Source organism: Salinimicrobium sp. WS361, from assembly GCF_050750585.1.
In the GTDB taxonomy this organism is placed as follows: Bacteria; Bacteroidota; Bacteroidia; order Flavobacteriales; family Flavobacteriaceae; genus Salinimicrobium.
The window spans coordinates 1-57671 of record NZ_JBOJLM010000003.1 but is presented as its reverse complement, the minus strand read 5'-3'; the positions used below and the strand labels follow the sequence as shown (position 1 = coordinate 57671).

Annotated in this window: 52 protein-coding genes (1 of these 52 running past the window's edge); 38 read left to right on the top strand and 14 right to left on the bottom strand. The window is 42.9% G+C overall.

Annotation, left to right across the window (positions count from 1 at the left end):
- The 4 genes from ACQ93I_RS03815 to ACQ93I_RS03800 form a co-directional block, all read left to right on the top strand.
- A protein-coding gene (locus ACQ93I_RS03815) for a hypothetical protein (RefSeq protein WP_431697213.1) crosses the window boundary here: on the top strand, positions 1–317 show its end. Its footprint begins 331 nt before the window's first position; 317 of the gene's 648 nt are visible here — the last part of the coding sequence; its start codon lies off the left edge, out of view; its stop codon occupies positions 315–317.
- 19 nt (positions 318–336) lie between these two features.
- On the top strand, positions 337–1077 hold the full coding sequence (locus tag ACQ93I_RS03810) for a hypothetical protein (RefSeq protein WP_431697212.1): 741 nt from the start codon (positions 337–339) through the stop codon (positions 1075–1077).
- Positions 1078–1229: 152 nt separating this feature from the next.
- On the top strand, positions 1230–2444 hold the full coding sequence (locus tag ACQ93I_RS03805) for a bifunctional alpha/beta hydrolase/OsmC family protein (RefSeq protein ID WP_431697211.1): 1215 nt from the start codon (positions 1230–1232) through the stop codon (positions 2442–2444).
- Positions 2445–2667: 223 nt separating this feature from the next.
- Positions 2668–3270: a superoxide dismutase family protein gene (locus ACQ93I_RS03800; RefSeq protein ID WP_266067842.1), complete on the top strand. Its 603-nt coding sequence runs from the start codon at positions 2668–2670 to the stop codon at positions 3268–3270.
- A gap of 84 nt (positions 3271–3354) precedes the next feature.
- On the opposite strand, the gene katG is transcribed toward ACQ93I_RS03800, so the two are convergent.
- Positions 3355–5616 carry a catalase/peroxidase HPI gene (gene katG, locus ACQ93I_RS03795; RefSeq protein WP_431697210.1) on the bottom strand — a complete coding sequence of 754 codons (2262 nt, stop codon included), beginning with the start codon at positions 5614–5616 and terminating at the stop codon, positions 3355–3357.
- A gap of 221 nt (positions 5617–5837) precedes the next feature.
- Between katG and ACQ93I_RS03790 the strand changes: the two genes are divergently transcribed.
- On the top strand, positions 5838–6599 hold the full coding sequence (locus ACQ93I_RS03790) for a DUF481 domain-containing protein (RefSeq protein ID WP_431697209.1): 762 nt from the start codon (positions 5838–5840) through the stop codon (positions 6597–6599).
- A gap of 293 nt (positions 6600–6892) precedes the next feature.
- The gene (locus ACQ93I_RS03785) at positions 6893–7039 is read left to right on the top strand and encodes a hypothetical protein (protein WP_431697208.1); all 147 of its coding nucleotides are present in this window, start codon (positions 6893–6895) and stop codon (positions 7037–7039) included.
- A gap of 49 nt (positions 7040–7088) precedes the next feature.
- On the opposite strand, the gene ACQ93I_RS03780 is transcribed toward ACQ93I_RS03785, so the two are convergent.
- A complete protein-coding gene (locus ACQ93I_RS03780; protein ID WP_431697207.1) occupies positions 7089–7847 on the bottom strand; it encodes a hypothetical protein in 759 nt (252 codons plus the stop codon).
- A 424-nt stretch (positions 7848–8271) separates the two neighbouring features.
- Between ACQ93I_RS03780 and ACQ93I_RS03775 the strand changes: the two genes are divergently transcribed.
- Positions 8272–9363 carry a glycoside hydrolase family 53 protein gene (locus ACQ93I_RS03775; protein ID WP_431697206.1) on the top strand — a complete coding sequence of 364 codons (1092 nt, stop codon included), beginning with the start codon at positions 8272–8274 and terminating at the stop codon, positions 9361–9363.
- Between the two features lie 164 nt (positions 9364–9527).
- The gene (locus ACQ93I_RS03770) at positions 9528–10073 is read left to right on the top strand and encodes a YSC84-related protein (RefSeq protein ID WP_431697205.1); all 546 of its coding nucleotides are present in this window, start codon (positions 9528–9530) and stop codon (positions 10071–10073) included.
- A 159-nt stretch (positions 10074–10232) separates the two neighbouring features.
- On the opposite strand, the gene ACQ93I_RS03765 is transcribed toward ACQ93I_RS03770, so the two are convergent.
- The gene (locus ACQ93I_RS03765; protein WP_431697204.1) at positions 10233–11066 is read right to left on the bottom strand and encodes a patatin-like phospholipase family protein; all 834 of its coding nucleotides are present in this window, start codon (positions 11064–11066) and stop codon (positions 10233–10235) included.
- A gap of 307 nt (positions 11067–11373) precedes the next feature.
- Between ACQ93I_RS03765 and ACQ93I_RS03760 the strand changes: the two genes are divergently transcribed.
- The 7 genes from ACQ93I_RS03760 (at position 11374) to ACQ93I_RS03730 (ending at position 22544) form a co-directional block, all read left to right on the top strand.
- On the top strand, positions 11374–12798 hold the full coding sequence (locus ACQ93I_RS03760) for an efflux transporter outer membrane subunit (protein ID WP_431697408.1): 1425 nt from the start codon (positions 11374–11376) through the stop codon (positions 12796–12798).
- A gap of 9 nt (positions 12799–12807) precedes the next feature.
- Positions 12808–14013, top strand: coding sequence for an efflux RND transporter periplasmic adaptor subunit (locus ACQ93I_RS03755; RefSeq protein ID WP_431697203.1), 1206 nt, complete (start codon positions 12808–12810; stop codon positions 14011–14013).
- Positions 14013–17138, top strand: coding sequence for an efflux RND transporter permease subunit (locus tag ACQ93I_RS03750; RefSeq protein ID WP_431697202.1), 3126 nt, complete (start codon positions 14013–14015; stop codon positions 17136–17138). Before ACQ93I_RS03755 ends, ACQ93I_RS03750 begins: the two co-directional genes overlap by 1 nt.
- A gap of 263 nt (positions 17139–17401) precedes the next feature.
- Entirely contained in the window at positions 17402–19108 is a 1707-nt protein-coding gene (locus ACQ93I_RS03745; RefSeq protein ID WP_431697201.1) for a mechanosensitive ion channel family protein, read from the top strand.
- A gap of 127 nt (positions 19109–19235) precedes the next feature.
- Positions 19236–21014, top strand: a complete 1779-nt coding sequence (locus ACQ93I_RS03740; RefSeq protein WP_431697200.1) for a YfbK domain-containing protein — start codon at positions 19236–19238, stop codon at positions 21012–21014.
- Between the two features lie 160 nt (positions 21015–21174).
- On the top strand, positions 21175–21636 hold the full coding sequence (locus ACQ93I_RS03735) for an ankyrin repeat domain-containing protein (RefSeq protein ID WP_431697199.1): 462 nt from the start codon (positions 21175–21177) through the stop codon (positions 21634–21636).
- Between the two features lie 113 nt (positions 21637–21749).
- Positions 21750–22544, top strand: a complete 795-nt coding sequence (locus ACQ93I_RS03730) for a DUF1206 domain-containing protein (protein ID WP_431697198.1) — start codon at positions 21750–21752, stop codon at positions 22542–22544.
- Between the two features lie 139 nt (positions 22545–22683).
- Here ACQ93I_RS03730 and ACQ93I_RS03725 read toward each other — a convergent pair whose 3' ends face one another.
- Together ACQ93I_RS03725 and ACQ93I_RS03720 are read right to left on the bottom strand one after the other, a co-directional pair.
- Positions 22684–23382, bottom strand: a complete 699-nt coding sequence (locus tag ACQ93I_RS03725) for an aspartate/glutamate racemase family protein (RefSeq protein WP_431697197.1) — start codon at positions 23380–23382, stop codon at positions 22684–22686.
- 166 nt (positions 23383–23548) lie between these two features.
- Positions 23549–23860, bottom strand: coding sequence for a rhodanese-like domain-containing protein (locus tag ACQ93I_RS03720; protein ID WP_431697196.1), 312 nt, complete (start codon positions 23858–23860; stop codon positions 23549–23551).
- A 287-nt stretch (positions 23861–24147) separates the two neighbouring features.
- Here ACQ93I_RS03720 and ACQ93I_RS03715 point away from each other — a divergent pair, with 287 nt between their 5' ends.
- The 9 genes from ACQ93I_RS03715 to ACQ93I_RS03675 all read left to right on the top strand — a co-directional run bounded on the left by ACQ93I_RS03715 (position 24148) and on the right by ACQ93I_RS03675 (position 31117).
- Complete coding sequence (locus ACQ93I_RS03715; protein ID WP_431697406.1) at positions 24148–25542, top strand: anthranilate synthase component I family protein; 1395 nt, start codon at positions 24148–24150, stop codon at positions 25540–25542.
- Between the two features lie 93 nt (positions 25543–25635).
- Entirely contained in the window at positions 25636–26310 is a 675-nt protein-coding gene (locus tag ACQ93I_RS03710) for an anthranilate synthase component II (RefSeq protein WP_431697195.1), read from the top strand.
- A gap of 4 nt (positions 26311–26314) precedes the next feature.
- Complete coding sequence (gene trpD, locus ACQ93I_RS03705; RefSeq protein ID WP_431697194.1) at positions 26315–27304, top strand: anthranilate phosphoribosyltransferase; 990 nt, start codon at positions 26315–26317, stop codon at positions 27302–27304.
- A gap of 8 nt (positions 27305–27312) precedes the next feature.
- Entirely contained in the window at positions 27313–28107 is a 795-nt protein-coding gene (trpC, locus tag ACQ93I_RS03700; protein ID WP_431697193.1) for an indole-3-glycerol phosphate synthase TrpC, read from the top strand.
- Entirely contained in the window at positions 28104–28751 is a 648-nt protein-coding gene (locus ACQ93I_RS03695; RefSeq protein WP_431697192.1) for a phosphoribosylanthranilate isomerase, read from the top strand. Before trpC ends, ACQ93I_RS03695 begins: the two co-directional genes overlap by 4 nt.
- A 5-nt stretch (positions 28752–28756) precedes the next feature.
- On the top strand, positions 28757–29938 hold the full coding sequence (gene trpB / locus ACQ93I_RS03690; RefSeq protein ID WP_431697191.1) for a tryptophan synthase subunit beta: 1182 nt from the start codon (positions 28757–28759) through the stop codon (positions 29936–29938).
- Positions 29939–29988: 50 nt separating this feature from the next.
- Positions 29989–30756: a tryptophan synthase subunit alpha gene (trpA, locus tag ACQ93I_RS03685; RefSeq protein ID WP_431697190.1), complete on the top strand. Its 768-nt coding sequence runs from the start codon at positions 29989–29991 to the stop codon at positions 30754–30756.
- Between the two features lie 80 nt (positions 30757–30836).
- Positions 30837–30983: a hypothetical protein gene (locus ACQ93I_RS03680; RefSeq protein ID WP_266067864.1), complete on the top strand. Its 147-nt coding sequence runs from the start codon at positions 30837–30839 to the stop codon at positions 30981–30983.
- Positions 30983–31117 (top strand): 30S ribosomal protein THX, encoded by a 135-nt coding sequence (locus ACQ93I_RS03675; RefSeq protein WP_345597387.1) that lies wholly within the window; start codon positions 30983–30985, stop codon positions 31115–31117. The genes ACQ93I_RS03680 and ACQ93I_RS03675 overlap by 1 nt, the downstream gene beginning before the upstream one ends.
- On the opposite strand, the gene ACQ93I_RS03670 is transcribed toward ACQ93I_RS03675, so the two are convergent.
- From ACQ93I_RS03670 to ACQ93I_RS03650, 5 genes are all read right to left on the bottom strand, one after another.
- Complete coding sequence (locus ACQ93I_RS03670) at positions 31114–31785, bottom strand: uracil-DNA glycosylase family protein (protein ID WP_431697189.1); 672 nt, start codon at positions 31783–31785, stop codon at positions 31114–31116. The two genes, ACQ93I_RS03675 and ACQ93I_RS03670, sit on opposite strands and share 4 nt — an antisense overlap.
- A gap of 385 nt (positions 31786–32170) precedes the next feature.
- Positions 32171–35617, bottom strand: a complete 3447-nt coding sequence (locus ACQ93I_RS03665; protein WP_431697188.1) for a pyruvate carboxylase — start codon at positions 35615–35617, stop codon at positions 32171–32173.
- Between the two features lie 152 nt (positions 35618–35769).
- Entirely contained in the window at positions 35770–36531 is a 762-nt protein-coding gene (gene yaaA, locus ACQ93I_RS03660; RefSeq protein WP_431697187.1) for a peroxide stress protein YaaA, read from the bottom strand.
- Between the two features lie 103 nt (positions 36532–36634).
- The gene (locus ACQ93I_RS03655) at positions 36635–37711 is read right to left on the bottom strand and encodes an RluA family pseudouridine synthase (protein ID WP_431697186.1); all 1077 of its coding nucleotides are present in this window, start codon (positions 37709–37711) and stop codon (positions 36635–36637) included.
- Positions 37680–38315, bottom strand: coding sequence for a PASTA domain-containing protein (locus ACQ93I_RS03650; protein WP_431697185.1), 636 nt, complete (start codon positions 38313–38315; stop codon positions 37680–37682). Before ACQ93I_RS03650 ends, ACQ93I_RS03655 begins: the two co-directional genes overlap by 32 nt.
- A 102-nt stretch (positions 38316–38417) precedes the next feature.
- Here ACQ93I_RS03650 and ACQ93I_RS03645 point away from each other — a divergent pair, with 102 nt between their 5' ends.
- On the top strand, positions 38418–39395 hold the full coding sequence (locus ACQ93I_RS03645; protein ID WP_431697184.1) for a D-alanine--D-alanine ligase: 978 nt from the start codon (positions 38418–38420) through the stop codon (positions 39393–39395).
- A gap of 39 nt (positions 39396–39434) precedes the next feature.
- Positions 39435–39887 carry a pantetheine-phosphate adenylyltransferase gene (gene coaD / locus ACQ93I_RS03640; RefSeq protein ID WP_431697183.1) on the top strand — a complete coding sequence of 151 codons (453 nt, stop codon included), beginning with the start codon at positions 39435–39437 and terminating at the stop codon, positions 39885–39887.
- 166 nt (positions 39888–40053) lie between these two features.
- Here the strand turns inward: coaD and ACQ93I_RS03635 are convergent, their stop codons facing one another.
- A complete protein-coding gene (locus ACQ93I_RS03635; RefSeq protein ID WP_431697182.1) occupies positions 40054–42363 on the bottom strand; it encodes a TonB-dependent receptor domain-containing protein in 2310 nt (769 codons plus the stop codon).
- A gap of 188 nt (positions 42364–42551) precedes the next feature.
- Here ACQ93I_RS03635 and ACQ93I_RS03630 point away from each other — a divergent pair, with 188 nt between their 5' ends.
- The gene (locus ACQ93I_RS03630) at positions 42552–44303 is read left to right on the top strand and encodes a M14 family metallopeptidase (protein WP_431697181.1); all 1752 of its coding nucleotides are present in this window, start codon (positions 42552–42554) and stop codon (positions 44301–44303) included.
- On the opposite strand, the gene ACQ93I_RS03625 is transcribed toward ACQ93I_RS03630, so the two are convergent.
- Complete coding sequence (locus ACQ93I_RS03625) at positions 44265–44894, bottom strand: NUDIX hydrolase (protein ID WP_431697180.1); 630 nt, start codon at positions 44892–44894, stop codon at positions 44265–44267. The genes ACQ93I_RS03630 and ACQ93I_RS03625 overlap by 39 nt on opposite strands.
- Positions 44895–44901: 7 nt before the next feature.
- On the opposite strand from ACQ93I_RS03625, the gene pyrE reads away from it, so the two are divergent.
- Positions 44902–45543: an orotate phosphoribosyltransferase gene (pyrE, locus tag ACQ93I_RS03620; protein WP_431697179.1), complete on the top strand. Its 642-nt coding sequence runs from the start codon at positions 44902–44904 to the stop codon at positions 45541–45543.
- Positions 45544–45546: 3 nt separating this feature from the next.
- Positions 45547–45939 (top strand): SRPBCC family protein, encoded by a 393-nt coding sequence (locus tag ACQ93I_RS03615; protein ID WP_423818251.1) that lies wholly within the window; start codon positions 45547–45549, stop codon positions 45937–45939.
- Here ACQ93I_RS03615 and ACQ93I_RS03610 read toward each other — a convergent pair.
- Complete coding sequence (locus tag ACQ93I_RS03610) at positions 45936–46670, bottom strand: biotin--[acetyl-CoA-carboxylase] ligase (protein ID WP_431697178.1); 735 nt, start codon at positions 46668–46670, stop codon at positions 45936–45938. The two genes, ACQ93I_RS03615 and ACQ93I_RS03610, sit on opposite strands and share 4 nt — an antisense overlap.
- A gap of 95 nt (positions 46671–46765) precedes the next feature.
- Here ACQ93I_RS03610 and rsfS point away from each other — a divergent pair, with 95 nt between their 5' ends.
- The 6 genes from rsfS to ACQ93I_RS03580 all read left to right on the top strand — a co-directional run bounded on the left by rsfS (position 46766) and on the right by ACQ93I_RS03580 (position 51643).
- Entirely contained in the window at positions 46766–47137 is a 372-nt protein-coding gene (gene rsfS, locus ACQ93I_RS03605; protein WP_266067878.1) for a ribosome silencing factor, read from the top strand.
- Between the two features lie 17 nt (positions 47138–47154).
- On the top strand, positions 47155–49206 hold the full coding sequence (gene ftsH, locus ACQ93I_RS03600; protein ID WP_431697177.1) for an ATP-dependent zinc metalloprotease FtsH: 2052 nt from the start codon (positions 47155–47157) through the stop codon (positions 49204–49206).
- Positions 49207–49306: 100 nt separating this feature from the next.
- Positions 49307–49918, top strand: coding sequence for an LUD domain-containing protein (locus ACQ93I_RS03595; RefSeq protein WP_431697176.1), 612 nt, complete (start codon positions 49307–49309; stop codon positions 49916–49918).
- Position 49919: 1 nt separating this feature from the next.
- Positions 49920–50723 (top strand): phosphatidate cytidylyltransferase, encoded by an 804-nt coding sequence (locus tag ACQ93I_RS03590; RefSeq protein ID WP_431697175.1) that lies wholly within the window; start codon positions 49920–49922, stop codon positions 50721–50723.
- Positions 50713–51366 carry a phosphatidylserine decarboxylase family protein gene (locus ACQ93I_RS03585; protein ID WP_431697174.1) on the top strand — a complete coding sequence of 218 codons (654 nt, stop codon included), beginning with the start codon at positions 50713–50715 and terminating at the stop codon, positions 51364–51366. The genes ACQ93I_RS03590 and ACQ93I_RS03585 overlap by 11 nt, the downstream gene beginning before the upstream one ends.
- Complete coding sequence (locus tag ACQ93I_RS03580) at positions 51335–51643, top strand: acyl-CoA-binding protein (protein ID WP_431697173.1); 309 nt, start codon at positions 51335–51337, stop codon at positions 51641–51643. The genes ACQ93I_RS03585 and ACQ93I_RS03580 overlap by 32 nt, the downstream gene beginning before the upstream one ends.
- A gap of 150 nt (positions 51644–51793) precedes the next feature.
- Here the strand turns inward: ACQ93I_RS03580 and ACQ93I_RS03575 are convergent, their stop codons facing one another.
- Positions 51794–54424, bottom strand: a complete 2631-nt coding sequence (locus ACQ93I_RS03575) for a valine--tRNA ligase (protein ID WP_431697172.1) — start codon at positions 54422–54424, stop codon at positions 51794–51796.
- Positions 54425–54565: 141 nt separating this feature from the next.
- Here ACQ93I_RS03575 and ACQ93I_RS03570 point away from each other — a divergent pair, with 141 nt between their 5' ends.
- The 3 genes from ACQ93I_RS03570 (at position 54566) to murB (ending at position 57671) form a co-directional block, all read left to right on the top strand.
- A complete protein-coding gene (locus ACQ93I_RS03570; RefSeq protein WP_266067884.1) occupies positions 54566–54937 on the top strand; it encodes a DUF1573 domain-containing protein in 372 nt (123 codons plus the stop codon).
- A gap of 530 nt (positions 54938–55467) precedes the next feature.
- The gene (locus ACQ93I_RS03565; RefSeq protein WP_431697171.1) at positions 55468–56658 is read left to right on the top strand and encodes a pyridoxal phosphate-dependent aminotransferase; all 1191 of its coding nucleotides are present in this window, start codon (positions 55468–55470) and stop codon (positions 56656–56658) included.
- Complete coding sequence (murB, locus tag ACQ93I_RS03560; RefSeq protein WP_431697170.1) at positions 56658–57671, top strand: UDP-N-acetylmuramate dehydrogenase; 1014 nt, start codon at positions 56658–56660, stop codon at positions 57669–57671. Before ACQ93I_RS03565 ends, murB begins: the two co-directional genes overlap by 1 nt.

The window sequence follows — 57671 nt, the reverse complement described above, 5'->3', positions numbered from 1 at the left end:
ATGCAGTACAGGCAAAAGCTGATGAAATGAATTATGACATTAGTGCCGATATGCAGGCTGTAAAACAGGATGCTCAACAAATACAGCAAGATCCTATGGCATTGACACATGCAGACAAGATAAAAACTGCCGGAACCAAACTGGCAAACATTATCGAAAAGATGCAAAAGGAAAAATATCCTAATCTTTCCGACGATGTTAATGAAGTAAAAACTGCAGCACAAGACATCAATCCCTCTACCCAAACCCTGGAACAGAAAGACCAGGTCAAGGAGTTCTTTGATGAGGCCGGTGATGTTTTAAGAAAAATGAGCTAAAAAATAAAAAAGAGAGATTATGACAGATAGAAAAGAAAATAGGAAGCATTTATATTACCTCAACGAACTTTCCGATTTTAAAGTGGATAGTGATGATCCCGATGTAAGGGGTTGGCCCGTCAAAGATGTGGATAACAGAGTGGTAGGAAAGGTAGACAACCTCCTGGTAAGCAAAGAAAAAAGGAGAGTAGTGTATCTGGACGTTGAAGTGGATAAAACAATTATTGAAGCTGATCACGATCCCTACGGGAAACCGGCATCTGGCAATGTTCATGAGTTCATAAACAAGGAAGGTGAGAATCACCTCATCCTGCCTATAGGGCTTGCAAGACTAAACGTGGACGACAAGTTTGTATACACAGACAAAATTGACCACCGCACTTTTGCAGAGACCAAGAGGTATGAAAAAGGTTATGACATTGACCGCGATTATGAAGTAGTTGTCTTAGAATCCTATAACAGGGATGTGAGCTATGATCGTGGCAATGACAGAACTGTAGATCGCAATAATGATCTGGATGAGGAAAGAAGAAGAATGAGAGAAGGAGATCGCGACAAAGATCATAACAGAGAAGGAAATATAGCCGGTAGAAGTGGAAGTATTGCCGATAGTGATAGCAGAAGCGTAGACCGCGACCGTGACGCCCTTACAGGCAATGAAAGCGGAAAATACTCCGATCGTCGCTCAAGCGGAACAATTCCTGAAGACGACTCTTTCTATGACAGAGGAGAATTTGATAGAACCAAGTATCGCAGATAGTAAACAGAATCTGTAAAAAGACCAGGGGCTTTTAAAAAGTTATAAGTATTCCATATTTTAAAGAATCTCGAGAAACCTTTATGGGATCTCCAGTGTACAATGGAATCTTGACATGCTTTTTAAAAGCCTTTTTTTAATTTGATTTTTCACCTATGAACTACAAAAAGATAAGCTTCACCAATTCTGACGGCCTGGAGCTTTCAGGCTATCTGGAACTTCCTTTAAACACGCACCCTCACAGCTATGTGCTTTTTGCCCATTGTTTTACCTGCAATAAGAATTTCTTTGCGGTAAAGAATATTGCCAGGGCTTTATCGGCTAAAGGTTACGGGGTACTGCGTTTTGATTTTTCGGGGCTTGGTGAAAGTGATGGCGAATTTGCAAATACTACATTTTCAGGAAACGTGGAAGATCTACTGGCAGCTGCCGATTTTCTTGCTTCAGAATATGCAGCCCCCGAGATGCTTATAGGTCATTCCCTTGGCGGGGCAGCAGCGATCTTTGCTGCCAACAAATTGCCTTCTGTGAAAAGTGTTGTTACTATTGGCGCTCCGTCTTCCCCCGTACATGTCAAACATTTGCTGAGATCAAATCTTGATGAGATAGAGAAGAATGGTGTGGCCGAAGTGAACGTAGGCGGCAGAAACTTTACGATTAAGAAAAATTTTCTTGAAGATATTAATACCCATGACCTCAGTCATTTTGCCAGGGATCTCAAAAAGGCCTTTTTGATCATGCATTCTCCACAAGACACGGTGGTTAATATCAGCAATGCCGAAACCCTTTACAAAAGTGTAAAGCACCCTAAAAGTTTTCTTTCTTTAGACGGTGCAGATCACTTACTTACCAATAATGAAGATTCAAAATATGCAGGAGATGTAATTGCCTCCTGGGCCTCACGATACCTGGAAATCCCTGAAGATAAAGAGCTGAAAACCGACCACCAGGTAGTAGCCAATCTTGGCAAGGAAGGTTTTACCACTCAAATGAGAGCAGGAAGGCATTATTTCACTGCCGATGAACCTAAATCTTTTGGAGGAGAAGATTTTGGCCCTTCTCCCTATCAACTCCTTTCAGCAGGTCTTGCTTCCTGTACTTCTATGACCATCCAAATGTATGCCCGTCGCAAAAAATGGCCTCTGGTTAATGTAGAAACTCATGTAGACCACAAGAAAACTCATGCTGAAGATTGTGAAAACTGTGAAAGAAACACGGCTAAAATTGACATTTTTGAGAGGGAAATTGTTCTTGAAGGCAACCTTGATGAACAGCAGCAACAAAAATTACTGGAAATAGCCGACAAATGTCCGGTCCACCGAAGCCTTTCCAATAAAGTAAATATAACCACCCATCTTAGAAAAATTTAACAGCCGGAAAAATTGATCTGCATTTCCGGCAAACGGGAAAATCAGAATTTATTTCAGGAAACACAGGCTTTTTGAGATCTCGGGGAATCTCTTTTTCATGAAAAAACAATGGACTTCGGGAGGGAGGCTTTACCGCCCGCAGTGTTAAGCTCTCCTTAAATTTTTGGCTGCCCACGGTCCATATTCTATTTTAGTCGATTGTTACTAACTTAAACTAACTAATATGAAACGTATAGGAATATCTGCAGTTTTGGCAGCAGCTTTAGTGCTCACCAGTTGCAAAAATGAGAATCAAACCGCTGATGAGCGTGTTGATGAGCACACCAACCTCACTCAACAAGAAGAAGAGGCAGGACCTGGTGATACCTATGTACAGGATGAGTTAACACTACAAATGGAGCCAAGAAGTGGCAGTAATGTTTCGGGAACCATCACTTTTGTTCAGGAAAACGACGAGGTGACTATGACCGCCGAACTCACAGGTCTTGAAGAAGGAATGCACGCAATTCACCTTCACGAAAACGCCGATTGTTCTGCCGAAGATGGTACCTCTGCAGGAGGGCACTGGAACCCTACTTTTGAAGATCATGGAGAATGGGGTGATGCAGGAGGATATCACCGTGGTGACATCGGGAATTTTGATGTAAACTCTAATGGAGAAGGAAGTGTAACTTTCACTACAGATGAATGGTGTATAGGATGTGATGATGAGAAAAAGAATATCTTGAACAAAGCCGTTATCGTTCACGCGGGAGTAGATGATTATACTTCACAACCCAGTGGAAATGCCGGTACCAGAATAGGTTGCGCAGAGATCAAAATGTAGATCTTTTTTGTTCTAAAAAATAAGAGGCTGTCTTAAACCATTTTAAGACAGCCTCTTTGCATTAAATCAACACTTAAACTTCTATCAATCTTTAAGATCAAAGCGATCAAGACTCATTACCTTATCCCAGGCTTTTACAAAGTCTTTTACGAATTTCTCTTTTGAGTCATTTTGTGCATAAACTTCGGCCAGGGCACGAAGTTCTGAGTTAGATCCAAAGATAAGATCCACACGTGTTCCCGTCCATTTCACTTCTTTAGTCTTACGGTCACGACCTTCAAAGACTTTCTGAGAATCATCTTTAGCTGCCCATGTAGTGTTCATGTCCAGTAAGTTCACGAAAAAGTCATTGGTAAGCTGCCCGGGGCGGCTGGTAAACACACCGTGCTGTGAACCGTCATAGTTTGCACCCAATACGCGCATCCCGGCTACCAGTACAGACATTTCTGGAGGAGTAAGAGCAAGCAATTGTGCCTTATCTACCAGCATCTCCTCTGGCGAAGTTAAAATATTTTCGCTTCCCTTCACATAGTTTCGGAAACCATCTGCTCTTGGCTCAAGTGGCTCAAAAGCTTCAGCATCTGTCTGCTCTTCTAATGCATCGGTTCTACCCGGTGCAAAAGGAACACCCACATCATAACCTGCCTCTTTAGCTGCCTTTTTCACAGCAAGATTTCCGGCAAGAACTATAAGATCGGCAAGAGATATCTTTTTATTCCCTTTTTGAGCTCCATTAAATTCCTTCTGAATTTCTTCAAGTTTATTCAACACTTCCTGAAGCTGCGGCGGATTATTAACTTCCCAGTGTCTTTGCGGTGCAAGACGAACACGGGCTCCATTGGCTCCCCCACGCTTATCGGAATTTCTAAATGTAGAAGCCGATGCCCAGGCAGTGGTAACTAATTGAGATATAGTTAATCCTGAAGCGAAGATCTTTTTCTCCAGTTCAGCAATATCCTCACGGTCTATTAATTCGTGATCTACTTTTGGAAGCGGATCCTGCCAAATTAGTTCTTCAGAAGGTACTTCAGGACCAAGATATCTTGAGATAGGCCCCATATCACGGTGCGTCAATTTATACCAGGCTCTGGCAAAAGCATCTGCGAACTCTTTAGGGTTTTCATGGAAATGTTTTGAGATCTTGTAATATTCAGGATCTTCACGTAAAGCAATATCCGAAGTTAACATGAATGGTGCATGCTTCTTATTTGCATCATGAGCATCAGGAATCACTCCCTCTCCTGCTCCATCTTTTGGTTTCCACTGCCATGCGCCACCAGGTCCTCTATAGCACTCCCACTCATAACCAAAGAGGTTATCAAAGAAGTAATTGCTCCATTTTGTAGGAGTTTGTGACCATGCTCCTTCAAGCCCACTTGTGATGGTGCTTTCGGCATTTCCTGTACCAAATTTATTCTTCCAGCCCAATCCCATTTCAGTAATATCGGCACCTGCAGGCTCTGCACCTACGTGCTCTACAGGATCGGCTGCTCCGTGAGTTTTTCCGAAGGTATGCCCTCCGGCGATTAGTGCTACAGTCTCATAATCGTTCATCGCCATACGCCCAAAGGTCTCGCGAATATCCTGTGCAGAACCCAGCGGATCTGGATTTCCGTTTGGGCCTTCAGGATTCACATAAATGAGCCCCATGTGAGAAGCTGCAAGCGGTTGCTCCAGTTTATTGTCTTTAGCATAGCGTTCTTTATTTCCTACCCATTCTCCTTCAGAACCCCAGTAAATATCTTCTTCAGATTCCCAGATGTCTTCCCGGCCCCCGGCGAACCCAAAAGGCTCTAAGCCCATAGATTCGAGAGCCACGTTTCCGGTAAGGATCATAAGATCGGCCCAGGAGATCTTTCTTCCGTATTTTTGTTTGATAGGCCACAATAAAAGACGGGCTTTATCAAGGTTGGCGTTATCTGGCCAGCTGTTAAGCGGTGCAAATCTTTGAGAACCCGAACTAGCGCCCCCACGGCCATCACTTATACGATAGGTCCCGGCGCTGTGCCAGGCCATCCTAATGAAAAGTCCGCCGTAATGCCCAAAATCGGCCGGCCACCAGTCCTGCGAATCGGTCATTAATTCGTGCAGGTCTTTTTTTACAGCTTTTAAGTCAAGGCTTTTAAATTCTTCAGCATAGTTAAAATCCTCTTCCAAAGGATCGGAAAGCCTGGAGTGCTGTCTTAATATATGAAGGTTCAACATATTAGGCCACCAGTCGCGGTTTGAAGTACCACTTCCGGCAGTTTTGTCTACAGCCCCTCCAAGAAAAGGACATCTGCTGGATTCGTTCACTTCCCAGGCTTTGTGAGTACCCGGAGAATTACGGTGTTCGTTCTGTGCCATATTGATAATTTTTAGTTAATATCTGAATATAAAAATACAATAATTTGAGCTTATAGCTTTCATGAAACCATTGGAAAAATTGATGATCGTACAGGAAAAAATCGATAATTGGACAAAAATCTACCCATAGAAAATAATTATGGTATTTTAAGAAGTCATAGTAAAACACTTTCGCCTATTCTTCTATATAGGTTCCAAAGATGTTTATACATTTGTCTACTATGACAAGAGCTCTTTTCCTAATTATCTTCAGCCTTACTCCGGCAATTCTTTCTGCGCAATTGGTAAACATTGAATCCAAACGCATGCAGACCGACTCAATAAGGTTTACCCTCAACGCTGATTTTTCTTTCAACCACACCAATAATGACGGAGAACAGGTCAATCAAATCGATGCTGCGCTTAGCACACAGCTAAAATCAAAAGACCTAAAGAAGATCTATTTTTTCCTGGGCAATTATAAGGTCATAGATTCCGAAGAGGGAAACCTGCAAAATGCCTGGTTCCTTCACGGCAGGTTTAATTATAAGTTGAATGACATATTAAGGTTGGAATCGTTTTTACAGGGGCAGTACAACCAGTTGCTGGTGGTAGAACAACGCAACCTTATAGGAGCAGGACTGCGGTGGAAATGGGTAGATAAAGAACGTTTCACAGGCTATGCAGGTAATAGCTATATGTATGAAGTGGAGTTTAGCGAACAGGCCGGAACCACTAATTATAATCACCGAAACAGCACTTACCTCACTTTATCGTACACCCCAAAATCCCAAAAATTTTCTGTTGCCAATACTGTTTATTATCAGCCGCTGTACAGAGAACTGGGTGACTACCGAATCCTGGAACAATTCAGGCTTGATGTTCCACTGTCTTCCTGGCTAAAGGTATTTACTCTTTACAACTACTACTATGACAGTAAAACTCCACTGAAGACCGAAGAATACACCTCAGATCTTAATATTGGGGTAGGGCTTAGTTTTTAACAATTACTGAAATAAATTAAAAAACCTGCTCTTTTCACATGATATTCAGATAATTAAAGCTATTATTGAATAAAGAAAGTTAAAAAAATTATTGATGGAAGTAGTAAAATCGATCAAACCCGGTCCAAAACCTAACAAACCTGATGGAACTCCAGATAGGAGAAGACGTGTAACTCCAGAAACCCGACCTAAACATCCCACTTTGAAACCACATGAGCACAAACCTAACGATTAAGAAATTTTCTTGATCAATTATAATTTAGCAATAGTATTAAACTTTAAAATTCTTTAAAATGGCAGTTAAACACATACCTTCAGCAGAAGTTCATAGCGGATATAAAGGAGGAAAAACCGGTTGTGGAACAGATACGACTTACCAATCCAGTCACTGGAGTAATACAACCGAAAAAATCACCTGTTCAAAAAACGGATGTAAATAAAATCAGTTATAAAAATCTGCCATCACACCATAAAGGCTCTTAATTCCTTCTACTTAACGATAAAATTCAGCTGGTCTACTCCCGTATTGCCACTCATGCTGTCATAAGCATAAATCAGCAGCTCGTACATTCCAGGCTCCAGTGTAGTTTCGGCAGAAAAAGTACTGGGCTTCTCCCCTGCCTTAAGCTGCAGTTCTTTCACTTCTTTGCCTTCACTGCTTAATACAGCCGTAACCTCATATTGATCTGCATCCCAAATGCCGCCGGGAGTAATGGGGCAACCACACATCATCACCACATTTGCTTTAATTTCTACATTTTCGCTGCTTATCCGCTCATGGGTTTGAGGAGAGAGTATATCTACTACAAAACCCGGCACCTCGAGCACAAGCCCATCTCCGGTAATATCTTTTCCGGGCAGTAGCCACAACTGGGTGCTGCTCGTAACCCGCGCCTGCTTCTTGTTATAAGGCGCAATAGCTTCAACGGTCACAAAAACCGGTTCTTCAAGATTCAATTTCGCAAGGAACCCTGCAGTGTTTTCATCAGTAAGGCGTTCATTCCTGGAGTGGGGCTGCTGCATGATAAGTCGGGTGTTTCCGGTGCTGCCACTGGTCATGCCACTTGCCAGCAGCTCCCCTGTTTCGGCATTTTTGATGATAACCCTGGCTCCTCCAATCGAACTTCCAATAAATTTTGCATCTTTAGACCTTACCCTTACCATCACTTCGGTTTCCTGTGCCTGTAGTGGGGGGATGATCAAAAGAATGCCCAACACCAGTATTAATTTAGAATACAATTTTCTCATTTTGCGGTTTTAATCCTCCTAATTTACATTAACGGGCTGAGATGTAAAAAAATACCAACAGGTTTTGAAGCTTTCCCTTTCGGTTTAAGCAGTATTTAAACCTTCTAAGATCTCTGCGGAAAATTACCTGTCAAAAATGGCATTTTTAGAACCTCTTTTTCTGCGGAAGTTGTTCCGAAAGAAGCATCTTCAAAAGTCATTTAAAAGCTGAAATCCCATGTTTAGTGAATCAAATACCTGAAGTATTCGAAAATCTGAAACCTGTTTGCACCAAAAATGCTTTTGATAGCGAGTAAAATCTTCAAAAAGGTGATCCCTAAGCTTTATTTCTGCGGAAAAATTTGGTTTCAGGATAATTCTTCTGACGCCTGATGGGCAGGGAGACCTTCAAAAAATACTATCTTTATATTCTGAATTTCCCTTAATGAAAAAGCTCTTTTTCCTCTCCATTTTATTAGTATTTATCGCCGCTTGCAGCAAAGATGATGATACTCCTAAAAGTCCGGAACCCACACCTCCCGTTTCAGAAGATGAGTTGCCGGTAAGGGCGGTTGATATTTCGGCTTTTCCCGAGATCAATGCTGCCGGAACCATTTTTTATAATGCAGCAGGTCAAAAAGAGGATTTTTTAGACATATTAAAGGCATCTGGAGTGAATACGGTACGGCTTAGATTGTGGGTTGATCCCGCCCAGGGGCATTCGGGTTTTGAAGAAGTAAAGTTGTTTTCCCAAACCCTTCGGAATAAAGGATTCGCTCTCTGGCTCACCTTACATTACTCCAATTCGTGGGCCGATCCGGGAAATCAAACAAAACCTGAAGCCTGGAAAGATCTTTCTTTTGATGCTCTCAAAAAGCAGGTGCATGATTATACTGCCATGATTTCAGAAGAAATTAAGCCCGAATATATACAGATAGGAAACGAGATCAATTCCGGATTTCTTTTTCCGGAAGGAAATATTTCAAAGCACCCAAACCAGTTTTTAGAACTTCTAGCAGCAGGAGTAACTGCTGTGCGGGAGACCAATCCCGATTCAAAGATCATCGTCCACTTCGCCGGACTCGACAATGCCGATTGGTTTTTTGGGCAGGTTGCAGGCATCGATTATAATATTATTGGTCTTTCTTACTATCCCATCTGGCACGGCAAAGACCTCGATCTATTAGAGAACAGCATAAATTCTCTGGCTTCAAAGTACAACCGCCAGGTAGTCATTGCAGAAACAGCCTATCCTTTTACCCTCGATTATAATGACTGGACCAACAACATCGTAGGCCTTAACGAGCATTTAATACCGGGATATCCCGCTTCGGCACAGGGACAAAAAGAATTTCTTGAAACCATTGTTCAAATACTGAAAGAATCTGACGCAGCCATCGGGTTTTCTTACTGGGGTGCCGAACTCGTCGCCTGGAATGGTGCAGAATCTACACAGGGATCTCCCTGGGAGAATCAGGCGCTCTTTGATTTTAAAAACAAAGCCCTGCCTGCACTGGAAGTTTTTAATCTTCAATAAATGGTTTAGGCTATATGCTTCAGAAGAACGCGTGAACTTTTATTACGATTCGTCTTTTTTCATATTTAAGCTCCTGATATACAATGAAAATAACAACAGATTAACATTACTTCAGAAGAAAGTGCTCTAAATTAGTGAATACTAACTTTTAAAATTAAAAAATAATGAGAGTACTTAAGAAAAATCTGTATACAACCGTTCTGGTACTGTTTGCACTTGTTTTAGCAAGCTGCGGATCGGCCAAAAAAACCGGTGATGACCTGATTACAGATGCCCAGCAGGAAAAAGCCATGATAGAAAGAGAATTTCCAATGATGGCCAGTTATTTTGACGAGGCTGTAGGCTATGCAATTTTCCCTAACGTTGGTAAAGGAGCTTATATTATTGGAGGAGCTTCGGGGAACGGGGCAGTTTATGAAAACGGAAATCTTGTAGGCTACGCCGATCTAAAACAGGTAGATGTGGGGTTGCAATTGGGAGGAAAAGCTTTTGTAGAAGTCCTCTTTTTTGAGACTGACGAAGCCCTGGAACAATTTAAGGACGGAAGTTACAAACTCGAAGCAAATGCTTCTGCAGTGATCCTGGACAAAGGTTTTTCTGAAAACCTCAACTTTAAAGATGGTGTAGCCGTAGTAACCGTTCCTAAAGGAGGTGCAATGGCCGGAATCTCGGTTGGAGGTCAAAGATTTGAATTTAATCCTGTACAGTAAGAAATATTTTTCAGTAGAAATATAAAGCTGCCTCAGAAGTCTTTACACGTCAGAATCTAATATAAGAAATGGAGAGTGACGAAAAAAGGGTTTTTGAGGCAGCTTTTCTTCGTTTAAAAGTATATGATATGAATTGGTTCTTCCTGAAAAAAGCGAGTATTAGCTGCGACTGCCACGCGGTGCTGTTTGTAGCCGCTTCACAGGCAGCTCACCGTTCTCTATCATTTTCACGGTATGATCGTATCCCACTTTAATGATCTCTTCAATCTTACTGAAATCGAGAAGGGTATAATTTTGCATTTCCGGCGGATCTATCACCACATCACACATTTCCATTTCAGGTTTGGTATTTTGGGTGATTCCCAGGTTGATGGCTCGCTCCATTATACTGCGCGGACCGGAAAAATCGTTTTTTGGGTCGGCAAAATTAACGTGAGAACCTATTAAATACCTGCATTTTTCCCTGATAGCCGAGGCAGGAAGATTGCAAAGGAGTCCGCCGTCCACATAGTTTCCCTCTTCCAGGACTATGGGCGCAAAAAAACCGGGAACAGAGCAACTCGCTATAATATAATCAAACAAGGCTCCACTACTCCGCATTTCCCCACAGGCCTTATTGAGGTTTGAAAGCGCCAGGTAAAATGGCTTTTTTAGGCTCGAAAAATCATCTTCAGTGATATATTTTTCCAGGGCCACTTTCATTTTTTCCAACTTATAAAGCCCGGTTCGCCTCCAGGAGAAATTGGTCATTTTTGAGAAAGTCTCTTCAGTAAGGATGGTCTGGATCTTTTCGGGGGAATATCCTGCTGCATAAAGAACCCCCACAACCGCACCCATGCTGGTACCCGAAATGATCTGAGGTTCTATTCCGTGTTCGTGAAGGGCTTTTAACACCCCTACATGCGCATAACCGCGGGCACTACCGCCGCTAAGGGTAATCCCGACTTTGTACTCGTATTTTTTTCTGAAGGGAAAGATTTCCGATAGGTTCAAGCGCTATGTTTTAGGTGGTTCAACGCCTGCAAGATACTATTTTTGATAATTGTTCTTTTGATAATTAGAAGGTCCTGCCAAATTCTAATTCAGGAATACAGATTTGACACCGCTCCTTAAAACTCAATCTAAAAGTTAATACCTGGAAGATTTCAGAAGTAAAAAAATCACCTCCCAAAAATGCCATTTTTGACACCTCGCTAAACTATTGTATGCAAATAAAAAAGCTGTAACTTTAGAATTCTTCCTCTTTAAAGCTGTAAATCACAGATTAATATTGGAATTTTAACCTAAATACGAAGAATAACTGAAGCCCAACTTTATCAAATATAGTTCCCCTGCCTGTTTTCGAACTCTGTCCGCGGGTTGGGTTCAGGTAACTGTTTCCTCATTTCTCCTACTCCTTTCCTCATGCACGCCCAAGATCGCGCCTCACGAAGCCCCCATTCCTCAACCTGAAGCATTTACAGTTTCAGGCACAGTGCCCGTCCAGGATGAATGGTGGCACAGTTTTGAAGATCCTGTTCTTGATTCTCTTGTACAACAGGGGCTTCAGGAGAATTTATCCCTTGCTGGAAACTGGCAGGAATACCAGGCTTCTCTCGCAGTTGTAAAAAGGGAAAAGTCTTTTCTTTTTCCGCAGATAGATGCCTTTGCAGGGGTCGCAAAAGACAGGGGTCGTGAAAATTTTTCTGAAGATTTACAATTACAAACCGGTCTTGCCGCTTCTTATGAACTGGATCTATGGGGCCGTGTTCGCGCCGGGGTACAGGCTGAAAAATATACTGCTGAAGCTTTTCTTTACGACTACCGGGCTGCTGCCATGACCATATCGGCCGAGATTGCCAATACCTGGTACCAACTCCTCACTGCCCGAAGGCAACTGGAGCTTGTGGAACAACAAATAAATACTAATAAAGATATCGTAAAGCTGATTCGGGCACGGTTTGCGGGCGGCCAGATACGTGCTGTAGATATTTTACGACAGGAACAGCTGCTGGAAAGTACCCGCGATCAAAGGATAATTTATGAAACTAACCTCGAATTACTGAAGAATCGCCTCTTGGTTTTGCTGGGTCGCCCTCCGCAGAACGCTTCAGATTTTCGAAATGGAATGCTGCCCGCCCTGCCACCACTTCCACAGACTGGCCTACCCCTGGAACTCATCCGTCGCCGGCCCGATCTACAGCAGGCTTACAACCTTGTTCTGGCTGCCGACAGGGAGATGGCTTTTGCCGTAAGAAGCAAATTTCCGGTGATCTCTCTTGATGCCAGCGGCAGTTTTCGTGCTGAGGATGTAGGCAACCTTTTTGAGAACTGGACCTACAGCCTGGCAGGAAACCTCCTTGCTCCACTTATCTATGGCGGAAGATTATCGGCCGAAGTAGACCGTGCAGAAGCGGTTAAAAATCAGCTACTCTATGAATATGGGCAGGCTGTTCTTATCGCTTTTGAAGAAGTAGAAAATGCACTGCTCCGGGAAAAGAAACAAAGAGAAAGACTGGAGGTACTCGAGCGAAGGCTTGAACTGTCTACCAAAACTTCGGGGCAGCTAAGAATAGAGTTTTTGAATGGATTAAGTCCGTATCTTGATGTACTACTGGCACTTGATGAACAACAGCAATTAGAAAGAGAAATGCTTGAAGGAGAGCAGGAGCTACTCGAAATACGTATAGGGCTTTACAGGGCTTTGGCAGGAGCCTTTGAAAATCCACAAGAAACCGACCTTTAAATAAATTTTATGAGCACCAAGAAGATCGTTCTTATTTGCGCAGGCATCGTAGTCTTAGCCATTGCTGTGACCGCCTTTATATTTATGAGCGAACCCACGGCTCAAAAAGAAGGGGCTACCCGCGAAATGGCCATGTTGGTAAGCGTTACCCGTGCCGAAGCTGGTAATTTCTCACCCTCGCTGGTGGCCACGGGCACAGTAGAGCCGGTAGAAGATGTGATTATTAGTGCCCGGGTGGGCGGTGAGGTGGTGCGTCGTTCCCATGCCTTTGTACCGGGTAGATCGGTAAAAAAAGGAGAGCTGCTGCTACAAATTGACCCTGCAGATTATCGTAATCAACTTGAGCTACGGCAAAGCGAGTTACTGCAGGCGCAGACAGAACTTGATGTTGAAATGGGAAGGCAGGAAGTAGCCCAACAGGACCTTGAGCTGGTAGGTAACCAAACCCTTACGCCCCAGGAGCGGTCTCTGGTGTTGCGCCAACCTCAGCTCAACGCTGTAAAGGCAAGGATAAAAGCTGCGCAGGCGGCAGTAGATCAGGCAAAACTCGATCTTGCCCGCAGTACCATCCGCGCTCCTTTTGATGCACATATTATTACCCAGAATGTCACCACCGGCTCCCAGGTGGCGCCGGGGGAAGATCTTGGTCGTCTTGTGGGCACAGAAAAATACAGGGTGATCTTAAGCATGCCTGTCTCCCGCTTGAGATGGTTGCGATTTCCTGATTCAGATAATGAAAAAGGCTCTTCAGTGCGAATAAGAAATACAGCTGCTTGGCCACCGAACACTTTCAGAACAGGCTATCTTGACAGCCAGGTGGGCGCACTTGATAACCAAACCCGAATGGCAAGAGTACTTGTGGAAGTTCCCGATCCTCTTGCACAAACCACCGCAAAAGGAAAACCTGAACTCATTATAGGCACTTTTGTGGAATCCCTGGTGGAAGCAAACGAAATTTCAAACGTAGTGCGGCTTAACAGAGATTATCTGCGTGAGAACAATAAGGTATGGGTTATGGAAGATGGAAAACTCTCAATAAAAGAAGTTGAAGTTCTTTTAACCGATAATCAATACGTTTATATAAGCAAAGGACTGGAAGGCGGAGAAAAAGTGATCACCACCAATTTAAGCACAGTAGCCGAAGGAGTAGCTGTGCGGACCGAAAAAGATTCAGCTTCCCAAAGCAAGCCAACCCAAAATGACAGTATAAATTAATGACTAAAAAAGAGTCAAATACCCGCAAAGAAGGAGTCATTGCCTATATGGCGCGCAACTCTATTGCCGCCAATTTGATGATGGTTCTTCTTATAGCAGGCGGGATTTGGACTATGCTGCAAATTCAGAAGGAGGTTTTTCCGCAGTTTCAGCTCGATTATGTAAATGTGAACGTACAATATCCCGGTGCTGCTCCTGCCGAAGTTGAACAGGGAATTTTGCTGCCGGTAGAAGAGGCCATTCGCGGAATACAGGGAATAAAAGAGATCGTCTCTACTGCCAGGGAAGGTTCGGGGCAGGTGGAAATTGAACTTATAGCCGGCAGTGATCGAATGAAGGTCTTTCAGGATATCGACCAGGCGGTTAGCCGCATACGCACTTTCCCAGATGATATTGAACAGCCCCAGGTAAGCCTGCAGCTACAACAACAGGACGTGATGGAGATCAGCCTTTATGGACAGGTAGATATTTGGACACTGCGGCAGCTGGGGGAACAACTGCGTAACATCCTGCTGAGTAACCCCAATATCACCCAGGTTGAACTGGGAAATGTGCCCGACTACTTTACTCATATCGAAATTCCGCGGAATAATCTGCGTAAGTACAACCTCACATTAGATCAGGTAGCACGTATTGTAGCCGAATCAAGTGAAGATGTTCCGGCGGGAGCTGTGGAGACGGCTACAGGTGAGATCCTGCTCAGGATGAAGGAAAGAAAACAATGGGCAGAGGAATTCAGGAAAATTGCGATAATAAATTCCGATTCGGGTGCAAAGGTGACCCTGGGGGAGATCGCTACAGTAACAGATGGTTTTGAAGAAACAGGGTTTCATGGCCAGTTTAACAGGGAACCGGCAGTAAGTCTGAGCATTTACCGGGTAGGCGATCAATCTCCTCTTGACATTGCCGACGAAGTATATACTATCCTTGAGGAATATCGCCTCCCGCCCGGAGTGCAATACCGCATTGACAGCAATCGTGCAGAAGATTATAATGAACGCCTCTCCCTGCTCACCGAAAATGGCCTTATGGCAATAGGAATTGTGCTTATTATCCTTACGCTTTTCCTGGAGTACCGTCTTGCCTTTTGGGTAATGATGGGAATGTCTATTTCTTTTATTGGCGGGATTATTTTTCTTCCACTTGTGGGGGTAAGCATCAACATGATCTCCATGTTTGGATTCCTGGTGGTACTGGGAATAGTGGTCGATGATGCCATTGTTGTGGGTGAGAACGTGTATGAATATCGCAAGAAAGGTCTTAGCCCCATAAATGCAGCAATAGCCGGGACAAAAGATGTCTCCCGCCCGGTGGTCTTCAGTATAGCCACAACCATTATTGCTTTCGTTCCTTTACTGCTCATGCCGGGGGAAACGGGAAAATTCTGGTGGCCGCTTCCGGTAGTTGTGATCGTGATCCTCGCCGTCTCCCTGCTTGAGGCACTTTTCATTCTTCCCTCCCATCTTGGCCATTTAAAAGAAAAGAAACCCAAAGGCTGGGCCTTAAAACTTGAAAACCTGCAGCAAAAATTTGCTAATGCCTTTGACAGGTTTGTATATAATTATTACCGCCCTCTTCTGGATAAATCCCTGAAGTACCGTTATATCACGCTCACAGCTGCCATAGCGCTCTTGATCATGGTTGGAGGGTACGGCTACAGCGATCACATGGGTATGATCATGATGCCCGAAGTAGCCGCAGATGAGATTGAAGCCGGAGTACGCCTTCCGGAAGGCACCACTACCCAACAGGCAGCAAAAGTAGCAGAACAGATCACCAATTCCACCTTCGAAATGTTTGAAGAATATGATCTCTATGAAGTAGCCGAAGGCGTAAAAACTAATGTGAGGGGGCAAAATTTCATAGATGTTGAGATCGTAATGAAACCGCCCGATCAACGCACTACCACTGCGAAAGAAGTAATTGCCCTTTGGCGGGACAATATTGGAGAGATAGAAGGGGTAGATCAAATAACTTTTGAAGCCGAAAGAGGTCCCGGAGGTTACCAACAGGCCATAAGCGTTGATCTTAGCCATACCAGTATTGATGTGCTGGAAAAAGCCAGTACAGCTTTTTCTGAAAGACTCGAAGCTTTTGAAAACACCCGGGACATTAGTGACAACTACAACAAAGGAAAGCAGCAGTTTGATTTTAAGCTCCTTCCCGAAGGCCGGAATCTTGGCCTCACCTCCAACGAAGTGGGGCGGCAGGTTAGGGATGCTTTCTACGGTGCGCTTGCTATGAGGCAAATGCGAACCACCAATGAAATAGAAGTGCGCGTAAAACTTCCTTTAGAAGAAAGACGGGATATTCAAAATCTTGAAAACTTCCTCATCAGAACCCCTCAGGGCGTGGAAGTACCATTGCTGGACGTGGTGCGGATTGAACAGGATGAAGCCTTTAGTAGCATCAACAGGCGTGATGGCAGGCGCGTAGTAAGTGTGGGGATGGACGTGGAGCCGGCCAATACAGTTGGGCAGGTGCTGGCAGCAATTCAGAATGAGGTGCTACCTCAGCTAAGGGGCGATTTCCCCGGGCTCACCTGGACCTTTGAAGGTAGCCAGGCCGATATGCGCGAGTCTACAAATTCCCTGTGGAGCACCTTCTCCATGGCTATGTTAATTATCTATGTACTTCTGGCTATCGCCTTTAGCAGTTACGCACAGCCGCTCATAGTTATGGCCGCTATCCCTTTTGGAATAGTAGGTGCCGTAATTGGGCATATCCTGTTGGGTTACGACCTCTCGCTGGTAAGTCTTATGGGAGTGATCGCTTTGACCGGTGTTGTTGTGAATGACAGCTTGATCATGATAGACTATGCCAACAAAAGGCGGGAAGACTGTTCGGTTTATGAGGCAATTCACGAGGCGGGGCTCAGGCGTTTCAGGCCTATTATCCTTACAACACTCACCACCTTTGGAGGTTTGACTCCCATAATCCTGGAGACATCCAGCCAGGCATATTACCTTATTCCAATGGCTATTTCTCTTGGGTTCGGGATCATTTTTGCCACCTCTATCATTCTGTTGATCGTTCCATGTCTTTACCTAATCTTAGAGGATGCTAAATTATATATGAAACATCGCCGTACCGTAGAGCGGAATATTTCTTCGGAAAACACCTGAATTCCCTGTCAAATCTAAAAGCTTCCTTAACAGCCTTAACAGCTCGCCCGAATTTTCTTATCTTTAGGTCTACACTATTGAAACAGAATAACAGATCTCAAAAATGCCATTTTTGGCACCCAATACAGCAGAACCTTCAGCCGGACAAGATGACTAGAATACGCTTCCAAAATCCTATTTTCAAAACGAACTACTTCATTCTCTTCAGTTTAATCTTGAGCCTTCAGTTTTGGCCCGCTACGATGCATGCCCAAATCCCCGGAATGCAATCTGAAACAGAAGAACCAGCAGAGCCACAATGGCCCGATGACGCACTTGAACGTCGCACCCCACGAGGTAGTATTGCCGGATTTATCTCGGCCGTAGCCCAAAAACATTACGAAAAGGCAGGAGAATATTTTAAAGTAGGCGAAGGAGAGGCCGAAGATGCCCGAAGTGCCGAACTGGCCCAGCATCTGGAGATCTTGCTCAATCAGGGCGGCCAAATCATGCCGTACTCATGGATTAGCAGAAGTGTGGAAGGAAGAACAGACGATGATTTACCCAATCACCTTGAACGCGTGGGAACCATTGATTCTTCCCGGGAAGATTTTGATCTCCTGCTTGAAAAAGTAGAAGGCCCGGAAGGAGGGCCGTTATGGCTTTTTTCAGATCAAACGATACAATACATTGAAGAACTCTCTGCACTTGATGAAAACGTACTGCTTCTTAACCGAATCATGCCCGACATCCTGGAGCGCTACGAACTGTGGGGAGCAACCGTAGGCCAGTGGCTCGCTATAATTTTGCTCGCAGCTTTCTCTTATGCAGTAGCCTGGCTGCTTACCCATTTCTTTTTGTACATCATTCCGCTGGTATGGAAAAGAGCCCGTACCGAACCTACTGCAGGTGTATTAAAAGCCTTTGCCCTGCCTGTCAAACTTTACCTGGCAGTATGGCTCTTCGTAATGCTCTCTACAGAAATAGGCATTTCCATAATTCTGCGGCAGCGGTTTAGCGGAATAACCATTGTAATTGGCCTGCTGGCTTTTCTTATCCTTTTATGGCGTTTATCTGAATTTCTGGGAACATTCAGCACAAATAAAATGAGCTCCCGCGGAAATTTATCCGGAGTCTCTGTTGCACTTTTTCTGAAAAGAGCTGCAAAAATTGCTATTGTAATCTTTGGTATTATTGCCATTCTCGGCGCTATAGGAGTAGATATTACCACAGGGCTGGCTGCACTGGGAATAGGTGGTTTGGCCCTTGCACTTGGGGCACAAAAGACCATAGAAAATTTTGTAGGTAGTGTTACCCTCATTACAGACCAGCCTATTCGCGTAGGAGATTTTTGTAAGGTAGGTGATACTGTGGGAACTGTAGAGAAAATTGGAATGCGCTCTACCAGGATAAGAACGCTGGATCGTACCCTTATTACCATTCCCAATGGAGAGTTCTCTTCGAGTAAAATTGAAAATTATGCCCATAGAGACCGGTTTTGGTTTCATCCCACTATAGGCCTGCGATACGAAACCACGCCCGATCAAATTCGGTATCTTCTTGTAGAGCTAAGGGCTATTCTTTACGCTCACCCCATGGTCACTTCCGATCCTGCCAGGGTAAGATTTACCACTCTGGGGGCCGACTCCATAAATCTGGAAATTTTCACTTATGTGAAGGTGACCACCTTTGATGAATTTTTGGAAGTTAAGGAAGACCTCCTGCTACGCATTATGGATGTGGTAAACGAAAGCGGTACTGGCTTTGCCTTCCCATCTCAAACTATTTACTTCGGAAGAGATACAGGGCTTTCAAAAGAAAAATCCAAATCGGCTGAAGATAAGGTGCGCCAGTGGAAAGAGAAGGGAGACTTACAGCTTCCAAAATTTGATCCAGAACATATTAAAGAGATCGAAGACAAGATCCCGTACCCTCCCGAAGGCTCAGCTGAACAGAGAAATAAAGGCACCGGCACCATTCCGGGGCTTTAGTTCCCAAAAAAGGCTTTTTCAGAAGTAATTTACAGAGATACCTGCATTAATTTTCAGATTGTGCAGCAGTGGCCTAATATTTGTTAAAATTTAAATATCTTCTATTATCCACTTAAATTTTAACCAAATGAATATCATTTTACTACTCTTTGTCTCCACATTGTTGAATATTTCTGTTGAAGCCGAAGTAATTTCCGGAACGGTAACAGATGAGAACAATCGCCCGCTTCCGGGTGTTAATATCACTGTAGAAGGCACAAACACTGTGACCCAAACAAATTTTGTTGGCAAATACACCATTAAAGCCGAAAAAGGTGATAAACTGGTCTTTAGCTATATTGGGTATAAAACCGCAAAAATAAAAGTGGGTAAAAAAAAGGTAATAGATGTTGCCCTGAAACCCGATTTTACAGCCCTCGAGGAGGAAATAGTAGTAACAGGCATCCAGAACTCACAGTTAAGGATTCGCGGGGTAGCCACTCGCCTTCCGCCACAGCGGGAATCTTACAACCAGATTGAAGAAAATATCTTCAAAAATGCAAACACCACTCCCCTCTCCACCTTTTCAATAGATGTAGATAAAGCTTCTTACAGCAACGTGCGTAGAATGATCAATAATGGCCAAAAAGTTCTCAAAGATGCAGTGAAAATTGAGGAAATGGTTAATTATTTTAATTACGATTATGCACAACCCACCGGTGAGCATCCTTTCGCCATACATACAGCTGTAGCAGAAACTCCCTGGAACAGTGAAACCCGGCTGGTAAAAATAGCGCTACAGGGTAAAACCATCCCATTAGATGATGTGCCTGCATCAAACCTGGTATTTCTTTTAGATGTATCGGGATCAATGAATTCCCAAAATAAACTTCCGCTTTTAAAATCGGCTTTTAAGCTTTTAACCGCTCAATTAAGGGAGGAAGATAAAGTTGCCATAGTAGTTTACGCAGGTGCAGCCGGTGTGGTATTACCCTCAACAAAAGGAAGTGATAAAAAAGCCATTTTTGAGGCTATAGATAATTTATCGGCTGGAGGTTCAACAGCTGGCGGAGAAGGCATTGAACTCGCCTATAAAATTGCACAGGAAAATTTTATTGAAAATGGAAACAATCGCGTGATCCTGGCTACCGATGGAGATTTTAACGTTGGCGCCAGCAGCGACCGCGCCATGGGAGACCTTATCGAAGAAAAAAGGGATACCGGAATTTTCCTTACGGCCCTTGGTTTTGGAATGGGAAACTATCAGGATTCAAAACTGGAAACTCTTGCTCAAAAAGGCAATGGCAATCACGCTTACATAGACACCATGCAGGAAGCTAAAAGAGTGCTGGGAACAGAATTTGGCGGCACCATTTATACTATCGCAAAAGATGTAAAGATACAGGTAGAGTTAAACCCCGCAAAGGTGCAGGCCTATCGCCTAATTGGATATGAAAACAGGCTTCTCAATGACGAAGATTTTAACGACGATAAAAAAGATGCAGGAGAACTGGGCAGCGGCCACACCGTTACTGCACTTTATGAAATCATTCCGGCAGGGGTAGATAGTAAATACCTGAAAGATATTGATGACCTTAAGTACAGCGACAGAAAAATAAAATCTTCTTCGGAAGAACTACTCACGGTGAAATTCAGGTACCAAAAACCTGAAGGTTCCAAAAGCATCCTGATTACCAAATCCCTTAAAGATGAGGTAGAACCTATGGACGCCGATTTTCAATTTGCTTCGGCTGTAGCCCTCTTCGGTATGCAGCTACGGGAATCTGAATTCACCAACAATGCACCTGACAGTCTTGTCATTTCTCTTGCCGATGCCGGAAGAAGCGAAGATCCTGAAGGTTATCGTGCAGAATTCATTCGACTTGTCAAAACAGTGAATACCGGGCAAACAATGAATGAAGAGTGAAAAGGAGAGGATCAATAAAGATCATCATCAACTCGTTTTATGTACTAATTAATAAAGAGAATGAACAAATGAGCTGAAAGCTTCTCTTCTTTTATAATTTCACTTAAAATAACAGGCCTTCAAAAATGCCATTTTTGGAAGGTGTAAATAAATTACTACCATGAGTTTTCAGGACAATATAAGATTAGGAAATACCGAAGAGTTAGAACGTCAAATTGAAGCCGACCCGGCTTTAGTGAATCTCCGGGATGAAAAGGGCTTCCCTCCTATCATCCTCGCCACCTATTTTGACCAACCCGAAGTTACCCGGCTACTGCTTGAAAAAGGAGCCGAAGTTGATGGCCGCGACGCCGCCGGCAATACTGCCCTTATGGGAGTTTGTTTTAAAGGAAATATGGAAATAACCCGCATGTTGATCTCTGAAGGAGCCGATGTTAACGCCCGAAATTCTGGCGGCACTACTCCCCTCATTTTCGCTGCTATGTTTGAACAGCTGGAGGTTGCTCAACTTTTACTGCAAAACGGGGCCGATAAGACCCTGAGGGATGCACAAGGCAATTTCGCTTACACCTATGCCGAAAAGAAAGAAAATCAAAAGCTAATGGCGCTACTTAAAGAGTAAAAGTTGATGGGATAAATCACAGCTTTCGCTTGGTGCCGTGAATATTAAAGTTTACATAATTCGTTGCTTTTGAGTGCATTTTCTTCTAATTTAGAAGTAAACCAACTAAAATTATGATAGACGAAAAGATTAAGAAAATGGCCCGAACTGGGTTTGTAGCTAAGGGAGTGGTGTATGGAATTATTGGGATTTTGACCTTTAAAGCTGCTTTTGATATGGGCGGCCAAAAAGCGGGACAGCTTCAGGTTCTTGAATTCCTTGAAAAACAAACTTTTGGTAACATTCTGCTTGTTCTAATGGCTCTGGGGCTAGCCTGCTATGCCGCCTGGAGATTTGTACAGGCAATAAAAGATCCCGAGAATATAGGCGATGATAAAAAAGGAACTGCAAAACGAATCGGTTTCTTTTGCAGTGGCCTGCTGTATTTGGGAATAGGAGTACTCGCAGCACTTAAAGCCTTTGGCGCCGGCCGTGGAGGTTCGGGTTCTTCAGGTTCCATGCAAAAATCTTCCTTCCTGGCCAGTGAGACCGGACTTTGGATTATTGGTATTGTAGGAGTGGGAATTATCATTGCCGGAATATTTCAGTTCGTGAAGGCATATAAGAACGACTATTATAAAAAGTTAGGACTGGCATCTCTGAGTGAGAAGAAAAAGAGGGAAACCGTCAAAAAAACTGCTGAATTTGGCCTCAGTGCCAGAGGAGTTATCCTGGTAATCATCGGATTCTTTGCAATTAAAGCTGCGGTAAATTCCAATCCTTCAGAAATAAAAACTACACAGGAAGCTTTTTCATTCCTTCAGGATTCGGCTTATGGCCCCTGGTTAATGGGAGTGGTAGCTGCAGGACTGGTTGCCTATGCGGCTTACATGTTCCTCATGGCCAGGTACAGAAGGTTTCATGCATAAAAATTAGGGGATTTCCCCTATATGTAATTAGAACAACTGAGAGGTATCTTTACCCTACCAATTAATAGGCACGCGCTTTTATTAAAGGGTATTTGTAAATTTTTATAAAGAAGAGAGATTGGGGGATCTCTCTTCTTACTTATATACCCTCCTGATCTCTTTGAAAAATATAATCTACAGCCATTTTTGCATGTAGATTGGTACTTTGCAGCAAAGGAAGATCGGTGTCTTCATCATTGACGAGGATGGGCAATTCTGTACATCCCATAATAACAGCCTGAGCCCCTCTTTCCTTTAGTAACTGAATATGATCTAAAAAGAATGACTTTGCAGATTCGGTGAATTTTCCGCGGGTGAGTTCGTGAGCGATATAATAATGTATCTCGTCCATAAAATCATCTTCGGGTACGATGACTTCGATGCCAAATTTTTCTTTAAGCCTTTTATGAAGAAAGTCTCCTTTCATTGTAGGACGGGTGCCTAATAACCCAAGTTTTGTAAGGCCCTTACTGCGCGCTTCGAGCCCTACAGCATCTGCAATATGGAGAATGGGAATGGATATTTTACTATGTACATACTCATAAACCAGGTGAGGCGTGTTGGCACAAATCACAATTGCCCGGGCTCCGGCGATTTCCAGCTTTCGGGCTATGTGCAGGTAGGTTGTCTTTATTTTATCCACATCATGTTCCCTCATCAATTCTACATTGAGGCTGTAAAGCATAAGGGGTGGGTTTGAATGAGTTCCTGTTCGTTTCCCGGCCATTTCATTAATGAGCCGGTAATAGACTATGGTAGAATGCCAAGAAGTGCCGCCGATTAATCCTAGAGTACGCATGAATGGTAAGTTTTTATAAAGGTACTTATCTACCCTTGGAGCAATGGTGATCAAAATCATTAAAACCCAAAAAAGCACAATCTCTGCTACTGTAATTCACATAAATGTAAAAGGGCAGAATTTGTGTAAATTCTGCCCTTTAAATTTTAACATATAGTTTGTAGGACTATTCTGTCGTTTCGCCTTCCCAGCTTGAGAATCCTCCAATGAGGTTATATGTATTGCCAAACCCCTTTTGATCCATGATAGCGCAGGCCTGACCACTTCTATTGCCACTTCGGCAGTAGACATAATAATTTTTATCCTTATCTAACTTTTCAATTTCATCGATAAATTCCTGCCCTTTATAGATGTCTATCATTTTAGCTCCCGGAATGTAGCCTTCTTCTATTTCTTCTTCGGTCCTTACATCAAGGATCACAGCTCTATCATCCTGAGCTATTTTCTCTCTCCACTCTTCCTGATTTAATTCTTTCATGATTTTTTCTCATTTAAGTTATGTTCACAAATATAAGAATCACCTGCTCTTTTTTAGCTCCTTCCATTCCGTGATTGCGTGGAAAGCAGAAATAATTTCAAAAAATATTTTTTTAGAATAAATTCCCTTCTATATTTGCTATTCAAATGAACCTGATCAATAAAAATAACTGGTGGTGGAAATACTTACGTCAATCGTCGTGAGCAACACCTCCTGTAATTATATACAAAGGCTTGTCAATCACGACAAGCCTTTTTTTATGCTCATAATTCAGTAAAAAAATGAACATGTATAAACTTACCACTACTTATAAAAAACTTCTGGCAGATACTTTTACCCCGGTAAGTGTCTACCTGCGGCTGCGGGATATCTTTCCCAACAGTCTCTTGCTTGAAAGTAGTGATTACCACGGTAACGAGAACAGCTTTTCCTACATTTGCTGCAACCCTATAGCCGGAGTAATGGTTAAAAAAGGGCTTTTTATCGAGTCTTTCCCCGATGGCACTTCCCGGGAAACTCCCATCACTGCCCAGTTTGATGTTCCTGCAGCCATTCACGAATTTTCTAAAAAGTTCGAAACCAACGGTCCCAATTTTAATTTCATTAATGAAGGACTTTTTGGATATATCGCATATGATGGAGTGCAGTATTTCGAAAAGCTCAACCTGTCCAAAAAACAAGATGATTTAGAAATTCCGGAAATCCAGTATGCGGTTTACCAGAACATCATAGCAATAAATCATTTCAATAACGAAGCCTATATTTTTGATCACAGTTACTCCGAAAAAAATAACCTTGATCAAATAGAACAACTCCTAAAGGTAAAGAATTTCGCTTCCTATCCTTTCTCTGCGGAAGGGGAGCCTGCTTCAAATGAAACCGATGAAGGTTACCGCAACATGGTCTTAAAAGCAAAGGAGCATTGTCACCGGGGTGACGTTTTTCAATTGGTGCTTTCCCGAAGATTTTCACAAGGCTTCAAGGGCGATGAATTCAATGTATATCGCGCCCTGCGAAATGTTAATCCTTCGCCATATCTATTCTATTTTGACTACGGAAGCTTTAAGATCTTTGGAAGTTCGCCTGAAGCTCAGTTGGTAGTAAAAGATGGCAAAGCTGAAATTCATCCCATTGCCGGCACCTTTAAGCGCACCGGAAATGACGAGCAGGATGCTACCAGCGCAAAGGCACTGGCAGCCGATGAAAAGGAAAACGCCGAACATGTAATGCTGGTAGATCTCGCCCGCAACGATCTTAGCCGAAGCAGTAAAGAAGTGAAAGTGGAAAACTACAAGGAGATCCAATATTTCTCTCACGTGATTCACCTGGTGAGCAAAGTCACCGGTATTAAAAATGAAGACGTGAGCACCATGCAAATGGTGGCCGATACTTTCCCTGCCGGAACGCTAAGCGGAGCCCCAAAACACAGAGCAATGCAGCTCATTGAGCGGTATGAAAATGTGAACCGCGATTTCTATGGCGGCGCCATTGGCTTTATGGACTTCAACGGAAATTTTAATCATGCCATTATCATCAGGTCGTTCCTGAGCAAGAACCACCGACTATATTATCAGGCCGGTGCCGGTATTGTTTCAGGATCAACCCCTGAAGGAGAGTTACAGGAAGTTTATAACAAAATTGGAGCATTAAAGAAAGCATTGGAGCTGGCTGAAGAAATCTAAGCCTCCCCCAGCCCCTCCTTTTTAAGGAGGGGAGTTAATCACTCCGCCCTTTGGGCACTCCTCCTTAAATGGAGGGAACAAAAAAATGAAAAAATGAAAAATAATCTTGACATAACGAAGAACTCCCTCCCCATTAGTGAAGGCGGTGGGACCCCATCCGTCCTCGTAATAGACAATTACGATTCCTTCGTTTACAATCTTGTACACTACCTCGAGGAACTGGACTGCAAAGTGACTGTTCGCCGAAATGATGAGCTGGACCTGGAAGAAATTGAAAAATACGACAAGATCCTGCTGTCTCCCGGCCCAGGAATTCCCGATGAAGCCGGGCTTCTAAAAAAGATAATCTCTACCTACGCCTCCAAAAAGAGCATTTTTGGAGTGTGTTTGGGCCAGCAGGCTATTGGGGAAGTTTTTGGTGGAAAACTCATTAACTTAAAGGAGGTGCACCACGGGGTAGCTTCAAAAATTAAGCTTTGTGTTACAGATGAATTTCTCTATGACCAGCTGGAAACCGAACTGGAAGTTGGCCGCTATCACTCCTGGGTGGTGGACCGGGCACTCCCCGACTGTCTGCAGGCTACTTCCTATGATGAGAATGGAGAAGTCATGTCCCTGCGCCACCGGGATTTTGATGTACGTGGGGTACAGTTTCACCCTGAATCCGTTTTGACGCCACAAGGAAAAAAGATGATCGCCAACTGGGTTAATAGTCCGGCACAGAAGGTCACAGCAGAAAAAAATGATCAACAATCTGAAATAATTTAGCAGCATGAAAGCAATTTTAAACAGGTTGATCAACCACGAAACCATTTCTAAAGAGGAAGCAAGAAATGTACTGGTCAATATTTCTGCAGGACAATACAATCACAGTCAGATTGCCGCTTTTTTAACGGTTTATATGATGCGCAGCATCACCCTTGAAGAGCTGGAAGGGTTTAGGGATGCCCTGCTGGAAATGTGCCTTTCTACAGATCTCGCCCAGTACGATCCAATTGATCTCTGCGGAACAGGAGGCGATGGCAAGGACACTTTCAACATTTCCACACTGGCGTCCTTTGTGACGGCAGGAGCCGGTGTAAAGGTTGCAAAACATGGAAACTACGGCGTTTCTTCGGGCTGTGGCAGCTCGAATGTGATGGAGCATTTGGGGATAAAATTCACTAATGAACAGGACTTTTTAAAGCGGAGTATGGACGAAGCTGGAATTTGTTTTCTTCACGCTGCCCTCTTCCACCCGGCCATGAAAAACGTCGCCCCAATCCGCAAGGAACTGGGAGTGAAAACTTTTTTCAATATGCTGGGACCCATGGTGAATCCAGCATTCCCAAAAAACCAGGTGGTCGGGGTATTTAGCCTCGAACTTGCCAGAATGTACGCCTATCTTTACCAGAAAACAGACAAGAATTTTACCATTTTACACGCCCTTGACGGGTACGATGAGATCTCCCTTACCGGAAACACAAAAATGATCACCAATAACGCCGAAGCTGTTTTACGCCCGGCCGATCTACAGCTGGAATCCATTAAGGCTTCCGAAATTTCGGGTGGGAATACGATCGAATCGGCGGCAGAGATCTTTATGAATGTGCTGAACAATAAAGGAACCGCAGCCCAGGAAAATGTGGTTTGTGCCAATGCGGCCGTTGCGATCAATACCGTTAAAAAAAGCGGACTGGAAACGGCCTTTTTGGAAGCTAAAGAAAGTCTGCACTCCGGTCGCGCGCTTACAGCATTGCAAAAACTGCAGCAATTAAATTAATTCTGAAAATGAACATACTTGAAAAAATAGCAGCCAGAAAAAGAGAAGAAGTAGCCTTTTTAAAAGAAGAAGTGCCTGCAGAATCACTTCAACTCCTGCCCCACTTTAGCCGAAAATGCATTTCCCTAAAGGAAAACCTGAAAAATTCCTCCACCGGAATCATTGCCGAGTTTAAACGCCGCTCCCCTTCCCATCCCGAGATCAATTTGGAAGCAGATGCTGCCACAGTGACGGCGGGTTACGAAACTGCAGGTGCTTCGGGCATTTCGGTGCTTACAGACGAGGAATTCTTTGGCGGCAGCCTTGACGATCTTGCCATTGCAAGAGAAACCGTGAAGCTTCCTTTGCTTCGGAAGGATTTTATGATCGATGAATACCAAATCATTGAAGCAAAAGCCATGGGCGCAGATGTGATCCTTTTGATCGCAGCCATCCTGAAGCCAAAGGAAATTCAGAAACTTTCAAAAAAAGCAAAAGATCTTGGTCTTGAGGTACTGCTGGAAGTACACAATGAAGAGGAGCTCAAAAATGCCATTTTTGACACCGTAGATATGATTGGTGTTAACAACCGCAACCTCAAAACTTTCGAGGTAGATCTTAAGAACAGCAAAGATCTTGCTGAAAAGATCCCAGACAATTACATCAAGATCTCCGAAAGTGGCATTAGTGAAACCTCAGCAATTACAGAACTTCAAAAAAGCGGCTTTAAAGGCTTCCTTATAGGAGGAAATTTCATGAAAACCGAAGACCCCGGAAAAAGTGCTTCAGAATTTATTCAAGAATTGAAAAGTATAACCTCATGAACCTGAAACTGAAGATCTGTGGCATGCGGGAACCTCAAAATATGAGCAGTATCGCTGCTTTACAACCCGATTACCTCGGACTCATCTTTTTCAAAGGTTCCCCGCGGAATGTTGTTGGAGAAATCTTTCAGGGGGATCAAAAAATAAAGAAAACCGGTGTTTTTGTGAATGCTTCCGAAGAAGAGATCCTCGAAAAGATCAAAAAATATCAACTTTCGGCACTTCAGCTTCACGGAGAAGAAAGTCCGGAATTTATAACCAACCTGAAGCAGAAGATTTCCGAAGAAATTGAGCTCATCAAGGTATTCAGTATTGGAAATGAGTTTGATTTTGGGAAGTTACAGCCGTATGAGGACGTTGTGGATTATTTTCTTTTTGACACCCTGGGAAAAAGTAAGGGTGGCAACGGGATCAGGTTCAACTGGGAGGTGCTGCAGGATTATCCTTCTACCACTCCATTTTTCCTGAGTGGCGGGATTGGGCCCGATGATACAGCCGCAGTAAAAGAACTTTACCATACCTTCCAAAAAAGGCAAAAAGAGGACCTCTTTTACGGCATTGACGTAAACAGTAAATTTGAAACTGCCCCGGCAGTAAAGGATGCCGAAGCTTTGAAGACCTTCAGGGAACGGCTATACAATTAAAAATTATGAGTTATCAAGTAAACGAAAAAGGTTATTACGGGGATTTTGGCGGCGCCTTTATTCCCGAAATGTTGTACCCAAATGTGGAAGAACTCCGTTCCCGCTATTTGAATATCATGCAGGAAGAGAGTTTTCAGAAAGAATTCCGCCAGCTGCTGAAGGATTATGTAGGGCGGCCCACCCCGCTTTATTTTGCTAAAAGGTTTAGCGAGAAATTCGATACCAAAATTTACCTGAAGCGCGAAGATCTCTGTCATACCGGGGCACATAAAGTTAATAATACAATCGGGCAGATCCTGATGGCAAAGCGCCTGGGCAAAAACCGGATCATTGCCGAAACCGGCGCAGGACAACACGGAGTGGCAACCGCTACAGTTTGCGCTTTAATGGGGATTGAGTGCGTGGTATATATGGGCGAGGTAGACATTAAAAGGCAGGCCCCAAACGTTGCCCGGATGAAGATGCTTGGCGCTACTGTGGTACCGGCAACTTCAGGAAGTAAAACTTTAAAAGATGCGACCAATGAAGCAATCCGCGATTGGATCAACAATCCGGTGGACACGCATTACATCATTGGTTCTGTGGTGGGACCGCATCCTTATCCAGATATGGTAGCCCGCTTCCAGAGTGTTATTTCTGAAGAGGTGAAAAAACAACTGCAGGAAAAAGAAGGTCGTGAGGCACCAGATCATGTAGTAGCTTGTGTAGGCGGAGGCAGTAATGCCGCCGGAATTTACTATCACTACCTCGACAATGAGAAAGTAAATATCATCGCAGTGGAAGCCGCCGGGGAAGGAATCCTTACCGGAAAAAGTGCGGCAACTTCGGCTCTAGGTCGGGAAGGGATCATCCACGGAAGTAAAACCCTCCTCATGCAAACCGATGACGGACAGATCACAGAGCCTTATTCCATCTCAGCCGGACTGGATTATCCCGGCGTAGGACCTATGCACGCTAACCTATTCAGGACCGGGCGGGGGGAATTCATTTCTATTACCGATGAAGACGCGATGGCCGCAGGTCTCGACCTGTGCAAACTGGAAGGCATTATTCCAGCAATAGAAACGGCCCATGCTTTAGCCATTTTTGAGAAGCGAAAGTTTGGAAAAGATGAAGTGGTGGTCGTGAACTTATCGGGACGTGGAGACAAGGACCTCAACACCTATATTGAACATTTTAATTTGTAAATAAAGCAGACCTCACAGGTCTCAAAGACCTGTGAGGTCTCTCCATAGATATGAACAGAATCAAACAAAAACTCAAGGAAAATTCTTCAAAAAAGCTGCTTTCCATCTACTTTACTGCCGGTTATCCTCAACCTGAAGATACAGTCACAATTTTAAAGGAATTACAAAGCAGCGGTGTAGATATGGTTGAAATTGGATTGCCCTTTAGTGATCCTTTGGCAGATGGGCCGGTAATTCAAAGAAGTTCGGAAGCTGCTTTGAAAAATGGCATGACCACCACAAAACTTTTTGATCAGTTGGAGAATATTCGGGAAACTGTGGATATACCATTATTGATCATGGGATATTTTAATCCGATACTTCAGTACGGGGTGGAGAAATTCTGCCGTAAGTGTAGTGAAATAGGCATTGACGGACTTATTATCCCGGATCTTCCGCTGGAAGAATATCAGCTGCATTATAGAGAGATATTTCAGCAGTATGACCTGCTTCCGGTCTTCCTGATCACTCCCCAAACTTCCGAAGAAAGGATAAGAGAAATAGATAAAGCTTCAGAAGGGTTTATTTATATGGTGAGTACTGCAGCGGTAACCGGAGGTACAGGCGGATTTGGGCAGCTTCAGAAGGAGTATTTCACAAGGGTGTCAAAAATGGCATTACAGAGTCCTCTTATTGTTGGTTTTGGGATCAAGGATAATGAAACATTTTCCGCAGCAACCGAAAATACTAAAGGGGCAATTATTGGGAGTGCATTTATTAAGCAACTTACTGACAGCGGCACCTCCGGGATTTGGGACTTTATAAGTTCCATAAGATAATTAACCCGCTTATTAACAATGATTTAATAGCGCCCGGGTATGAATTTTCGTATCTTGAAGTGAATTCAAAAAACGAAATTATGGGACGTATAGAAGATAAACACGATAAAAGAAAAAGAAGTAGTGATAATGATCCTCTTAGTGGCCAGATAGGAAACCGCGATAGAGAAACGAACGAATTTGATCTTGAAAAAGACAATATCAAAGACCAGCAGAACAAAAAGTAATGGGCAAGGGAGAAAAAAAGACCAAAACCGGTAAGAATCCGCTCAATACCTTCGGAAAGCTGCGACCGAAAAGAGGAAAGTTTACCACGAAACCGCAGCAAATAAAAGATCCGCTAGAAAAAGAATCCGTTTAGTCCTCAAAAAACTGACGGTATTGCAAGACCCTGAAATCAATTGTATTGAATTCAGGGTCTTGTTTTTTTAAGTGCTTGTACAGCTCCATACTACCAATAGCCCTGTTCGCCGATCCCGACGGTGCGGTGAGTGACACTGTATTGATTGGCCGCCCATCCAGCAGAAACTGGTGTACCCTGGGTACATCATTGGAAATTACCTTGATCTTAATATCATGATGTTTTAGTAGCTTTCTGAAGAAGAACTCAGGTCCGTTTTTGCTGTTACCGCCAGTAAAAAGCAAGGTGTCTATTTCTGGATGCTGCCGAAGGATTCCGATAAGATCACGCAATTCTACATGCAGCATTCCGAGGTCTGACGCGTCTATTTTGTCTCTCCTGCAACTTTCTACCGTATCGCAAATCCCAATACCTTTGCTCGCTAAGAAATCCTTTCGCTGTTTTACGGCCTCGGGAGTGTTCTCAAATTTCAGATCCAGATCAAAGATCCTGTCGATGATTTGCCATAACATCCCGTCCCTGCTGCCATAACAAAAATCCACATCATCTTCTTTTAATTCCCCTGTCGTAAAACGAGGAGGCGGTAAGGTGCCGACAATTAGCTTTGTAGCGTTTTTGGGAATGAAAGGTTTATAAGGATGTTGGTGGTGAAATAATTCAGGATTCAAGATTTAATGTTTAAGGTTTGTTTGTTATTTGGACGGCATTACATAAGTGATTATTCGTCACGGAATACAAATCCGCGCCATCTGCTCATAATTTTAATTTTTACTCACCTGGTTTCAAGCACCAAAGTTAAAATTCCAAATTCCAAAATCTTAGCTCTTGGCTCTTGACTCTTTGTTCCTGGTTCAAGTAGAAATAATCGGCACGGATTGCAAATCCGCGCCATCCGGTTAAAATATAAATTCCAATTATCAAGCACCAAATTCCAAAGCCTTGATTCCTGGCAATTGGCTCTTGGTTCTTGGTTCAAGTAGAAATAATCGGCACGGATTACAAATCCGAGCCATCTGTTCCTGGCTCTTATGTCTCATGTCTTAAATCTCAAATCTACTTCAACACAACAACCAGGTCATCTGCATACACCATGTCTCCTTCTTTGAGCACGATCTTGTCTACTTCTCCCGAAGTATTGGCGGTGATGGTAGTTTCCATTTTCATGGCCTCGATCACAAACAGCGGCTGATTTTTCTCCACTTTTTGTCCGGGCTCCACCTGGATATTTGACAGGGCTCCCTGTAGTGGTGCGCCTACTTGCTTTTTATCGTCTTTATCGACTTTTTGATGTACTACTTTCTCTACCTTGACAGATCGGTCTTTAACTTCTACTGCCCTTGTTTGACCGTTTACTTTAAAGAAAACTTTTGCCATTCCGTCTTCATCGGTTTCTCCAATAGACAGGAACTCAATAAGCAGGGTTTTACCACGGTCAAGATCTACTATGATCTCTTCTCCGGGTTCCATACCGTAGAAGAAATTCTTTGTAGGCACATTCATTACCCCTCCAAATTCTACATGGTGGTTATAGAAATCTGTAAATACTTTTGGATATAATTTATAGGAAAGGAAATCTGTGATCTCCACATCCCTACCCATTCCTTCACTGAAAGTTTTTTCAAATTCGGCAAATTCCTTTTCAAAATCTATGGGTTCCAAATGTGCATTTGGTCTTTCGGTATAAGGTTTTTCATCCTTGAGGACGATCTTCTGAATTTTTTCAGGAAATCCTCCATGAGGCTGACCAAGATCTCCTCTAAAGAAACTTTTGACCGATTGGGGAAAAGAAATATCTTCTCCTTTTTCAAGCACATCTTTTATTGAAAGATTATTACTTACCAGGTACTGCGCCATGTCTCCCACTACTTTTGAGCTGGGTGTAACTTTGATGATGTCACCAAAAAGATCATTTACTTTGCTGTACATTTCGGTGATCTCGTGAAAACGATCGGCCAGACCAAGACTTTCTGCCTGCGGCTTAAGGTTGGAATACTGTCCGCCGGGAATTTCGTGCTTATAAACTTCTCCCGAACCTGCTTTTAAGCCAGATTCAAAAGGATAGTAGTAACGTCTTACAGCCTCCCAGTATTGGGAATATTCATTTAGTTTATCTGTATTAAAAGCCCTTCCACGGTCATGGAACCTCAGCATCTCTACGATTGAGTTGAAGTTAGGTTGCGAGGTAAGCCCGGAGAGACCTCCCAGGGCAACATCCACCACATCAACCCCGGCTTCTATGGCTTTGAGGTAAGTAGCAGCCTGTATAGAAGAGGTGTCGTGAGTATGTAAATGGATTGGTACATTAATTCTCGATTTAAGAGCCGATACCAGTTCAAAAGCTGCATCGGGCTTCAGAATACCCGCCATATCTTTGATCCCGATAATATGAGCACCTGCATTCTCAATATCTTTACCGAGCTGCACGTAGTAGTCGAGGTTGTATTTTGTTTGCTTCGGATCCATTAGATCTCCCGTATAGCAGATGGTTCCTTCTGCCAGCCCGTCAGTTTTATTTCTCACATGCTCAATACAAGGAGCGATGGATTTCATCCAGTTAAGGCTGTCAAAGATCCTGAAGACATCAACTCCATTTTCCCAGGCCTGTTCCACAAATTTCTCAATCAGGTTATCGGGGTAGGCCGTGTAGCCCACACCATTAGAACCACGCAACAGCATTTGCAGGAGTACATTGGGCATTGCCGCGCGAAGCCTTCTCAACCTTTCCCATGGATCCTCTTTTAAGAATCTCATGCAAACATCGAAGGTGGCACCTCCCCAAACTTCCATACTGAAAACTTCAGGATGGTTTCGGGCAAAACCTTCGGCAACCTTCTCCATATCATAGGTACGCATACGCGTAGCCAGCAGACTCTGGTGTGCATCACGCATGGTGGTGTCGGTAAAATGCACCTTCCCATCATGTAAAAGCCAGCGAGAAAACTTTTCGGGACCGTATTCCGTAAGCAAATCTTTAGTTCCCCTTGGATAACCATTATCCTTAAAAGAGGGAACTGCAGGCTTAATGAATTTCTTCTTTTCAGGGTTTTTCACATCCTCACTTCCATTGATGATCACATCTCCCAGGAACTTTACCATTTTTGTTGCCCGGTTGCGTGTCTTCCTGATCTTGAAAAGATCCGGATTATCTTTAATGAAATTCACAGTCACATCGCCCTGTCTAAAGGTTTGATGTGCCAGAATATTATCGAGGAAACCAATATTGGTCATCACGCCCCTTATCCTGAACTCGGCCAGTGCCCTGCGCATTTTTCGGCAGGCGCCATCAAGCGTACGGCTGCTTGCCGATACTTTCACAAGCATAGAATCAAAGAAAGGAGAGACTTTTACACCCTGGTAAATACTACCGGCATCCAGTCTAATCCCAAAACCTGATGCACTTCTATAAGTGGTGATGGTTCCGTAATCTGGTTTAAAATCATTTGTAGGATCTTCGGTTGTAATTCGGCATTGCAAAGCATAGCCGCTTATTTTAATAGATTCCTGGGATTCGATTTTGATCTGTTTATCGCTCAGTTTATAGCCTCCGGCGATAAAGATCTGTGCCTTCACAAGATCAATATTGGTAATGATCTCGGTGACCGTATGCTCCACCTGTATCCTGGGGTTCACTTCAATAAAGAAGATCTCTCCCGTTCTGTCTACCAGGAACTCTACAGTTCCAATATTGTTGTAATCTACGGCCTTACAAAGTTTAACTGCATAATCGTAGAGGTTCTGTTTTACCTTTTCATCAAGCCCCATGGACGGAGCAAATTCAATAACCTTTTGGTACCGTCGTTGTACAGAACAATCCCTCTCGAACAGGTGCACCAAATTGCCATGGTGGTCACCCACGATCTGGATCTCGATATGTTTAGGATCTTCAACGAACTTCTCCAGGAAGACGGTGTCATCGCCAAAAGCATTTTTAGCCTCCCTTTTAGATTCATTAAAGCCGCTTTTTAGATCATCTTCTGAACGTATTACCCGCATTCCGCGGCCTCCCCCGCCCGATGCAGCCTTAAGCATCACCGGATAGCCAATCTTTTCAGCCTCTTCTAGGGCCACTTCAACTGTGGTAAGATCTTTTTCATTACTCCGAATAACCGGAATATCATTGGCCACCGCAACTTCCTTGGCTTTTACTTTGTCTCCCAAAGATCTAAGCACAGAGACTTTTGGCCCTATAAAAATGATCCCGTTCTCCTCACATTGTTTAGCAAATTCGGCATTTTCAGAAAGAAATCCGTAGCCGGGGTGAATAGCATCTACGCCGTTCTTTTTGGCCACCTTAATTATTGCTTCTATATCTAAATAAGGTTTTAAAGGATCTTTATCTGCTCCTATCTGGTAAGATTCGTCAGCCTTGTAACGGTGTAGCGAATAGCGGTCTTCATAGGTATAGATCCCTACGGTTCTCAACCCAATCTCGGTACAGGCCCTAAAGATTCGTATGGCTATTTCTCCTCTGTTTGCTACTAAAACCTTTTTAATTTTCATTTTACGAACTTGCTTTTTTATTAATTTTATTTACTTCTGAAGACTCCTCAAAATATGACATTTTTGGAACCTTATGCAGGTTCAGAAATTAAAAAGAAAAAAGCGGTGAGACACCGCTTTTTTAAATACTTTAACAATTCCTGCTGCTGAAGCTATCTGGTAAAAACCGGCTCGTTTTCATTGGTAGTTTCTTCAGCCGAAAATCTATAGCCATCGCCATCAAAAGCTTTAAGTTGGTCAAGTGTCTGGGCTTCAGATTCAATTAGAAATCTGGCCATAGTACCACGGGCTTTTTTAGCAAAAAAACTGATGATCTTTAATTTTCCATTCTTGAAGTCTTTAAATACCGGTGAAATGACCTGCACCTTTAGTTTTGAGGCATCTACAGCTTTAAAATACTCCTGGCTGGCGAGATTCACAAAAAGTTCATCTTCTTTAAGTTCATTGTTCAAATAACTGGTCACCTTCTCCTGCCATATCTCATAAAGATTCTTCTTTCGGTTCACCGGCAATGAAGTTCCCATTTCCAGGCGGTACGGCTGAATAAGATCCAGCGGCCTTAAAATTCCGTAGTAGCCGGAAAGGATCCGCAAGGAATCCTGCATAAAATCGATCTTTTCAGTAGGAATGGTATAGGCATCAAGCCCTGTATAAACATCTCCGGCAAAGGCGTAGACTGCAGGCCGGGAGTTTTGTTTGTTATGTTCTTCAGAAAATTCCTGATAGCGGTTGTAGTTAAGATCGGCTAGCTTATCGCTAATGCTCATAAGTTCGGCGATTTCATTTTTCGACATGCGCGAAAGCTTCCGGTTGATGCCGGCTGTGGTTTCCAGAAATGAGGGTTGGGTTCCTCTGGTGGTTGGTAGTTTAGATTTGTAGTCGAGGGTTTTGGCAGGCGATACAACTATTTTCATGGAATACTCTTAAGAAATTTCTATTATCCCTCAAAAATATCAAATCCCGACAAGATTTCCTGCCGGGATCGTTTATTCCTTTTGATAGGTCTATCAAAAAAGCTTATTCATCAATGAATTCTTTCTGATTTTTAGCGTAGTTTCTCCAACGCTCAATACAATCCTGCATATCTTGTGGTACAGGAGAATCAAACCTCATCCACTCTCCTGTTTCAGGATGCCTGAAGCCCAGTGTTTTTGCATGCAGTGCCTGCCTGGGCAGCACCTTAAAGCAGTTGTCTACAAACTGTTTGTATTTTGTGAAGGTGGTACCTTTCAGGATCTTGTCGCCACCATAGCGTTCATCATTAAAGAGCGTGTGGCCAATGTGCTTCATGTGAACCCTGATTTGGTGGGTTCTCCCGGTTTCAAGTCGGCAGGAAACCAAAGTTACGTAACCAAGCCTTTCCAGGACCTTGAAATGCGTTACCGCCGGCTTTCCTTTATCTTCATCATCTCCCAAATACACTGTGTTTTGCAACCTGTTCTTGGGGTGACGACCAATATTGCCTTCAACCGTACCTTCATCCTCCTCAACATTTCCCCAAACAAGAGCCACATACTCGCGCTCGCTGCTTTTGTCAAAGAATTGCTTTGCCAGTTTGGTCATTGCTTTTTCGGTCTTTGCAATAACGAGAAGTCCGCTGGTATCTTTGTCAATCCTGTGGACAAGCCCCGGGCGTTCATCGCTGTTTTGCGGCAGATTTTCGAAGTGGTAAACCAGCGCGTTTATAAGTGTTCCGCTGTAGTTCCCATGGCCGGGATGCACCACCATACCTGCTGGTTTGTTGACCACAAGCAGGGAATCGTCTTCATAGACAATATCAAGCGGAATATCCTCTGGCGTGAGCAGGAATTCGTAAGGTGGATGCTCAAAAAGCACCTGTATCACATCTCCCGGCTTTACCTTATAATTAGATTTTACGGGAACCTCATTCACGTGAATATTGCCTTCTTTAGCCGCAGTTTGAATTTTATTACGAGTGGCTTTTTCGATATAATTCATCAGGAATTTATCTACTCGCAATGGCTGCTGGCCTTTATCGGCTACAAACCTGTGGTGTTCATACAGGTCATCATCGTTCTCTTCGGGTTCGGGGTTATTATTTTCAGAAATCATATTCTTTGTCTTCCAGGTCATTCAAAATTGGTTCTTGTGCGGTACTATCCTCTTCTTCTTCCATTCCATATCTCCTGGAGCCATCGGCAAGCACAAGGTCAATTTTTGAAGTTTTCATCAGTTTCATTCCCGGTTCCAGCAGTTGGCCTCTGTGACGCATTTCAAGCACCACATCTTTAGCAACATCGGGTTTATAAGTAATTGTTCCTATTTCAAAACCAAGGGAACGCAAGGTTGGCTCTACCTGCCTGCGCGTTCTTCGGATAAGATTTTCAGGAATTTCAACTTTCGTAAATCCGGAAGGATTGAGCGTCAAATAGATCTTTCGGTTCTCCTTCACCTCTTTACCAGGAAGCGGCACCTGATCTATCACCGAGTACGGCGGAAAATCGGGGTTATAATTGGCAGAATCCAGAATTTCCCTGCGCAGGTCGAGCTTTGTAAGCTGTTCATCAACCTTATCCAGGGACAAACGTTCCAGGTTGGGTACGGTTATTCTTTGATCTTGATTTGTAGAATAATCGAGCCATTGAAGTATAATAAAGGCGATCAAAACTACCGCAAATACAGCCAAAACCAATTGAATAAGAAAGGTTTTGCTAAAGAGAAATCGGAAGAAACTCATAGTTTAATTTAAAAGGCAAAGATATAAAATCAGGCGGTTTTGCAGACATTCATTTATTAGTCGCTATTTTTGCTAACGAAAATAATTGGGCGATATTTAATTATGAAGAAAAATGTAGCCATAGCCATGGGCGGCTTCTCCAGCGAATACCGTATATCTATCAACAGCGGTAATGTTGTTTACAAAAACCTTGACCGCAGTAAATACAACCCTTACCGGGTACATATCCTGCAAAAAGAGTGGTTTGTCATTGGAGAAAATGACACACCTTACCCCATAAACCGCAGCAATTTTACCGTCACCATTGATGGGCAGTTAATCACTTTTGATTGCGTTTTTAACACCATTCACGGCACACCTGGTGAAAATGGCCTTTTACAGGCCTATCTCGAGTTGCTCGACATTCCGCAGACTTCCTGCGATTTCTACCAGTCGGCACTCACTTTTAATAAAAGAGACCTTATTAGTGTGCTCAAGCCCTTCGGAATTAAAACTGCTGAAAATTATTTCGTCGATAAAGGAGATGAAGTTGATCCCGATGAAATTATTGCCAAAGTTGGTTTGCCGTGCTTTGTGAAAGCCAATAAAGCCGGAAGTAGCTTCGGAATTACAAAAGTGAAATCGCGTGATCAAATTATTCCTGCCACAAAATTTGCTTTTAAGGAAGATAACGAGATCATCATCGAATCATTTCTCGATGGTACCGAAGTTTCGGTTGGAGTGATCACTCACAACGACGAGATTCTCGCGCTGCCGGTCACTGAAATTGTTTCTGAAAATGAGTTTTTTGACTATGAAGCCAAATACCTCGGAAAATCTCAGGAGATCACCCCTGCCCGAATTTCAGAAGAACAAACTAAAAAAGTGCAGGAAATAGCCAAATTGATCTATCGCAAACTGAAGATGAAAGGTTTTTCGAGATCTGAATTTATTTTCCACAACAACGAACCACATTTTATTGAAATGAATACCAACCCGGGGCTCAGTGAAGCGAGTATTCTGCCACAGCAGGCCCAGGCGGCAGGCATTTCTTTAAAAAAGCTTTTTGGCAGTGCTATTGAAACTGCCCTAAAAGCCTAGGTATCCAAAAATGTCTATTTTAGAGTAAATTTTTTCAGCATGAAAACAGCAGTTTTTCCCGGTTCTTTTGATCCCATCACCCTGGGACATGTTGATATCATTAACCGCGGACTCCCACTTTTTGACCAGGTCATCCTGGCAATTGGTACTAATTCAGATAAGAAATACATGTTCTCTCTCGAGGAGCGGGTCAGGTTTTTGGAAGAGACCTATAAAGATGAACCAAAGATCAAGGTGATGACCTACAAAGGCATGACAGTGGATTTTTGCAGGGAACAAAACGCCGGATTCATTCTACGCGGCCTTCGTAATGCCATTGACCTGGAATTTGAAAAGAGCATTGGCCAGACCAACTTTAAAATAAGCGGAGTAGAAACCCTTTTCTTTATCACTTCCTCCGGAAAAAGCCATATTTCCTCAACCGTTGTTCGCGACGTAATTCGCAACGGCGGAGACTATCAATTTATGGTACCAGATGCCATTAGGCATTAGTTCATGGGGATTAGAAAATAGTTAATTGGATTTTAACTAAGGCTCTTCCATACCTATAAGCCTTCTTCATTAAGAGTAACACTGTGGGTTTATTTTTTCCTATAATTCTCTTTTAAAGTCCCCTCCCACGGAGGGGTACCGATAGGCGGGGTGGGTTTCCCTTGATTTAAAACTTATATCCCACCGCTAAACCACCATAAAAATTTCGGGGCATTCCGGGATAGAAGTAGCGTGGGGCGTTACCTCCAAATCCTACTGCATTTGGTATTACCGAAGCCGCATAATGTTCATCAAGCGCATTGTTCACACCCCCAAAAATTTCCAAATCCCAGTTCTGATTTATTGAAGTATTGATCATTTCCAGTGGTTCCAGGGCGAGTTTGAAATGCAGGAGATCGTAATGACTCCTGAATTCGGTATTTGCATCATTTAAAGGCATTCCCCCTTCAAATTGGTAAGTAGTTCGCAGGGTTAAGCCAAAGGAAGTGATAATATCTAGTCCGGCATTTACAGTTTCCTGCGGCACTGCCGGAAGATCGTTGCCAGAGAAATCTTCTTCCTCATCTATAAATTCGTCAAATTCGATGGAATTGTATGCTGCATTGACAAAGGTGCGTGCCCGTACATTTGCTGAAACAGGGAAATTGTAATTGAGCAACAATTCGATTCCGTTGTGGTCAGTTTTTCCGGCGTTGCGGCCAATGTACCGGTCTTCGGCCACTCGTTCGGCTACTAACAGATTTTTCACCTGGATTGAAAACGCGGCAATTTCAGCATAGAGTCGGTTGTTTAGGAAGTTTCCTTTGAAGCCCAGCTCGTAATTAATTCCGGTTTCGGGTTTGAGATTAGTATTGATCAAACCTTCCGGAGTAAGTGTTTCGGCTACCGTGGGAGTAGAAAATCCGTGACTTACCGAAGCATATAAATTTTTACCCGGGGCTACTGTGTAAACGGCACCAATCCTGGGTGACAGCACTTCCTTAAAACTGTAGGCTCCACTTTGGTCTACATCGTCTTCCTCATAAAGGTCACTCAGCTCGTAAGAAGTGGCGTTGAGATTTAATCCGGCTTCCAGTCTAAGCCGCGAGGTCACCTCCTGGTTCCATTGAAGAAATATATTATAGTAACGCCTGTCCTGCTCGTTATGGCTCAAATAACTACCGGGCACACTGCCCTTATCTTCAAACTGCTCATACAGGTTCTCAAAAGTGGCAGTATCATACCACTCGTTATAGAATTCCACGCCAAAGCTCAATTGTGCAGGGGCTCCAAAAATGTCTTTTTCAAGACTGAATTTTGTCCTTGCCCCCAAAGCTGACTGCCCTTCGTTAAGGATATCAAACGGCCTGGGCTCATAGGCATCCCTAAAACTGCCATAAACACTGGTTATATTTGAAAAAGCTTCCGAAAAACGATACTCATAAGAGAACCCAAGTAGACCTTTGTCGTAAGACTCATAGCCTTTGGCCGCAGCCCAGGTAAAAGCCGCCGAAGAAGGATCTTTAAGAAAAGTCTCCCGGTTTACCGAACTCGGAATAAATGCTTTTAAGCGCACAAAATTACCCAGTACCGACAATTCTCCATTTTTTCCTGCCAGCACCTGCCCAAAAAGGGTAAAAGAATCCCTGTCATAAGCCGAATTATCACGCCAGCCATCAGTTTCCACATGGTTATATGTGGCCGTGAGGTTAGCCGATTTTGAAGCGTGAGATGCCCGGGCAGTTCCCCTAAACAGGCCATAGCTCCCAAAAGTGCTTTTTACTTCAGCCTTTGTTCCCTGCTCCATGTCACGGGCAGGAAAAAGAGTGACCACTCCGCCAAGACCTGCGCCATACACACTTGATGTAGGCCCTTTTATAATTTCGATCCGTTCCAGGGCGGCAGGATCGAGGTCGTCCAGTGTCGTTTCTCCTTCGGCGCTGGTAATTGGAATTTCCATAAAGTAAGCCTTTACCCGGTTTGTGCTGTACTGCGACCGCGAACCCACCCCTCGAATGCTCATTTTATTGGTGTTTAAAGCCCCCTGGTGCACATTCACGCCCGGCACGGTACTTATATTCTGCATCACATTAGTTTCATCAAACCTTTGCAGCTCTTCTTCGCTTAATACTGAAACCGACGCCGGAGTTTGCAATAATTGCTTCGGAATTATGGTACTTCGCAGCACAACTTCAGACAGGGAACCTTCGGAAGGTGCAAGAACAACAAAAAGATCTTCGGAAGAAGAGTCGGCCAACAGGATTTTTCGGCCGTAGCCGGGAGCTTCAAAAATGAGGTTTACAGGCAATCCTTCCGCAGAAAAATTGAATACACCTGAAGCATCTGTAAAAACAGCTTCAGAAGATTCTCCTGAAGTAATTTTGACATTTTCAAGAGGTTTATTGGTAAAGGCATCAGTTACTTTTCCGCTAATTTGCTGTGCAGAGAGCTTTCCGAAGAAAAATATAGCGAATACCAGGAATAGATATTTTTTCAAGAGTTTCGTTTTAGTTAGTGACCGGGAAGGGGTGTCAAAAATGCCATTTTTGACACCTTTTTCTTCCGAAGAAATGGGCTTTACGAATTTAAGCTTTTTATCATGTTCTGGAAAACCTGCTTTATTCTTAGCAATACTTTATGCTTTTGAAGTTTTTCTTTATGTTTACGCCGGTTAAAATTCCCTGCATGAAAAAAATACTGGTTTTGGTAATGTTTGCCATTGGCCTTAGCTCCTGCGATTTTTCGAACTATATACTGGAGCAGGATTATGATTTCACCACTGTTTTTGAAAAATCGGGAGGAACAGAGACTGCTACCTACCCCGAGATCATTGACTTCTACGAAGATCTTGCTGCGGTGTACCCCAGCATTAATCTGGAGCGCATTGGAGAAACCGATAGTGGTGAACCCCTACACCTGGTGACTTACAGCCGTAACAAATCTTTTGATTTTGAAAGCCTTCGCGAAGACCATAGCATAGTAATGATCAATAACGGCATACACCCGGGCGAGAGCGACGGGATTGATGCCACCATGATGTTATTTAGAGACCTTGCACAAGATTCTATAAGCCTGCCTGAAAACACGGTGATTGCGGCTATCCCGGTGTACAACGTTGGCGGCGCGCTTAACCGCAACTCCTTTTCCCGTACAAATCAGAATGGGCCTAAAGCTTATGGTTTTCGGGGAAATGCAAGAAATTATGACCTCAACCGCGACTTTATAAAAGCCGACACCCGAAACACCCGTAGCTTTTACGAGATCTTTCATAAGGTAGACCCCGATCTTTTTATTGACACCCACGTGAGTAATGGCGCCGATTACCAGTACACCCTTACCCATGTAATTACACAGCACGACCAGATGGGAGGAGCTTTGGGAAATTATATCAAAAAAGATTTGAGACCCGCCGTTGAAGAGGCCCTGAAGAAAAAAGACTGGGAAATGACTCCTTACGTGAATGTATTTGGAGATGTGCCCGACAAAGGTTTTACGCAGTTTCTTGACACGCCGCGCTACTCGACGGGATATGCTGCCCTTTGGAACACCCCGGGAATAATGCTGGAGACGCACATGCTTAAGCCGTATAACAAGAGAGTTTATGGCTCTTATGAATTTTTGCGCTCCATGATAGACATTGCAGATAAAGATACCGAACTTCTTAAAAAGCTGAGAGCTCAGGACACCAAAACCTTTAAGTCCAAAAGCACTTATGCTTTTGATTTTAAGGTGGACAGCAGCAGAGTCTCGGAACTACAATTTAAGGGGTATGAGGCAGAAAGGTACCCCAGTGAAGTCACCGGATTTGAAAGATTAAAATATGACACTACCCGCCCTTTCACCAAAAAAGTAGATTATTATGATAATTTCACTGCCTCCCAGGAAGTGAAGATACCCCAGGGTTATATTGTACCGCAGGCGTGGTGGCCAATCCTGGATCTTCTTAAACTGAACAATGTGGAGATGGTTCCTTTTGAAAAAGACACCAGTATGGTGGTAGAAGTCTACAGAATTAAAAACTACGAAACCAGAAATGCACCTTATGAAGGGCATTACCCGCATTATAATGTGGAGGTAGAAAGCAGCAGGAAAAAAGTGAATATTAAACGGGGCGATCTTTTTATTCCTATTGAACAAAAAGCAGCAAAGTACTTGCTGGCAACACTTGAGCCCCAGGCACCGGATTCCTTCTTTAACTGGAATTTCTTTGACAGCATTCTGCAGCAAAAAGAAGGCTTCTCCCCATATGTGTTTGAGGAAGTAGCAAGAGAATTTCTAGACGATTATCCTGAAATTGAAAATGAATTCCTGGCCAAAAAGAGCAACGATCCTGAATTTGCTGCCAACTGGTACGCACAACTGGACTGGATTCACAAAAGGAGTGAGCACTATGAAGTATCACATTTGCGATATCCCGTCTTTAGAGTGAGCCGGTAAAATTTCTTCAGGGAACAGGAGTTTAATATTGGCGTAAGACTTTTTCAAAGCTTTTTGCGCCTTCTCCATATTTTTCCATTTTACTTTCTCTATCCCCTCACTTTCTTCGGGCACCAGTTCGCCGTCATAGTCGGTTCTCATTTCATACCAGTACGTGACCTTAAGCCTGTACCGGCCTTTTCTTTGGAACACGTGATAGGTAGTTTGCAGGAATTTAGAGATTTCGAGGTTCTTCACCCCCGTCTCTTCTTCTACTTCGCGAATAGCCCCTGTCTCTATACTCTCGTTCTTTTCAACTTTTCCTTTGGGTAGATCCCACCGGCCGTTTCGAAAAATAAAAAGCACCTCATCCCTTTGATTCAGCACAAATCCTCCACCGGCTGTGACTACAGGTAACTTCTTAAAAAGGTGCTTTAGAAGTTTATCTTTTTTCTGGTGATAAAGATTAACGTAGAGCAATTTTCCCTTGTTGATCTTTTTGATAATCCTCTTTAATTTAACCTCCTTTAACGGAATTGATACATATTTCTCTCCCAAATGCTTTTCTGTTGAGAGAATAATAGGAACATCATTTACAAAAACTTTATACATTTGCAGTATGATTTTAGACAAGGAAACGGCTCGCAAAACTGCTGAGTTATTATTGCAAATTAAGGCAATAAAATTAGATGCACAACAAGGCTTTAAATGGGCCAGCGGGTGGAATTCTCCAATTTACTGTGACAATCGCATCATCTTATCTTATCCTCCCATCCGCAATTTTGTACGGGAACACATGGCTCGCCAGGTAGAACAGCTTTACGGCAAAGCCGATGTTATTGCCGGGGTTGCTACAGGAGCAATAGGAATAGGAATGCTGGTAGCCGAATACCTGAGCCTGCCATTTGCTTATGTGCGCCCGGAGGCAAAATCTCACGGCCGCCAAAACCAGATTGAGGGCAAAGTTGAGGAAGGGCAAACCGTTGTGGTCATTGAAGACCTCATTAGCACCGGTAATAGCAGCTTAAATGCCGTAAAAGCACTACAGGATGCCAACCTTCAAATAAAAGGTATGCTGGCCATCTTTTCTTACGGCTTTGATACCGCAGACCAGAATTTTAAAGATGCGAATATTGAGCTACACCCCCTTAGCAACTATGAATATCTATTGGAAGTAGCCCTAAAAACAAATTATATCAATCAAGCCGAGAGCGAGCTACTAAAAAGCTGGCGAAATGATCCGGCTAACTGGAAAAAATAAGATATGGAATTACAGAGCGACAAAGTAACAGTACAAAAGAGTCAGCAGGAATTGTTCAACTTCCTTACAGACGTGAACAATTATGAGCAGATCATGCCAGAGAGCAAAGAGAAATTTCAAGTGAAAAGTCAGGACACTTTTGCTTTCGCGTTGAAAGGAATGCCAGAGATCGCACTGCAGATAAAAGAAACCCGCGAGCCAGAATATATTAAACTGGGTTCAACTTCAGACAAGTTTGATTTTTCGCTTGATGTGGAGATCCAGTCTTTGGGAGACAATCAGAGTGAGGCCCAGTTGTTTTTCCACGGAAAGTTCAATACCATGATGGCTATGATGGTAAAAGGACCTTTGAAGAAATTCATTTCTAATTTAGCAGAAAACCTCGCAAAGATCTAATAGCAAAGACTAATTTCTTTTAGATCGTATTCGGCAACCTCTTCCTCTTCCCCTTTTTGCACCAGCAGCCTACCGGTTGGGCTAACGTCGAGGATCATTCCTGTAAAAAGGTTGCCTTTGGGATCTTTAAAGGTAGAGGGAACTAACCTGCGAAAAAGGGCATTTTTGTAAGTGTTTAAAATTACTTCGGAGCTTTCTTCGGAAAGTTCCGAAAATCCTTTTTCAAGCTCTGCAAGTACAACATTAAGCACCTCCTCAAGGCTGAATTCCTTTCCGGTGGCAGTCTTCATGGATCCTGCCTGAGGCAGATCTCCAAAGTTTTGCTGATTAACGTTCAGCCCTATCCCAATAATAGACCCCGTCACTTTACCTTCAGAAATAATATTTTCAATAAGTACACCCGCCAGTTTTCGATTAGCTGACAAGATGTCGTTTGGCCATTTAACTTTTAATCGTGGCAGGTCAAATTTTTCGAGAGCCGAAATCAGCGCAGTTGCAATAGCTGCACTCAGCACAAACTGATGGGCCGGATTTATCTTAGGCCGGGGCAAAAACACAGAAAAAGTGAGGTTTTTACCATCCTCAGCACTCCAGGAAGTACCACGTTGCCCCCGCCCCTGGGTCTGTTTTTTTGCAACAACACAGGTGAGAGGTAAGTGAGGATTTTCTTTTAAAAGCTCTCGCGCAAATGAATTTGTGGAGTTGATGGCACTAACTTTGATAAGGTGCATACGTAAAGATAGATAATGCAGGCGTTAAATGTTATGAAAACCAAGGTTCAAAAAACCTTAAAAAGTAATAACTTTGCGCAAAGAAAATAAATTTAATGATAAAAAAAGAAGCTAACAACGATATACTTATAGCACACATAATCAAAGGAATCGAAGAAGTTAAAGGGAATGATATTGATATTCTTGACCTTAGAGAGATAGAAAATACTGTATGTGACTACTTCATCATCTGCAATGGAACCTCAAATACGCAGGTAAATGCCATTGTTAATTCCATTCAAAAAACCGTTAGTAAATCGCTTAAAGATAAACCCTGGCACATAGAGGGATCTGATAATGCCGAGTGGGTACTAATGGATTACGTGAGCGTGGTAGTACATGTTTTTCAGAAGCACATTAGAGAGTATTATGACATCGAAAGTCTTTGGGGGGATGCAAAATCCACTTCAATCAATACAAATTATTAAGAGTTAAGAAAGAACGCATGGCCAAAGAGCAACCTAAAAATAAAGAGCCAAAAAAACCAAAGTTTAGCGCATATTGGATTTATGCAGCTATTATCCTGGTGTTTTTGGGGATAAATTTCTTCAGTGATAGCGGGTTTAACGAACCTGCCAAGACCAACCCTGCCGAATTCCTGAATTATTTAGAACAGGGAGACGTAAAGAAGGTGGTTATAGTAAACCGCAATCAGGCAAAAGTATTCCTTACCGAAGAAGCCCAATCAAAAGAAGTACACCAAAAGGCAGTACAGGATGAGCTATTTCCCGGTGGAGATTCTCCCGCCTATACCTTTGAGTTTGGTGATCTTCAAAACCTTGAGGATGACATAAGAGAGGTGAAAGCCGAAAGTAATGTAGACACCCCTGTGGTCTTTGAGACCCATCAAAATGTTTGGGGCGATATTCTACTTACCCTACTGCCATTTATTCTGATTATTGGAATCTGGATCTTCATTATGCGTCGTATGAGCGGTGGAGCCGGTGGCGGTGCAGGCGGACAGATTTTCAACATAGGAAAATCCAAAGCCAAGCTCTTTGATCAAAATACCGACGTTAAAGTTTCTTTTAAAGATGTGGCCGGTCTTGAAGGAGCCAAGGAAGAAGTACAGGAAATTGTAGATTTCCTAAAAACCCCAGATAAATATACCTCCCTGGGAGGAAAAATTCCAAAGGGTGCTTTACTTGTAGGACCTCCGGGTACCGGTAAGACCTTACTTGCAAAAGCAGTGGCAGGAGAAGCCAAAGTTCCTTTCTTCTCACTTTCAGGATCCGATTTCGTGGAGATGTTTGTAGGTGTTGGAGCTTCGAGGGTAAGAGACCTGTTTAAACAGGCAAAAGAAAAATCTCCAGCTATTATCTTTATTGATGAGATTGATGCAATAGGTCGTGCCCGCGGAAAAAGTAATTTCTCGGGATCTAACGACGAGCGTGAGAACACCTTAAACCAGCTCCTTACAGAAATGGACGGTTTTGGAACCAACACCAATGTAATCGTACTGGCAGCTACCAACCGTGCCGATGTGCTTGACAAAGCCCTAATGCGCGCCGGAAGGTTTGACAGACAGATCTATGTTGACCTGCCTGATGTTAGGGAGAGAAAAGAAATATTTGAAGTACATCTTCGCCCGCTTAAGAAAGTGGCCGACGAGTTAGATACTGAGTTCATGGCAAAACAGACTCCTGGATTCTCGGGTGCCGATATTGCCAACGTATGTAACGAAGCTGCATTAATTGCTGCACGTAATAGTAAAACCGCTGTTGGAAAACAGGATTTTCTGGATGCAGTAGATCGTATTGTGGGTGGTCTTGAGAAAAAGAATAAGATCATCACTCCAGAGGAGAAGCAAGCCATCGCTTTCCACGAGGCAGGACACGCAACCGTTAGCTGGATACTGGAGCACGCCGCTCCCCTTGTAAAGGTTACCATTGTACCTCGCGGGCAATCGCTTGGAGCTGCATGGTATTTACCAGAAGAAAGGCTTATTGTGAGACCAGAACAGATGCTCGATGAAATGTGTGCAGCACTGGGAGGACGAGCAGCCGAAAAGGTTATCTTCAACAAGATCTCAACCGGAGCTCTTAGTGACCTGGAAAAAGTTACCAAACAGGCCCGTGCCATGGTGACCGTGTATGGATTAAATGAAAAGGTAGGGAATCTCACTTATCACGATTCTTCAGGCCAGAGTGAATATAATTTCACCAAGCCTTACAGTGAGAAAACTTCAGAATTAATAGACAAGGAGATCTCCAACCTTATTGAAGAGCAGTATCAAAGAGCTATTCAACTTCTTGAGGACAATAAAGACAAGCTTACCAGGCTGGCCGAGATCCTTCTGGAAAAAGAAGTTATATTCAAAGATAACCTCGAGGAAATCTTCGGAAAAAGGCCTTTTAAGAGCCGTGACGAAATCATGAATGGCAACAGCCAGGAAAAAACTGTTCCTGTACAGGAAGAAACTGTTACCGAAAAAACAATTCCCGGTAGCACACCAGGTTCAGAAGCGCAGGACACTTCTACTTCCGAAGGAAAATAATCTACAATCCTATCAGTAAAAAATCTTAACTTATCCTAATCTGTAAGTTAAGATTTTTTACCTTTGGGTGAAATGCTACCTTGAGTAATCAGAAACCTATATGAGTCTATTTAGAAACTTTTTGAACCCTAAATCTAAATCAGACAAAGGTCAGGATAAAGTAGAAAGTTCTGACCGTAGCAAGTATATGCCAGATGTTAAGCTCCCTACCGATGAGCGTTTTATGCTCAATTTCAAAAACAACGGCGGCAAATTTCTTTATTGTGAGAGTAATGAAGAGTTGATAGAGACGTTTGAAAACATCATGTTGGAGAATGATTGGTATGAAAAAGAAACTTGTTGTTTTGATCAAAATTTACGGGATAAATTTTCCGACCAGAATTTAGAATTCACTAATTCCGGCGAAGCAGCTTTTTTCCTTAGCACCTGCGAATATCTCATTGCCAATGATGGCTCTATTCTTATTTCTTCAAATCAAATTAAGGAGAAGAAGCTTAAAGAATTACCCTATAATTTTGTTATCCTTGCCTCTACGAGCAAGCTCATTGATGCCATTGGCGAAGGTTTAAGAGGCATTAAGTTTAAAAATAAAGACCGTATTCCTTCCAATATTACAACCATCAAGAATTTTGAGAACAACAAAGAAGGGGATTTCATGAGCTACGGAAGTAGTACAAAAAACCTATATTTGCTGCTTCTGGAAGATCTGTAGTATGAAGGAAAACATTATTCGGGGTTTATCGGGGGTCATGTATGTATCCATTCTTGTGGTCTCCATATTTGCATCCGAATTTGCTTTCACCACACTTTTCCTGTTATTTGGCGTTATTTGTCTTCGTGAACTTCAAAGACTTTTACATTTAAAAAGTTTATTGGGATATTTTCTTCTCATTGGGTTATTCTATATTTTCAGCTATATGCGGTGGAGCCCCTATGGCACTTCCCTACTCTTACTCATCACCATTTTCGTAAACCTGTTTCTTGTCAAAGATCTTATGCTGGTGAACAAAATCCCCCTTTTTGAGAAGAAGAAATATGTGATCATCATTTTTTACCTCATAGCCTCACTCATCTTTCTCACACTTATACCCAGCTACACAGGAGATTTCACACCCGAACTGGTAGTTGGTATATTTTCACTTATTTGGATAAACGATACTTTTGCCTATCTTGTAGGTAAGAATTTTGGAAAAAAAAAGCTCTTTGAAAGGATCTCCCCTAAAAAAACAGTCGAAGGTTTTTTGGGAGGATTAGTCTTTAGTGCGATTGCAGCCTATTTGGTATATTTCTTCACCGGACTTTTAAGCGTCAATGAATGGGTGGGACTGGCAGTGATTTTAAGCATTTTTGGCACCCTGGGAGACCTAATACAATCAAAGTTCAAAAGACAGGCAGGAGTGAAAGACAGCGGCAGGCTAATGCCCGGTCATGGAGGTTTATTTGACAGGCTTGACAGCATCATTTTTGCAAGCCCTTTTGTTTATGCCTATTTACAACTAATTAACTATGTTTCATAAAGAAGGATATAAGATAATGGGAACCGCAATGATCTTATTGATCATTGTAAACCTACTGGCACAAACTTTTATTTTCACCTATTGGATTAGGGTCGTTATTCTTATAGCATCTATCGTGCTTTTCTTCCTGGTTCTTCAGTTTTTCAGGAACCCGAAAAGAAATACCGTAGTCAATACCAAGCACGTTATTGCCCCCGTTGATGGGAAAGTGGTGGTTATTGAAGAAGTGTATGAGAAAGAATACTTTAAAGATAAACGCTTAATGGTTTCTGTGTTCATGTCTCCAATCAATGTTCACGTGACCAGACACCCCATAGGCGGAACTGTAAAATACAGCAAATACCACCCGGGCAAATATCTCGTAGCCTGGCATCCAAAAGCCAGTGAAGAGAACGAACGCACCACAGTAGTTGTTGAAAATGAAAGCACCGGAGAGATCCTTTACCGGCAAATTGCAGGTGCTCTTGCCAAGCGTATAGTAAATTACGCCAAAGAAGGCGAAGAAGTGGTACAGGGTAGCGATAGCGGATTTATTAAGTTTGGCTCCAGGGTTGACGTATTTCTTCCTCTGGGCACCGAACTTGAAGTTAAACTGAATCAAAAAGTAAAAGGTGGCGTTAGTCTCATTGCAAAAGTTTCCTAATCCCGTAGCCATGACTCCCGAAGAAGTTGACAGGGAATTTTTAAGAGCTTATGAAAAAGCCAGCAGGACTTCCCAGAAGCTCCCTCCCGATCTTATGCTCAAGCTCTATGCCTACTATAAACAGGCTACAAAACATTCCCAGGCGTATATCCCTTCGGGGAACAGCGACCTTAAAAATGCCTTTAAATTGAACGCCCTGCTACAGGTAAAGGGTTTGACAGTTATAGAGGCTAAAGAGGCCTACATCCAGCTGGTTGAGGAGAATATCCACGATTAATATTAATCAGGATTTTACTGAAGATTTTAGTATAAATAATCAGTTTAAGCCACACCTGATTTCATTTATAAGCAAAGTATATAAAGCAAAAACCTCAAAGATTTTGAAAATCTTTGAGGTTTTTGCTTTATATCTGAAATTATGATCTGTCTAAGAAAGCGCCTTTAAACTGGCAAGAATTGCTTCAATTTTAGCTTCGGCATCAGCTTTTTTCTGCTTTTCCATATCTACCACTTTTGCAGGTGCCCCGCTCACAAACTTTTCGTTAGACAACTTTTTCTCTACAGATTTTAAAAATCCGCGGGTATAGTTCAATTCCTCTTCAAGCTTGGCTTTTTCGGCTTCAACATCAACTGCACCAGTCACAGGAATAAAATATTCGTTTGACTTTACCCGGAAAGAAAGAGCTCCTTTCACTTGTTCTTTAGTATAGCCCAACGATGAAATATTTCCCATTTTTTCAATGATGGGGTCAAATGTGCTGCCAAGTTTCTCATTATTGAGTACCTGAAGTTCAATTTGATCTTTGTAAGAAATGTTCTTTTCTTTTCTAATAGTTCTTATCCCAGACACCACTTCTGAAGCTACCACAAACTCTTCTATAAGAGAAGCAGCAAATTCCTCACTTTTGGGCCATGAGGAAATGATCAAGGCTTCGTTTTCATTTCGCTGCTTCATTGACTGCCATATTTCTTCTGAAACAAATGGCACGAATGGGTGAAGAACTTTAAGGTTGTTCTCCAGGATCTCTGTAACAGCATCAAAAGTTGCTTTATCCATTGGCTGCCCGTAAGCTGGTTTTACCATCTCAAGGAACCAGGAACAGTAATCATCCCATACCAGTTTATAAGTAGCCATTAAAGCATCACTTATACGGTATTTTTTATAGTTATCTTCAATCTCGTGCAGGCTCTTCTGAAATTTCGCCCTGTACCATTCCACAGCAATCTTTGCAGCTTCAGGTTGTTCGGCTTTATCTGAAACTTCCCATGAATTTACAAGCTTGAACGAATTCCAAATTTTATTTACAAATGCTGCTCCCTGTTTACATAAATCTTCTTCAAACATAAGGTCATTCCCTGCAGGGGAACTCAGTAGCATTCCTACCCTCACCCCATCGGCACCATAAGCATCTATGAGCCCCAGAGGATCTGGAGAATTACCCAGGGATTTTGACATTTTTCTACGCTGTTTATCGCGTACAATACCCGTTAGGTAAACATTATTAAAAGGTTTTTTATCCCTGTACTCATATCCGGCAATGATCATACGTGCTACCCAGAAAAAGAGAATCTCGGGTGCAGTTACAAGGTCATTTGTTGGATAATAGTAGTTAATCTCTTTATTATCGGGCTCAAGAATCCCGTTAAAGACACTTATTGGCCAAAGCCATGAAGAGAACCAGGTATCAAGAGCATCTTTGTCCTGCTTAAGATTAGAGGCTGTTAATTCATTGTTGCCCGATTTTTCTTTGGCCAACGTTAAAGCCTCTTCAGGAGATTCGGCTACAACAAAATCTTCGTAGCCCTCTCCATAATAATATGCCGGAATTTGCTGTCCCCAAACCAACTGCCGGCTAATGTTCCAGTCGCGAACATTCTCCATCCAGTGACGGTAAGTATTCACAAATTTCTCGGGTACCAGGTTCACCTCTTTCTCCAGTACGGCATCAAGTGCGGGCTGGGCGAGTTCTTTCATTTTCAGGAACCACTGGTCACTAAGTTTTGGCTCGATCACCGCGCCGGTACGTTCACTGGTGCCCACCTTATTTAAGTGAGTTTCGGTCTTAACCAGTATACCTTTTTCTTTAAGTTCTTCGACGATCTTTTTTCGTGCCTCAAAACGGTCCATTCCTTCATAATGCATTCCGAAGGAATTAAGCGTAGCATCATCATGAAATATATCAATCACCTCCAAATTGTGCTTATCTCCAAGCACCTTATCATTTTCATCGTGCGCTGGGGTCACTTTTAAACAACCCGTTCCAAACTCTATATCAACATATTCATCTTCAATTATAGGAATCACTCGCTCAAAAAGCGGAACAATCGCCTTTTTACCTCTTAAATGACTAAACCTTTCATCATTGGGGTTAATACACACGGCAGTATCTCCCAGAATAGTTTCGGGCCGGGTAGTAGCAATAGTGAGCGTATCATTTGTACCCTCAATTTTATACTGAAGGTAGTACAACTGCCCCTGCTGCTCCTGGTACACCACTTCTTCATCAGAAAGTGTGGTTTTCGCCTGCGGGTCCCAATTCACCATACGGTAACCGCGGTAAATATGGCCTTTGCGATAAAGATCGACAAACACTTTTATTACCGAAGCCGACATATCATCGTCCATCGTAAACTTTGTACGGTCCCAGTCACAGGAAGCCCCAAGTTTTTTGAGCTGTTCCAGGATAATCCCGCCATGCTTGTGGGTCCATTCCCAGGCATGTTCCAGAAATTCTTCTCGTGAAAGGGCATTTTTATCTATTCCTTCTGCTTTTAATTTCGCAACTACCTTGGCTTCTGTAGCAATAGAGGCATGATCTGTTCCCGGCACCCAGCAGGCATTGTAGCCCTGCAGCCGTGCGCGACGGATCAACACATCCTGGATGGTGTTATTGAGCATGTGCCCCATGTGCAGCACCCCAGTAACATTGGGCGGCGGAATTACGATAGTGTACGGTTCTCTTTCGTCAACTTCAGAATGAAAATAATTATTCTTCATCCAGTAATCATACCACTTGGTTTCAACTTCCCGGGCTACATAATTTGATGCTACAGACATACTTTGGTGCGGTTTTTGGAATATATGGGCAAAAGTAATTATAACTTCAGGATTATAAAAGGCGATGCAGCCGATTGCCTTTTTATTTGCTACAATAAACAGATTAGTAGTATATTTACAATTCTGAAAAAACTAAAAACCATGAAAAAATTAATTGCAATTGCCCTTTTTGTTTTTGCAGGCTACGCTGTACAGGCGCAGGAAACAGCAAAAATCGAATTTAAGTCTGAAGTAATAGACTACGGCGAAATAGAGAAAGGCAGTGATGGCGTTCGCGTTTTTGAATTTAAAAATACCGGAAATGTTGCCCTGGTAATTACAGATGTTACTTCAAGCTGCGGATGTACTATTCCCGAAAAACCAAAAGATCCTATTGCTCCTGGAGAAACCGGGGAGATCAAAGTGAAATATGATACCAAAAGAGTAGGCCCAATTAGAAAAACCATCACCGTTTACTCTAATGCCGATGTTCCTGCCAAATCAATAAAGATCAAAGGAAAAGTTCTGGAATAAGACTTTCCAAAAATGACATTTTTGAGGAGGTTGTTTTAAAAGCTACCACTCCGTTTTCTAAAGAAAATCAGGAAGAAGTACCTGTAACAAGATTCAGGTTCACGGAAACAGGCTTTTAAAGCAGCCTCCTTTTATTTTCAGCAGTTTTACAACCACAAATTGCCATTTTTTAAGGGTCTGAAGCTCTACCCTTCTCCTCCTCATAAGTTTTTCTGAAAAAGTTTCGCTTTCTCTACTTCGGAAGTGCTAAAAGGCAGCTTCAAAATGCCTTTTTTGGAAGGTAAAGCGCTTTTTCATATCCTCTTTTCGCCAGTTTTGCTGAAGTATTTCCGAAGTACCTTATAATTTCGGCTTTAATCTGAAATTTTCAGCTTTTCAAACACCAATATCACTAAGAAATTTAATCTTCATCACAATTCATCAGCAACTCCTGATGCTTTAAGTTGAATATCCTTCAGAAAGGATAAAAATCAGGAAAAATATTATTCTCAATTTAAAATTTCGCAACTTTGTAAGCCAAAATTTTAGATATGCCACATATTTCTCGTAAAGGGCAGGCTATGCCCGAATCTCCTATAAGAAAATTAGTTCCTTACGCAGAAGCTGCAATAAAAAAGGGCCGTACCATTTATCAATTAAATATTGGCCAACCCGATATTAAGACCCCTGCAAAAGCACTTGCAGCGGTCAAAAATGCCGATATCGAAGTGCTTTCTTACAGCCATTCTGCCGGTTTTGAAAGCTACCGCAACAAACTGGCGAAGTACTACAGGAACCACGACATCGAGATTACGGCTAATGAATTGATCATTACCACCGGCGGGTCTGAAGCTTTGTTGTTCACCATGGGCAGCATTTGTGATGCCGGCGATGAAGTGATCATTCCAGAGCCTTTTTACGCTAACTACAATGGCTTCGCAACAGCATCGGGGGTTACCGTGGTTCCTGTAAAATCGAAAATTGAGGACAGTTTTGCCCTGCCTCCAATTTCTGAATTTGAAAAGCTCATCACTCCCAACACTAAGGCCATTCTTATTTGCAATCCGGGCAACCCAACAGGGTATCTCTACACAAAAGAAGAAATTGATCAACTGGCCGAGATCGTAAAAAAACACGATCTCTTTATTGTTGCCGATGAAGTGTACCGCGAATTTGCTTACGATGGTGCAAAACATCACTCTATCATGAGCGTACCGGGATTGGAGCAAAATGCGATCATGATAGATTCGGTTTCAAAACGCTACAGCATGTGTGGCGCACGAATTGGATGTGTAGTTTCCAAAAATGCCGATTTTATGGCTACAGCCATGAAGTTTGCACAGGCACGCCTTAGCCCTCCAACCTTTGCTCAAATTGCAAGTGAAGCAGCCCTCGACACAGAACAGGAATATTTTGACGAAGTGATAGAAGAATACACTTCCAGAAGAAACACGCTCGTGCAGGGCCTTGAGAAGATTGATGGCGTAAGAGTAGCCAATCCAAAAGGTGCATTTTATTGTATTGCTGAATTACCTGTTGCCGATGCCGAAGATTTCGCCAAATGGCTCCTGGAGAGTTTTGAAATGGATAATGAGACCATAATGATCGCTCCTGCTGCAGGCTTTTACTCTACGCCAAATACCGGAACTAACCAGGTGAGGATCGCCTACGTTCTTAAAAAGGAAAATCTTGTAAGAGCATTAGAGATCCTTAAAGAAGCGCTTAAGCAGTACAAGGGCTAATGAAAATGCAATCGGATATTTCCCTGAAGCCATATAACACCTTCGGGATAGATGTAAAGGCGCGCAATTTCGTAGAAGTAACTTCTGTTGAAGAACTTCGGGAAGTTTTGAAGAACACCTATGCTTCAGAATTATTCATTCTTGGCGGCGGAAGCAATATGTTGCTTACCAAAGATGTTCAGAAAACAGTGGTTTATATAAACCTCAAGGGCATTGAGATCCTTGAGAACAACGAGAACGACGTACTGGTAAAGGCCATGGCCGGTGAAAACTGGCATGAGTTTGTCCTGTACTGCATTGATCATTCTTTTGGCGGACTCGAAAATCTTTCCCTGATTCCCGGGAAGGTGGGCACTGCTCCAATTCAAAATATTGGCGCGTATGGTGTGGAACTCAAAGACAGCTTTGAAAGCTGCACCGCATTGGATATCCAAACGCTGCAATTAAAGACCTTTACGAAAGAAGAATGCCACTTTGGCTACAGAGATTCTATCTTTAAGAATGAAGCGAAAGGAAAGTACATTATAACAAGCGTTAGCTTCAGGCTTAGTAAGAATAATCATAAACTGAATACTACTTACGGTTCTATAGACCAGTTTCTGGAAGATAAAGGTGTACAAACACCTACAATAGCCAATGTTTCTGAAGCCGTTATAATCATCCGCCAATCTAAACTGCCAAATCCGAAAGAGTTGGGCAACAGCGGAAGTTTTTTCAAGAATCCTGTAGTTTCAAAAGAAGTTTTACAAAAGCTACAACAGCAATATCCTGAAATCCCCTTTTACGAGGTTGACGGGCAGCAGGTAAAGATCCCTGCAGGCTGGCTCATAGACCGCGCGGGCCTTAAAGGCTACCGTGAAGGAGATGCCGGGGTGCACACCAGGCAGGCACTGGTCCTGGTAAACTACGGAAATGCCAAAGGCCTGGATATTCTTCAGCTCGCTGAAAAGATCCAGCAGAAGATCTGGGATATGTTCGGGATCGAAATTTCCCCGGAAGTCAATATCATCTAA

Coding starts and splice junctions, on each gene's coding strand:
- ACQ93I_RS03780 (WP_431697207.1), bottom strand. CDS start 7,847: ATGAGAAAATTGTATTCTAAATTAATACTGGTGTTGGGCATTCTTTTG.
- ACQ93I_RS03590 (WP_431697175.1), top strand. CDS start 49,920: ATGAAGGAAAACATTATTCGGGGTTTATCGGGGGTCATGTATGTATCC.
- ACQ93I_RS03695 (WP_431697192.1), top strand. CDS start 28,104: ATGAACCTGAAACTGAAGATCTGTGGCATGCGGGAACCTCAAAATATG.
- ACQ93I_RS03575 (WP_431697172.1), bottom strand. CDS start 54,424: ATGTCTGTAGCATCAAATTATGTAGCCCGGGAAGTTGAAACCAAGTGG.
- katG (WP_431697210.1), bottom strand. CDS start 5,616: ATGGCACAGAACGAACACCGTAATTCTCCGGGTACTCACAAAGCCTGG.
- ACQ93I_RS03680 (WP_266067864.1), top strand. CDS start 30,837: ATGGGACGTATAGAAGATAAACACGATAAAAGAAAAAGAAGTAGTGAT.
- ACQ93I_RS03755 (WP_431697203.1), top strand. CDS start 12,808: ATGAGCACCAAGAAGATCGTTCTTATTTGCGCAGGCATCGTAGTCTTA.
- rsfS (WP_266067878.1), top strand. CDS start 46,766: ATGATAAAAAAAGAAGCTAACAACGATATACTTATAGCACACATAATC.
- ACQ93I_RS03595 (WP_431697176.1), top strand. CDS start 49,307: ATGAGTCTATTTAGAAACTTTTTGAACCCTAAATCTAAATCAGACAAA.
- ACQ93I_RS03655 (WP_431697186.1), bottom strand. CDS start 37,711: ATGACCTGGAAGACAAAGAATATGATTTCTGAAAATAATAACCCCGAA.
- ACQ93I_RS03725 (WP_431697197.1), bottom strand. CDS start 23,382: ATGCGTACTCTAGGATTAATCGGCGGCACTTCTTGGCATTCTACCATA.
- ACQ93I_RS03740 (WP_431697200.1), top strand. CDS start 19,236: ATGAATATCATTTTACTACTCTTTGTCTCCACATTGTTGAATATTTCT.
- ACQ93I_RS03625 (WP_431697180.1), bottom strand. CDS start 44,894: ATGTATAAAGTTTTTGTAAATGATGTTCCTATTATTCTCTCAACAGAA.
- ACQ93I_RS03810 (WP_431697212.1), top strand. CDS start 337: ATGACAGATAGAAAAGAAAATAGGAAGCATTTATATTACCTCAACGAA.
- ACQ93I_RS03735 (WP_431697199.1), top strand. CDS start 21,175: ATGAGTTTTCAGGACAATATAAGATTAGGAAATACCGAAGAGTTAGAA.
- ACQ93I_RS03645 (WP_431697184.1), top strand. CDS start 38,418: ATGAAGAAAAATGTAGCCATAGCCATGGGCGGCTTCTCCAGCGAATAC.
- murB (WP_431697170.1), top strand. CDS start 56,658: ATGAAAATGCAATCGGATATTTCCCTGAAGCCATATAACACCTTCGGG.
- ACQ93I_RS03585 (WP_431697174.1), top strand. CDS start 50,713: ATGTTTCATAAAGAAGGATATAAGATAATGGGAACCGCAATGATCTTA.
- ACQ93I_RS03675 (WP_345597387.1), top strand. CDS start 30,983: ATGGGCAAGGGAGAAAAAAAGACCAAAACCGGTAAGAATCCGCTCAAT.
- trpB (WP_431697191.1), top strand. CDS start 28,757: ATGAGTTATCAAGTAAACGAAAAAGGTTATTACGGGGATTTTGGCGGC.
- ACQ93I_RS03710 (WP_431697195.1), top strand. CDS start 25,636: ATGAAAAATAATCTTGACATAACGAAGAACTCCCTCCCCATTAGTGAA.
- ACQ93I_RS03790 (WP_431697209.1), top strand. CDS start 5,838: ATGACAAGAGCTCTTTTCCTAATTATCTTCAGCCTTACTCCGGCAATT.
- ACQ93I_RS03630 (WP_431697181.1), top strand. CDS start 42,552: ATGAAAAAAATACTGGTTTTGGTAATGTTTGCCATTGGCCTTAGCTCC.
- ACQ93I_RS03615 (WP_423818251.1), top strand. CDS start 45,547: ATGGAATTACAGAGCGACAAAGTAACAGTACAAAAGAGTCAGCAGGAA.
- ACQ93I_RS03570 (WP_266067884.1), top strand. CDS start 54,566: ATGAAAAAATTAATTGCAATTGCCCTTTTTGTTTTTGCAGGCTACGCT.
- ACQ93I_RS03565 (WP_431697171.1), top strand. CDS start 55,468: ATGCCACATATTTCTCGTAAAGGGCAGGCTATGCCCGAATCTCCTATA.
- ACQ93I_RS03610 (WP_431697178.1), bottom strand. CDS start 46,670: ATGCACCTTATCAAAGTTAGTGCCATCAACTCCACAAATTCATTTGCG.
- trpA (WP_431697190.1), top strand. CDS start 29,989: ATGAACAGAATCAAACAAAAACTCAAGGAAAATTCTTCAAAAAAGCTG.
- ACQ93I_RS03650 (WP_431697185.1), bottom strand. CDS start 38,315: ATGAGTTTCTTCCGATTTCTCTTTAGCAAAACCTTTCTTATTCAATTG.
- ACQ93I_RS03775 (WP_431697206.1), top strand. CDS start 8,272: ATGAAAAAGCTCTTTTTCCTCTCCATTTTATTAGTATTTATCGCCGCT.
- ACQ93I_RS03770 (WP_431697205.1), top strand. CDS start 9,528: ATGAGAGTACTTAAGAAAAATCTGTATACAACCGTTCTGGTACTGTTT.
- trpC (WP_431697193.1), top strand. CDS start 27,313: ATGAACATACTTGAAAAAATAGCAGCCAGAAAAAGAGAAGAAGTAGCC.
- ACQ93I_RS03750 (WP_431697202.1), top strand. CDS start 14,013: ATGACTAAAAAAGAGTCAAATACCCGCAAAGAAGGAGTCATTGCCTAT.
- ACQ93I_RS03665 (WP_431697188.1), bottom strand. CDS start 35,617: ATGAAAATTAAAAAGGTTTTAGTAGCAAACAGAGGAGAAATAGCCATA.
- ACQ93I_RS03730 (WP_431697198.1), top strand. CDS start 21,750: ATGATAGACGAAAAGATTAAGAAAATGGCCCGAACTGGGTTTGTAGCT.
- ACQ93I_RS03800 (WP_266067842.1), top strand. CDS start 2,668: ATGAAACGTATAGGAATATCTGCAGTTTTGGCAGCAGCTTTAGTGCTC.
- ACQ93I_RS03715 (WP_431697406.1), top strand. CDS start 24,148: ATGTATAAACTTACCACTACTTATAAAAAACTTCTGGCAGATACTTTT.
- coaD (WP_431697183.1), top strand. CDS start 39,435: ATGAAAACAGCAGTTTTTCCCGGTTCTTTTGATCCCATCACCCTGGGA.
- ACQ93I_RS03785 (WP_431697208.1), top strand. CDS start 6,893: ATGGCAGTTAAACACATACCTTCAGCAGAAGTTCATAGCGGATATAAA.
- ACQ93I_RS03745 (WP_431697201.1), top strand. CDS start 17,402: ATGCAATCTGAAACAGAAGAACCAGCAGAGCCACAATGGCCCGATGAC.
- ACQ93I_RS03805 (WP_431697211.1), top strand. CDS start 1,230: ATGAACTACAAAAAGATAAGCTTCACCAATTCTGACGGCCTGGAGCTT.
- trpD (WP_431697194.1), top strand. CDS start 26,315: ATGAAAGCAATTTTAAACAGGTTGATCAACCACGAAACCATTTCTAAA.
- ftsH (WP_431697177.1), top strand. CDS start 47,155: ATGGCCAAAGAGCAACCTAAAAATAAAGAGCCAAAAAAACCAAAGTTT.
- ACQ93I_RS03720 (WP_431697196.1), bottom strand. CDS start 23,860: ATGAAAGAATTAAATCAGGAAGAGTGGAGAGAGAAAATAGCTCAGGAT.
- yaaA (WP_431697187.1), bottom strand. CDS start 36,531: ATGAAAATAGTTGTATCGCCTGCCAAAACCCTCGACTACAAATCTAAA.
- pyrE (WP_431697179.1), top strand. CDS start 44,902: ATGATTTTAGACAAGGAAACGGCTCGCAAAACTGCTGAGTTATTATTG.